Annotated in this window: 23 protein-coding genes (2 of these 23 running past the window's edge); 7 read left to right on the forward strand and 16 right to left on the reverse strand. The window is 71.7% G+C overall.

Going from position 1 to position 57,671, the window contains the following annotated elements; translation table 11 throughout:
* From ABD269_RS27405 to ABD269_RS27425, 5 genes are all read right to left on the reverse strand, one after another.
* A protein-coding gene (locus ABD269_RS27405) for a type I polyketide synthase (protein WP_344122133.1) crosses the window boundary here: on the reverse strand, positions 1-810 show its 5' portion. Its footprint begins 9,327 nt before the window's first position; 810 of the gene's 10,137 nt are visible here — the first part of the coding sequence; its start codon is at positions 808-810; its stop codon lies off the left edge, out of view.
* Between the two features lie 6 nt (positions 811-816).
* Positions 817-25,167, reverse strand: a complete 24,351-nt coding sequence (locus ABD269_RS27410) for a type I polyketide synthase (protein ID WP_344122135.1) — start codon at positions 25,165-25,167, stop codon at positions 817-819.
* A 286-nt stretch (positions 25,168-25,453) separates the two neighbouring features.
* On the reverse strand, positions 25,454-27,010 hold the full coding sequence (locus ABD269_RS27415; RefSeq protein WP_344122137.1) for a PH domain-containing protein: 1,557 nt from the start codon (positions 27,008-27,010) through the stop codon (positions 25,454-25,456).
* The gene (locus ABD269_RS27420) at positions 27,007-27,501 is read right to left on the reverse strand and encodes a PH domain-containing protein (protein ID WP_116215987.1); all 495 of its coding nucleotides are present in this window, start codon (positions 27,499-27,501) and stop codon (positions 27,007-27,009) included. Before ABD269_RS27420 ends, ABD269_RS27415 begins: the two co-directional genes overlap by 4 nt.
* A 74-nt stretch (positions 27,502-27,575) precedes the next feature.
* Positions 27,576-28,109 (reverse strand): hypothetical protein, encoded by a 534-nt coding sequence (locus ABD269_RS27425; protein WP_116214353.1) that lies wholly within the window; start codon positions 28,107-28,109, stop codon positions 27,576-27,578.
* 167 nt (positions 28,110-28,276) lie between these two features.
* Between ABD269_RS27425 and ABD269_RS27430 the strand changes: the two genes are divergently transcribed.
* Together ABD269_RS27430 and ABD269_RS27435 are read left to right on the forward strand one after the other, a co-directional pair.
* Positions 28,277-29,530 carry a sensor histidine kinase gene (locus ABD269_RS27430; RefSeq protein ID WP_344122141.1) on the forward strand — a complete coding sequence of 418 codons (1,254 nt, stop codon included), beginning with the start codon at positions 28,277-28,279 and terminating at the stop codon, positions 29,528-29,530.
* Positions 29,523-30,152 carry a response regulator transcription factor gene (locus tag ABD269_RS27435; RefSeq protein ID WP_344122143.1) on the forward strand — a complete coding sequence of 210 codons (630 nt, stop codon included), beginning with the start codon at positions 29,523-29,525 and terminating at the stop codon, positions 30,150-30,152. Before ABD269_RS27430 ends, ABD269_RS27435 begins: the two co-directional genes overlap by 8 nt.
* A 57-nt stretch (positions 30,153-30,209) precedes the next feature.
* Here ABD269_RS27435 and ABD269_RS27440 read toward each other — a convergent pair whose 3' ends face one another.
* Together ABD269_RS27440 and ABD269_RS27445 are read right to left on the reverse strand one after the other, a co-directional pair.
* A complete protein-coding gene (locus ABD269_RS27440; RefSeq protein WP_344122145.1) occupies positions 30,210-33,104 on the reverse strand; it encodes a helix-turn-helix transcriptional regulator in 2,895 nt (964 codons plus the stop codon).
* Between the two features lie 88 nt (positions 33,105-33,192).
* Positions 33,193-33,960: a thioesterase II family protein gene (locus ABD269_RS27445; RefSeq protein WP_344122147.1), complete on the reverse strand. Its 768-nt coding sequence runs from the start codon at positions 33,958-33,960 to the stop codon at positions 33,193-33,195.
* A 208-nt stretch (positions 33,961-34,168) separates the two neighbouring features.
* Here ABD269_RS27445 and ABD269_RS27450 point away from each other — a divergent pair, with 208 nt between their 5' ends.
* Positions 34,169-35,011 (forward strand): carbon-nitrogen hydrolase family protein, encoded by an 843-nt coding sequence (locus ABD269_RS27450; protein WP_425572993.1) that lies wholly within the window; start codon positions 34,169-34,171, stop codon positions 35,009-35,011.
* 40 nt (positions 35,012-35,051) lie between these two features.
* On the opposite strand, the gene ABD269_RS27455 is transcribed toward ABD269_RS27450, so the two are convergent.
* Positions 35,052-35,531 carry an RrF2 family transcriptional regulator gene (locus ABD269_RS27455; protein ID WP_301891787.1) on the reverse strand — a complete coding sequence of 160 codons (480 nt, stop codon included), beginning with the start codon at positions 35,529-35,531 and terminating at the stop codon, positions 35,052-35,054.
* Between the two features lie 168 nt (positions 35,532-35,699).
* On the opposite strand from ABD269_RS27455, the gene ABD269_RS27460 reads away from it, so the two are divergent.
* Positions 35,700-38,414, forward strand: coding sequence for an FAD/NAD(P)-binding protein (locus tag ABD269_RS27460; protein ID WP_344122152.1), 2,715 nt, complete (start codon positions 35,700-35,702; stop codon positions 38,412-38,414).
* Between the two features lie 727 nt (positions 38,415-39,141).
* Here ABD269_RS27460 and ABD269_RS27465 read toward each other — a convergent pair.
* The 4 genes from ABD269_RS27465 to ABD269_RS27480 are packed head-to-tail and all read right to left on the reverse strand — an operon-like array spanning position 39,142 to position 48,113.
* Positions 39,142-41,901 carry a pPIWI_RE module domain-containing protein gene (locus ABD269_RS27465; protein WP_344122154.1) on the reverse strand — a complete coding sequence of 920 codons (2,760 nt, stop codon included), beginning with the start codon at positions 41,899-41,901 and terminating at the stop codon, positions 39,142-39,144.
* 32 nt (positions 41,902-41,933) lie between these two features.
* Complete coding sequence (locus tag ABD269_RS27470) at positions 41,934-45,443, reverse strand: pPIWI_RE_Z domain-containing protein (RefSeq protein ID WP_344122156.1); 3,510 nt, start codon at positions 45,441-45,443, stop codon at positions 41,934-41,936.
* A complete protein-coding gene (locus ABD269_RS27475) occupies positions 45,436-46,581 on the reverse strand; it encodes a pPIWI_RE_Y domain-containing protein (RefSeq protein WP_344122158.1) in 1,146 nt (381 codons plus the stop codon). The genes ABD269_RS27470 and ABD269_RS27475 overlap by 8 nt, the downstream gene beginning before the upstream one ends.
* Entirely contained in the window at positions 46,578-48,113 is a 1,536-nt protein-coding gene (locus ABD269_RS27480; protein ID WP_344122160.1) for a PD-(D/E)XK nuclease family protein, read from the reverse strand. The genes ABD269_RS27475 and ABD269_RS27480 overlap by 4 nt, the downstream gene beginning before the upstream one ends.
* 69 nt (positions 48,114-48,182) lie before the next feature.
* On the opposite strand from ABD269_RS27480, the gene ABD269_RS27485 reads away from it, so the two are divergent.
* On the forward strand, positions 48,183-49,190 hold the full coding sequence (locus ABD269_RS27485; RefSeq protein ID WP_344122162.1) for a serine/threonine protein kinase: 1,008 nt from the start codon (positions 48,183-48,185) through the stop codon (positions 49,188-49,190).
* Here the strand turns inward: ABD269_RS27485 and ABD269_RS27490 are convergent.
* A complete protein-coding gene (locus tag ABD269_RS27490) occupies positions 49,117-51,873 on the reverse strand; it encodes an AfsR/SARP family transcriptional regulator (protein ID WP_344122164.1) in 2,757 nt (918 codons plus the stop codon). The two genes, ABD269_RS27485 and ABD269_RS27490, sit on opposite strands and share 74 nt — an antisense overlap.
* Positions 51,874-52,615: 742 nt before the next feature.
* Between ABD269_RS27490 and ABD269_RS27495 the strand changes: the two genes are divergently transcribed.
* Complete coding sequence (locus ABD269_RS27495) at positions 52,616-53,347, forward strand: hypothetical protein (RefSeq protein ID WP_344122166.1); 732 nt, start codon at positions 52,616-52,618, stop codon at positions 53,345-53,347.
* Positions 53,344-53,619 (forward strand): helix-turn-helix domain-containing protein, encoded by a 276-nt coding sequence (locus ABD269_RS27500; RefSeq protein WP_344122168.1) that lies wholly within the window; start codon positions 53,344-53,346, stop codon positions 53,617-53,619. The genes ABD269_RS27495 and ABD269_RS27500 overlap by 4 nt, the downstream gene beginning before the upstream one ends.
* Before the next feature lie 397 nt (positions 53,620-54,016).
* On the opposite strand, the gene ABD269_RS27505 is transcribed toward ABD269_RS27500, so the two are convergent.
* The 3 genes from ABD269_RS27505 to ABD269_RS27515 form a co-directional block, all read right to left on the reverse strand.
* Positions 54,017-55,345: a class I SAM-dependent RNA methyltransferase gene (locus ABD269_RS27505; RefSeq protein ID WP_344122170.1), complete on the reverse strand. Its 1,329-nt coding sequence runs from the start codon at positions 55,343-55,345 to the stop codon at positions 54,017-54,019.
* Positions 55,346-55,430: 85 nt separating this feature from the next.
* On the reverse strand, positions 55,431-57,491 hold the full coding sequence (locus tag ABD269_RS27510) for an APC family permease (protein WP_344122172.1): 2,061 nt from the start codon (positions 57,489-57,491) through the stop codon (positions 55,431-55,433).
* Between the two features lie 126 nt (positions 57,492-57,617).
* Positions 57,618-57,671 carry the final stretch of a cytochrome P450 family protein gene (locus tag ABD269_RS27515; protein ID WP_344122174.1) on the reverse strand. 1,080 nt of this gene lie beyond the right edge of the window, so the window shows 54 of its 1,134 coding nt (coding positions 1,081-1,134); the start codon falls outside the window, past its right edge — the gene reads right to left on this strand; its stop codon occupies positions 57,618-57,620.

Below are 57,671 nucleotides of genomic sequence, written 5' to 3' on the forward strand. Positions count from 1 at the left end.
GCCTGTGCCATCGGCCGAAGCGGCGAAGGACTTGCAACGGCCGTCGGCCGACAGACCGCGCTGCCGGCTGAACTCCACGAAGACATCGGGGTTGGGCATCACGGTGACGCCGCCGACCAGCGCCAGCGAGCACTCGCGCGTGCGCAGCGCCTGGGCCGCCCAGTGCAGGGCGACCAGCGACGACGAGCAGGCGGTGTCGATGGTGGCGGCCGGGCCCTCCAGGCCGAAGGTGTAGGCGATCCGGCCGGACAGCACGCTGGTGGCGCCGCCGGTCAGCAGCAGGCCCTCCAGCCCTTCGGGTGCGCCCTGGAGGTCGTTTCCGTACCCCATGGCGGCGGCACCGACGTAGACGCCGGTCTTGCTGCCGCGCAGCGTGGCCGGGTCGATCCCGGCCCGCTCGAAGACCTCCCAGGAGGTCTCCAGCAGCAGGCGCTGCTGCGGGTCCATGGCGAGGGCCTCGCGCGGCGAGATCCCGAAGAAGGCGGGGTCGAACTCGGCGGCGCCGGGGAGGAATCCGCCGCCGCTGTTGTAGAAGGTGCCCTTGCGCTCGGGGTCGGGGTCGGCCAGGGACTCGATGTCCCAGCCGCGGTCCTCCGGGAAGCCGGAGATGGCGTCGCCACCGCGGTCGACCAACTGCCACAGGTCCTCGGGGGACTGCACGTCCCCGGGGAAGCGGCAGCTCATCGCGACGATCGCGATCGGCTCCTGCGCCTCCTCCTCCACCTCGGTCAGGCGGCGGCGTGCCCGGCGCAGCTCAGTGGTCATCCACTTCAGGTTGTCGAGAAGCTTCTCTTCGTTCGCGCTAGCCACTGAACGTCAGGACCTTCCGAATTCATTGTTGATGATGTCGAAGATGTCGTCGGCCGAGGCGGTCTCGATCTCGATCCCGTCCTCATCGTCGGAGCCATCTCCGGAAGTGGAGCTCTCGACTTCGTGCCACTTCTTCAGCAGCGCTTCGAGCCGCGCCGTGACCTTCGCCCGTTCCCCGTTGTCGGCGGGGACGTTGGTGAGGGTGAATTCCAGCTTGTCGATCTCCGCGAGTGCCGGAAGCTGCGGTGCGGTGTCCTCTCCCAGGATCTCGGCGCGCAGCTGGGCTGCGAGCGCACCGGGTGTGGGGTAGTCGAACACCAGGGTGGCGGGGAGCCGTTGCCCGGTGGCCGCGTTCAGCCGGTTGCGGAGCTCGACCGCGGTGAGCGAGTCGAAGCCCAGCTCCTTGAACGCCCGGCCCTCCTCGACGCCCGCGATCCCGTCGTGGCCGAGTACGGCCGCGACGTGCGTACGGACCAGGTCGAGCAGGACGCGGCCGGCCTCGGGGCCGCCGAGTCCGGCCAGTCGCCCGGCCAGCGAGTCGGGTGTCTCGCCGGCGGTCTCCTCCCGCTCCCCGGCCGGCTCGGCCAGGGCGTCGCGCACCTCGGGCAGGTCGGCGATGAGCGGGCGCGGCCGGGCGGCGGTGAAGGCCGGGGCGAACCGCTCCCAGTCGACGTCGGCCACGGTCACAGTGGTCTCGTCGCCGTCCAGGGCCTGCTGGAGTGCGGCGATCGCGGAGTGCGGGGCCATCACCGGCAGGCCGCGGCGGCGCAGTTGCTCGGCCGCCTCGTCGTCCGCGACCAGCCCGCCGTCCGCCCACGGGCCCCAGGCCACCGAGGTGGCGGCCAGGCCGCGCGCCCGGCGCTGTTCGGCGAGCGCGTCGAGGAAGGCGTTGGCCGCGGAGTACGCGCCCTGCCCACCACTGCCCCACACCCCGGCGATCGACGAGAAGAGGACGAAGGCGTCCAGTTCCGTGTCGCCGAGCAGCGCGTCCAGGTGGACGGCGCCGGTGACCTTGGCGTCCAGCACCTCGGCGATGTCCGCCGGGCCGGTCTCGTCGAGCGGGGCGAACTGCCCGGCGCCCGCCGTGTGCACCACGGCGGTCAGCGGGGAGTCCGCCGGCACGGCAGCCAGCAGCCCGGCCACGGCGTCCCGGTCGGTGACGTCGCAGCCGACGACGGTCACCCGGGCGCCGAGCGCGACGAGTTCGTCGCGCAGCTCGGCGGCGCCGGGGGCGTCCGGGCCTCGGCGGCCCGCGAGCAGCAGGTGCTCGGCGCCGTTGCCCGCCAGCCAGCGGGCGACATGGGCGCCCAGTGCGCCGGTGCCGCCGGTCACCAGGACCGTGCCGCGCGGCCGCCAGGGCTCGCGCGCCGCCGCTGCCGGCTCGGCGCGGCCGATCCGGCGGGCCAGGATCCCGGCCGTGCGGAGGGCCAGTTGGTCCTCGTGCCCGTGCTCGCCGACGGTCCCGCCGAGCGCGGCGGCCAGCCGGTCCGCGGTCCGCTCGTCGAGCACCGCGGGCAGGTCGAGCAGTCCGCCCCAGCGCTCCGGGTGTTCGAGGGCGACGGCCCGGCCCAGGCCCCAGATCTGAGCCTGGACGGCGCTGCCGACCCGCTCCGACGGGGCGGTGGAGACCGCGCCGGTGGTGGCGCACCACAGCGGCGCGTCCCAGCCGGTCTCCCCGAGCGCCCGCACCAGGGCCGAGGTGAGCAGCAGCCCGGTGGACGCCGCGGGGTGCTCGGGGTGCGGCCGTTCGGCCAGCGCGAGCAGGGACAGCACTCCGTGCACCGGCTCCCCGGCGGACGCAGCGCGCAGTGCGGCGGCCAGTTCCACCGGATCCGAGCCGGCGGCGGACAGCTCCACCGGCCGTACGTGGGCGCCGCGTTCGGCCAGCGCGTCCACGACCGACCGTACGGTCCGGTTCCCGGTGTGCCCGGCCGGCACGGCGACCAGCCAGTTGCCGGTGACGAGCGGGACACCGTCCGGCTCGGTCAGCGGCTTCCAGCCGACGCGGTAGCGCCAGCTGTCGAGCACGGACTGCTCACGGCGACGGCGGCGCCAGGCGGACAGCGCGGGCAGCAGCGCGCTCAGCGGCTGCTCGGTGTCGATGTCCACGACGTCGGTCAGAGCGGCGAGGTCGTCGCTCTCGACGGCCTCCCAGAACCGGGCGTCGACGGGGTCCACGGCCGCCGCGGCCGTCCCGCCCCGCGCCTGCTGCGCGGAGCCTTCGAGCCAGTAGCGGTTGCGCTGGAAGGCGTACGTCGGCAGTGCGACGCGCTCGGCGCCCGTACCGGCGTGGACGGCCGCCCAGTCCGGGGTCACGCCCCGGACGTGCAGCCGGGCGAGCGCGCCCATGAGGGTTTCCGCCTCGGGGCGGCCCGCGCGCAGCACCGGGACGAAGGCGGTGTCGCCCTCGGCGGTGACGCAGTCCTGGGCCATGGCGGTGAGGACACCGTCCGGGCCCAGCTCCACGAAGGTGGTCACGCCCTGGGCCTCCAGGGCGCGCACCGCGTCGAGGAAGCGCACGGCCTCGCGGGCGTGGCGCACCCAGTAGTCGGCCTGGCCCAGCTCGTCGGTCACCGGCCGCCCGGTGACGGTGGAGACGACCGGGATGCGCGGCTCGCCGTAGCTCAGGCTCTCGGCGACCTTGCGGAAGTCGGCGAGCATCCCGTCCATGAGCGGGGAGTGGAAGGCGTGGCTGACGGTGAGCCGCTTGGTCTTGCGGCCCCGGCCGCGCAGGACCTCCGCGACCTCCAGCGCCGCGCCCTCGGCCCCGGCGATCACCACGGACTCCGGTCCGTTGACGGCGGCGACGCCCAGCTCGTGCTCACGGCCTGCCAGCAGCGGCAGCACCTCGTCCTCGGTGGCCTGCAACGCGACCATCGCGCCGCCGGCGGGCAGCGCCTGCATCAGCCTGCCGCGCGCCACCACGAGGGCGGCCGCGTGCTCCAGCGACAGCACACCGGAGACGTGGGCGGCGGCCAGCTCGCCGATGGAGTGGCCCGCCAGGAAGTCCGGCTCGATGCCCCAGGCCTCGACGAGGCGGTACAGCGCCACCTCGATCGCGAACAGCGCGGGCTGGGTGAAGCCCGTGCGGTCCAGCAGCTCAGGCTGGGTGCCGAACAGCACGTCGTACAGCGGCAGTTCCAGGTGCCGGTCCAGCTCCGCGCTCACCGCGTCCAGCGCCTCGGCGAACACCGGGCTGGACGCGTACAGCTCGCGGCCCATGCCGAACCGCTGACTGCCCTGGCCGGTGAACAGGAACGCCGTGCGGCCCTCGGCGGGCGTGCCCTGGACGACCTGCGCCGCCGACTCGCCGCGCGCCAGCGCGTCCAGGCCGGACAGCAGCTGCGCCCGGTCCGCTCCGACGACCACCGCGCGGTGCTCCAGCGCGGTGCGGGTGGTGGCCAGCGAGTACGCCAGGTCGAGCGGGCGCAGCCCCTCGGTGGCGTCCACGTACGAGCGCAGCCGCCCGGCCTGGGCCCGCAGGGCGTCGGCGCCCTTGGCGGACAGCGGCCAGGCCAGCACCTCGGGCTGCCGGTTCCCGGGGGCGGGGGCCTGTGCCGGGGCGGGCTCGGGGGCCTGCTCCAGCACCGTGTGGGCGTTGGTGCCGCTGAACCCGAAGGAGGAGACGCCGGCTCGGCGCGGGCGGCCGGTCTCCGGCCAGTCCACCGACTCGGTGAGCAGCGCGACCGCGCCCGCCGACCAGTCCACGTGCGGCGAGGGCTCGTCCACGTGCAGGGTCCGCGGCAGCACACCGTGCTCCATCGCCTTGACCATCTTGATGATTCCGGCGACACCGGCCGCGGCCTGCGTGTGCCCGATGTTGGACTTGATGGCGCCCACCCACAGCGGGCGCTCCTCCGGGCGGTCCTGGCCGTAGGTGGCCAGCAGGGCCTGCGCCTCGATGGGGTCGCCCAGGCGGGTGCCGGTGCCGTGCGCCTCGACCGCGTCCACGTCCGCGGCCGAAAGTCCGGCGCCGGCCAGTGCCTTGCGGATGACGCGCTGCTGCGCGGGGCCGTTGGGCGCCGTGAGTCCGTTGCTGGCGCCGTCCTGGTTGATGGCGGAGCCACGGACGACGGCGAGGACGGGGTGGCCGTTGCGCCGTGCGTCGGAGAGCCGCTCGACGAGCAGCATGCCGACGCCCTCGCCCCAGCCGGTGCCGTCGGCGGCCGCCGCGAACGCCTTGACGCGGCCGTCGGGCGCCAGCCCGCGCTGGCGGCTGAACTCGATGTACGCGCCGGGGCTGGACATCACCGTCACACCACCGGCCAGCGCGATCGAGCACTCGCCGGCGCGCAGCGCCTGGATCGCCCAGTGCAGGGCGACCAGCGAGGAGGAGCACGCGGTGTCGACGGTGACCGCCGGGCCTTCGAGGCCGAAGGTGTAGGCGAGGCGGCCGGAGACGACGCTGGCGGCGTTGCCCGTGCCCAGGTAGCCCTCGACGTCCTCGGGGATGTCGCGCAGCGCCGAGTCGTAGTCCTGCCCGTTGGAGCCGACGAAGACACCGGCGGAGGTGCCGCGCAGGGTGGCCGGGTCGATGCCCGCCCGCTCGAACAGCTCCCAGGACGTCTCCAGCAGCAGCCGCTGCTGCGGGTCCATCGCCAGGGCCTCGCGCGGCGAGATCCCGAAGAACGCGGCGTCGAACTGGCCCGCGTCGTAGAGGAATCCGCCTTCGCGGGCGTAGAAGGTGCCGCGCCGGTCCGGGTCCGGGTCGTAGAGCGCGTCCAGGTCCCAGCCGCGGTCGGCCGGGAAGTCCCCGATCGCGTCCTGGCCAGCCGTCAGCAGCGCCCACAGCTCCTCGGGGGTGCGCACACCGCCGGGGAACCGGCAGCTCATCGCGACGATCGCGATCGGGTCGTCGTCGACCGGCGCGGCCTGCGGCAGGTCCGGGACGGCGGGGACGGCCGCGGTGCCCACCAGCTCGGCCCGCAGATAGCCGGCCAGCGAAGAGGCGGACGGGTAGTCGAAGATCAGCGTCGCGGGCAGCTGTACGCCGCTGGCGGCACCCAGTCGGTTGCGCAGCTCGACGGCGGTCAGCGAGTCGAAGCCCAGCTCCCGGAAGGCCCGTTCGGCTCCCACCGAACCCGGGTCGTCGTGTCCGAGAACGGCCGCGACGTGCGTACGGACCAGCTCCAGCACCGCACGGTCCTGCTCCGCCGGGGCGAGCCCGGCCAGCCGCTCCGCGAGCGAGGAGCCGACCGTGGCATCGCCCTGCGCCGTGTGGTCCGCCAGTGCCTCACGGACCTCCGGCAGCTCGGTGAGCAGCGGGCCGGGGCGTGCGGCGGTGAAGCCGGGCGCGAAGAGCTCCCAGTCGATGTCCGCGACCGTGAGCACGGTCTCGTCCAGGTCAAGCGCCCGCTGCAGCGCGGCCATCGCCAACTCGGACGCCATCGGCGGCATGCCCTCGCGGCGCAGGCGCTGCTCCAGCACGTCGTCCGCGGCCATACCGGAACCGGCCCACGGGCCCCACGCGACGGACGTCGCGGGAAGACCCTCGGCACGGCGCCGCTCGGCCAGCGCGTCCAAATAGGCGTTGGCAGCCGCGTAATTGGCCTGTCCGGCGGCGCCCAGCGTCCCCGATATCGAGGAGAAGAGGACGAACGCGGAGAGGTCCAGCTCGCGCGTCAGCTCGTCCAGAACTGCGGCAGCGTCCACCTTGGCGCGGAGGACGGTGGCGAAGCGCTCGGGGGTGAGCGCGTCCAGGACGCCGTCGTCCAGCACACCGGCGGCGTGCACCACGGCCGTCAGCGGCAGTTCGGCAGGCAGCTCCGCCAGGAGACCGGCCAGGGCCTCCCGGTCGGCCACATCGCAAGCCACGACCGTGACCTGAGCGCCCAGCGCGACGAGTTCATCGCGCAGCTCGGCCACGCCCGGAGCGTCCAGGCCACGACGGCTGGTCAGCACCAGATGCTCGGCACCTCGCTCCGCCAGCCAACGGGCCACATGCGCACCCAGCGCACCCGTACCACCGGTGACCAGCACCGAGCCGGCACCCGGCACCCAGCCATCACCGGTCACAGCCGGAACGGAAGCCCGCACCAACCGACGCCCGAACACACCCGAACTACGAACAGCGGCCTCGTCCTCGGCCCGCCCGGACAGCAGCCCGGCCAGCCGCGTCAGCGCCCGCTCGTCCACCGACTCCGGCAGATCGACCAGACCACCCCAACGCTCCGGAGACTCCAGAGCAGCGACCCGGCCCAGACCCCAGGTCAACGCCTGCGCAGGATCGACAAGACCATCGGAACGGCCCACCGACACCGCACCACGCGTGGCCAGCCACAACGGGGCACCAATACCGGCATCGCCAAGCGCCTGCACCAACGCAACATTGCCCAGCAGCCCGGACTCACCGCCCGCAACAGCCAGCAGCGAGAACACACCCGCCACCGGACCATCACCGGCCTCAACACGCAACCGCTCAGCCACACTCACGCGGCCGGCATCGACACCCAGCCCGACCACCCGAGCCTGCGCACCACACTCGGAGAACACCCGCGCAACAGCATCGGCCCACAGCCCCTCGCCCTCCGGAGCCACAACCAGCCACACACCGGACAACACACCGGCCGCAGGGAGAGCCACCGGCTTCCAGGACACCTGGTAACGCCAGCCGTCCACGGTGGACTGCTCCGCCTGCTGGTGCCGCCACGAGGACAGCGCCGGGAGCAGCGCCTCCAACGCGCCCTCGCCTGCGGCTTCCACCCCCAGGGTGGCCACGAGCGAGGCGAGATCCTCGCGCTCCACGGCTTCCCAGAAGCGGTCCGTACCGATCGTCGCGGGTGAAGCGGTGGCGGTGGTCTGGATGTCCAGCCAGTAGCGCTGCCGCTGGAAGGCGTACGTCGGCAGCTCCACCCGCTGCGTGCCGGTGCCGGCGAAGAACGCCGTCCAGTCCGGGGCCCCGCCCCGCACGAACAGCTGCGCAAGCGCGCCGACCGCGGCCTCGGCCTCCGGCCGCCCCTTGCGCAGGGCGGCGACGAGCGCCGCGCCCTCGCCGGTGAGGCAGTCCTGCGCCATCGCCGTCAACACACCGTCGGGGCCGAGCTCGACGAAGGTGGTGACGCCCTTGGCCTCAAGGGCGCGGATGCCGTCGAGGAAGCGGACCGCCTCGCGGACGTGCCGCACCCAGAAGTCCGGGCTGGTGATCTCCTCGGCGGAGACCAGCGCACCGGTGAGGTTGGAGACGATCGGGATACGCGGGGCCTCGTACGACAGCCCCTCGGCCACCGCACGGAACTCCTCCAACATCCCGTCCATACGCGGCGAGTGGAAGGCATGCGAGACCGTCAGGCGCTTGGTCTTACGACCCTGCGCCTCGAAAACGGCCGCAATCGCAAGCGCCGCGTCCTCGTCGCCCGCAATCACCACAGAAGCAGGGCCGTTGAGGGCGGCAATGCTGACACCCTCCGTCAGCAGCGGAAGAACCTCGTCCTCCGACGCCTGCACCGCGATCATCGCGCCACCGGCCGGAAGCTCCTGCATCAGACGACCACGAGCCGCCACCAAAGTGCAGGCATCCGCCAGCGACAGCACCCCCGCCACATGCGCAGCAGCCAGCTCACCGATCGAATGACCGGAGAGGAAGTCAGCCTTCACACCCCACGACTCGACCAGACGGAACAGCGCCACCTCGACCGCGAACAACGCGGGCTGAGTGAAGGCCGTACGGTCCAGCATCGAGGCGTCATCACCGAACAGCACGCTCTTCAGCGGCAGTTCGAGATGCGCGTCCAGCTCCGCGCACACCGCGTCCAGCGCCGCCGCGAACACCGGGAACGCGGCGTACAGCTCACGCCCCATGCCCAGCCGCTGGCTGCCCTGACCCGTGAACAGGAACGCTGTCCTGCCACCGGCCACCGAGCCGCGCGTCACGCCCGTGGCCGGCTCGTCGGCGGCCAGGGCCGCCAGGCCCCGGAGGAAGCCCTCGCGGTCCTGGGCGACGAGCACCGCGCGGTCCTCGAAGGCCGCGCGGCCGGTCGCCAGGGAGCGGCCGATGCCGACCGCGTCGAAGTCCCCGCCGGACAGCAGGTGGTCGCGGAGCCGGCGGGCCTGGTCGCGCAGGGCGCCCTGGCCGACGGCCGAGAGCGGCCACGGCACGACCGGCAGCGACACCGCGACCGTGGCACCGGCCGACGCCTCGACCGGGGGCTGCTCGATGATCGTGTGCGCGTTGGTGCCGCTGATACCGAAGGACGAGACACCCGCACGACGCGGACGGCCGGTCTCCGGCCACTCCACCGACTCGGTCAACAGCGAGACCGCGCCGGCCTCCCAGTCGATCTTCGATGAGGGCTCGTCGACGTGCAGGGTGCGCGGCAGCACGCCGTTGCGCATCGCCATGACCATCTTGATGATGCCGGCGACACCGGCGGCGGCCTGGGTGTGGCCGATGTTGGACTTGATCGAACCCAGCCACAGCGGCTGGTCCGCGGACTTCTCCCGGCCGTACGTCGCCAGCAGGGCCTGCGCCTCGATCGGGTCACCCAGCGTCGTACCCGTACCGTGCGCCTCGACCACGTCCACCTCGGTCGCCGACAGACCGGCACTGGCCAGCGCCTGGCGGATCACCCGCTGCTGCGACGGGCCGTTCGGCGCCGTCAGACCGTTGCTCGCACCGTCCTGGTTCACCGCGGAACCACGCACGACCGCAAGCACCGGGTGACCGTTCCTGCGCGCGTCCGAGAGCCGCTCCACGAGCAGCATGCCCGCGCCCTCGGACCAGCCCGTGCCGTCCGCCGCGGCCGCGAAGGACTTGCAGCGGCCGTCGGTCGACAACCCGCGCTGGCGGCTGAAGTCGATGAAGGTCTCCGGGGTCGCCATCACGGCCACACCACCGGCGAGCGCCATCGAGCACTCGCCGTTGCGCAGCGCCTGGATCGCCCAGTGCAGGGCGACCAGCGACGACGAGCATGCCGTGTCGATGGTGACGGCCGGGCCCTCCAGGCCGAAGGTGTACGCGACCCGGCCGGAGGCGATGCTGCCCGCGTTGCCGGTGCCGATGTATCCCTCGACGCCGTCCGGTATGCCGTCCATGCCGGTGACGTAGTCGTGGTACATGACGCCCGCGAAGACGCCGGTGCGGCTGCCGCGCAGGGTGGCCGGGTCGATGCCCGCGCGCTCGAAGGCTTCCCAGGACGTCTCCAGCAGCAGGCGCTGCTGCGGGTCCATGGCGAGAGCCTCGCGCGGCGAGATCCCGAAGAACGCCGCGTCGAAGTCGGCGACGTCGTGCAGGAAGCCGCCCTCGCGGGTGTAGCTGGTGCCCGCGTGGTCGGGGTCCGGGTGGTAGAGGCCGTCCAGGTCCCAGCCGCGGTCGGCCGGGAAGCCGGAGATGCCGTCGCCGCCGGTGGCGACGAGGCGCCACAGGTCCTCCGGCGACTGCACGCCGCCGGGGAAGCGGCAGCCCATGCCGACGATCGCGATCGGGTCGTCGTCGACCGGTGCGAGCGCCGCGGACGCGACGGCCGGCGCGGTGACGGCGGCCGGTGCGGTGTCCAGCAGCTCGTCCCGCAGGTGGCCGGCCAGGGCGGCGGGCGTCGGGTAGTCGAAGACGAGGGTGGCCGGGAGGCGCAGCCCGGTGACGGTCTTGAGGTCGTTGCGCAGCTCGACGGCGGTGAGCGAGTCGAAGCCCAGCTCCTTGAAGGCGCGCGTGGCCTCGACGGCCTCCGCACCGGCGTAGCCGAGCACGGCCGCGACCCGGCCGCTGACCAACTCCAGCAGAGCGGCGTCCTGTTCGGCGGCCGTCGGCAGCGCGCGCAGCCGCTGGGCCAGCGAGGAGCCGTCGGCGGCCGCGGCCGCGACGGCCGCGCGCCGTACCGGCACCCGCACGAGTCCGCGCAGCAGCGCCGGTACGGTCCCGGTGTCGTTGGCCTCGGCGCGCAGCCCCTCGTGGTCGAGCCGCATCGGGAACAGGACGGTCGTGCCGTCCGCGCGGGCGGCGTCGAAGAGCGCGAGGCCCTCTTCCGCTGCCAGCGGGGCGACGCCGCCGCGGGCGATGCGCCGCAGGTCCGTCCGGTCCAGGTTCCCGGCCATGCCGTCGCCGCCCCACAGGCCCCACGCCAGCGCGGTAGCCGGCAGACCCTCGGCGGCCCGGTGCTGGGCCAGGGCCTCCAGGAAGGAGTTGGCGGCCGCGTAGCTGGCCTGTCCCGGAGCGCCGAACGCGGCGGCCGCGCCGGAGAACAGCACGAAGGCGGCCAGGTCCAGGTCGCGGGTCAGCTCGTGGAGGTTGAGCGCGGCGTCGACCTTGGGCCGCAGAACGCGTGCGACACGCTCCGGCGTCAGCGAGCCGATGACGCCGTCGTCCAGCACACCGGCTGCGTGCACCACGCCGGTCAGCGGGTGCTCGGCCGGAATGGCCGAGATCACGGAAGCCAGCGCGTCCCGGTCGGCCACGTCGCACGCCGCCCAGACCGTCTCGGCACCCGACTCGGCCAGCTCGGCGGCCAGTTCCGCCGCGCCCGGGGCGTCGCCGCCCCTGCGGCTCACCAGCAGCAGTCGGCGTACGCCGTGCTCGGCGACCAGGTGCCGGGCGAAGAGACCGCCCAGCTGACCGCCGGCGCCGGTGATCAGCACGGTGCCCTCGGGCGCGAACTCCCGCTTCTCGCGGGTGTCTTCGCCGTCGTCCGCGACCGGCACCCGGGCCAGTCGCGGCGCCAGGGCCGCGCCGTCGCGCAGCGCCAGCTCCGGCTCGTCCACGGCGAGCGCGGCGAGCACCTTGCGGAGAGAGTCCGGCCGCCCGTCCACGTCGAGCAGCGTCAGCCGGCCGGGGTTCTCCGACTGCGCGGAGCGGAACAGACCGCGCGCCGCGGCAATCGGCAGGTCGGCGATGCCCGCTCCGGCCTCCGTCTCCACCGCCTCGCGCGTCAGCAGCACCAGCCGCGACTCGGCGAACCGCTCGTCGGCCAGCCAGGACCGCACCAGATCGAGCGTGCGCAGGGTGGTGGCGTGCACGGCGGACGCGGCGTCGGCCCCGGCGGCCTCGCCGCCGCTGACGAACACGGTGTGCGGTACGGGCGCACCGGCGTCGAGGGCCGTGCCCAGCACCGACAGATCGTCGTACGCGCCCAGCCGGATCCCGGCCCCGAACGCGGCCTGGAGCTCGGCCAGTTCGGCGGCGCCAGCGCCCAGCACGGCCCAGTCGCCCGCCGCGGCGTCCACCGCGGGCACCGGTACGGGCGTCCAGTGGAGCCGGAACAGCGACTCGTGCAGCCCGCTCCGGGCGGCGCGCACCTGCTCGGCGGAGGCCGCGCGGAGCGCCACCGACTCGACGGTGGCGACCGGTGCCCCGGTGCCGTCGGCCACCAGCAGCGCTACGGAGTTCTCCGACTGCTCGGTCAGCCGAACCCGGAGCGCGCCCGCACCGGCGGCCAGCAGCTGTACGCCGTTCCATGCGAAGGGCAGCAGCGCGCCCTCGGTCAGCGCGGCCTCCCGGTCCGGGCTGTCCAGCCCGATGACGTGCAGACAGGCGTCGAGCAATGCGGGGTGCAGGCCGAACCGGTCCGCCTCCGCGCCCCGTACGCCCGGCATGTCCTCGGCCGTCGGCAGCACGACCTCGGCGAAGAGCTCGGCGCCGAGCCGCCAGGCGCCCGTGAGCCCCTGGAACACCGGCCCGTATCCGAGACCGGCCCCGGCCAGCTCCTCGTAGAGACCGTCGACGGGGATCGCGGAAGCACCCTGCGGCGGCCATACGGTGAGGTCGCCGGGCGTGCTCTCGGCGGCGGCCGCCAGCACACCGGTGGCGTGCCGCGTCCACGGCTCGGTCGGGAGCGCGTCCTGCCGGCGCGAGTGCAGGCTGAACGAGCGGCGACCGGACTCGTCCGGCCCGCCCACGACGAGCTGCAGCTGTACCGCGACCCGCTCCGGCAGGACCAGCGGCGCCTCCAGCGTCAGCTCGTCCAGCCGCTCGCAGCCGACCTGGGCACCGGCGTGCAGCGCCAGCTCGACGAAGGCCGTGCCCGGCAGCAGCACGGTGTCCATGACGGCGTGATCGGCCAGCCACGGATGCGTACGAGTGGCCAGCAGCGCGGTGAACAGGAAGCCGTCGGCGTCGGCCAGCGGCACCGCCGCGCCCAGCAGCGGGTGGTCCGTTCCGCCCAGCCCGATCGACTCGGGGTCCCCGGCCGCCGGGGTGGCGGCGGGCCAGTAGCGCTGCCCCTGGAAGGGGTACGTCGGCAGCGCGGCAGGTGCGATCCGGCGGGCGCCGGTGCCCGCGTAGTACGCGGCCCAGTCCGGCGTCACACCACGCACGTGCAGTCGGGCGACAGCCTGGACCAGCGCCTCGGCCTCCGGACGACCCTTGCGCAGCCCGGCCACGAACGCAGCCTCGACGCCGGTGACGCAGTCCTGCGCCATCGCGGTGAGGATGCCGTCGGGGCCGAGCTCGACGAAGGTGGTGACGCCCTGCGCCTCCAGCACCTGCACGCCGTCCACGAAGCGCACGGCTTCACGGACGTGGCGGACCCAGAAGTCCGGGTTGGTGATCTCGTCTGCGGAGACCAGTGCGCCGGTGAGGTTGGAGACGATCGGGATGCGCGGGGCCTCGTACGTCAGGCCCTCGGCCACCGCACGGAACTCCTCCAACATGCCGTCCATACGCGGCGAGTGGAAGGCATGCGAGACCGTCAGACGCTTGGTCTTACGACCCTGCGCCTCGAAACCGGCCGCGATCTCAAGCGCCGCATCCTCGTCACCCGCGATCACCACGGAAGAAGGGCCGTTGAGGGCGGCAATGCTGACACCCTCGGTCAGCAGCGGAAGAACCTCGTCCTCCGAAGCCTGCACCGCGATCATCGCGCCACCGGCAGGAAGCTCCTGCATCAGACGACCACGAGCCGCCACCAAAGTGCAGGCATCCTCAAGCGAGAGCACCCCTGCCACATGTGCAGCGGCCAGCTCACCGATCGAGTGCCCCGACAGGAAGTCCGGCGTAATACCCCACGCCTCGACGAGGCGGAACAGCGCCACCTCGACCGCGAACAACGCGGGCTGAGTGAAAGCCGTCCGGTCCAGCACCGAAGCGTCATCACCGAACAGCACCGACTTCAACGGCAGTTCGAGGTGCGCGTCGAAGTGCGCACAGACAGCGTCCAGAGCATCCGCGAACACCGGGAAGGCGTCGCACAGCTCACGGCCCATGCCGAGTCGCTGGCTGCCCTGACCCGTGAAGAGGAACGCCGTCTTGCCCTCGGCGACCGAACCCTCGACCAGACCCGCCGCCGACTCACCACGCGCCAGCGCGTCCAGCGCGGCGAGCAGCTCGTCCCGGTCACCCGCCGTCAGGACCGCGCGGCGCTCCAGCGCGGCGCGGCCGACAGCCAGTGAGTGGGCGAGGTCGAGCAGTTCCGTCTCGGGTCGCGCGTCGATGAACGAGCGCACCCGGGCGGCTTGTTCGGCCAGCGCCTCGGCACCCTTGGCCGACAGCGCGAACTTAAGCGGGGCGAGGCCCGGCTCCGCCGTCTCCGGAGCGTCTTCCTCGGTTACGGGTGCCTGTTCGATGATGGTGTGCGCGTTGGTGCCGCTGATGCCGAAGGACGACACACCCGCACGACGCGGACGGCCCCCCTCCGGCCAGTCGACGGCCTCGGTCAACAGCGAGACCGCGCCGACCGACCAGTCCACGTGCGGCGTCGGCTCATCGACATGCAGGGTCCGCGGCAGCACACCGTGCTCCATCGCCAGCACCATCTTGATGATGCCGGCGACACCGGCGGCCGCCTGCGTGTGACCGATGTTGGACTTGATCGAACCCAGCCACAGCGGCTGGTCCGCGGACTTCTCCCGGCCGTACGTCGCCAGCAGCGCCTGCGCCTCGATCGGGTCACCAAGTGTCGTACCCGTACCGTGCGCCTCGACCGCGTCGACCTCGGTCGCCGACAGACCGGCACTGGCCAGCGCCTGGCGGATGACCCGCTGCTGCGCGGGGCCGTTGGGGGCGGTCAGGCCGTTGCTCGCACCGTCCTGGTTCACCGCGGAACCACGCACGATCGCCAGCACCGGGTGACCGTTGCGCCGGGCGTCGGAGAGCCGCTCGACGAGCAGCATGCCGACGCCCTCGCCCCAGCCCGTACCGTCCGCACCGGCCGCGAACGCCTTGATCCGGCCGTCCGAGGCCAGTCCGCGCTGGCGGCTGAAGTCGATGAAGTTCTCGGGGGTCGACATCACGGTCACACCACCGGCGAGCGCCAGCGAGCACTCGCCGTTGCGCAGCGCCTGGACGGCCAGGTGCAGGGCGACCAGCGAGGACGAGCACGCGGTGTCGACGGTGACGGCCGGGCCTTCGAGGCCGAAGGTGTAGGCGAGGCGACCGGAGACGACGCTGGCGGCGTTGCCCGTGCCCAGGTGACCCTCAAGCCCCTCGGGCGCCTTCATCAGCAGCGACAGGTAGTCCTGACCGTTGGTGCCCGCGAAGACACCGACCTGCTGACCGCGCAGCGCGACCGGGTCGATGCCCGCCCGCTCGAACGCCTCCCACGACGTCTCCAGCAGCAGGCGCTGCTGCGGGTCCATGGCGAGGGCCTCACGCGGCGAGATCCCGAAGAACGCCGCGTCGAACTCCGCCACGTCGTAAAGGAAGCCACCCTCACGGGTGTACGTGGTACCCGCGTGATCCGGGTCCGGGTGATACAGCGACTCCAGATCCCAGCCACGATCGGCAGGGAACTCCGCGACCGCGTCCTGACCTGCCGTCAGCAACGCCCACAGCTCCTCGGGCGAACGCACCCCACCCGGGAACCGGCAACTCATCGCCACGATCGCGATCGGATCGTCGTCCGCCGCAGCCGACGGCGCAACCGGGACGGCTCCCGCCGCCGCCGGGTCCAGCTCGCCCAACAGCTCCGTGCGCAGGTAACCGGCGAGCTCGGTCGCGGTCGGGTAGTCGTAGACGAGCGTCGACGAAAGGCGCAGGCCCGTCGCCGAGTTCAGACGGTTGCGCAGCTCGACGGCGGTCAGCGAGTCGAAGCCCAGCTCCTTGAACGCCCGCCCGGCCTCGACCGCGTCGGCACCGCCGTGCCCGAGCACCTCGGCGACGTGCGTACGCACCAGCTCCAGCAGAGCCTGCTCGCGCTCGACCTCGCTCTGCCCGGCCAGCCGCTCCGCCAGGGTGCCACCGCCGGTGGCGACCACGCGAGGAGTGCCGACGGCGGTGGGCTCCGTACGGCCGGAGACCAGTTCGGCGAGCAGCGGGCCGGGGCGTGCGGCGGTGAAGCCGGGTGCGAAGAGCTCCCAGTCGATGTCCGCGACCGTGAGCACGGTCTCGTCCAGATCGAGCGCCCGCTGCAGCGCGGCCATCGCCAACTCGGACGCCATCGGCGGGATACCGTCGCGGCGCATGCGCTGCTCCAGCGCGCCATCCGCGGCCATGCCCGAACCGGCCCACGGACCCCACGCGACGGACGTCGCGGGAAGACCCTCGGCACGACGCCGCTCGGCCAGCGCATCCAAATAGGCGTTGGCAGCAGCGTAGTTACCCTGCCCCGCGGCGCCCAGCGAACCAGCGATCGAGGAGAAGAGGACGAACGCGGACAGGTCCAACCCGCGCGTCAGCTCGTCCAGGTTGGCAGCAGCCTCCACCTTCGCGCGGAGCACGGTGGCAAAGCGCTCAGGGGTGAGCGCGTCCAGCACACCGTCGTCCAGCACACCGGCCGCGTGCACCACAGCAGTCAGCGGCAGCTCCGCCAGCAGCTCGGCCAGGGCCTCCCGGTCGGCCACGTCGCAAGCCGCGACCGTGACCTGAGCGCCAAGCTCGACGAGTTCATCACGCAGCTCGGCCGCGCCCGGCGCGTCCAGACCACGACGGCTGGTCAGCACCAGATGCTCGGCACCTCGCTCCGCCAGCCAGCGGGCCACATGCGCACCCAGCGCACCCGTACCACCCGTCACCAACACCGAGCCGGCGCCCGGCACCCAGCCATCACCGGTCACAGCCGGAACGAAAGCCCGCACCAACCGACGCCCGAACACACCCGAACCACGAACAGCGGCCTCGTCCTCAGCCCGCCCGGACAACAACCCGACCAGCCGAGCCAGCGCCCGCTCGTCCACCGACTCCGGCAGATCAACCAGACCACCCCAACGCTCCGGAACCTCCAGAGCCACAACACGGCCCAGACCCCAGGTCAACGCCTGCGCAGGATCGACAAGACCATCGGAACGACCCACCGACACCGCACCACGAGTGGCCAGCCACAACCGCGCATCGACACCGGCATCGCCGAGCGCCTGCACCAACGCAGTGTTGCCCAGCAGCCCGGACTCACCACCCGCAACGGCCAGCAGCGAGAACACACCCGCCACCGGACCATCGCCGACCTCAACACGCAACCGCTCAGCCACACTCACACGGCCGGCATCGACACCCAGCCCGACCACCCGAGCCTGCGCACCGCACTCGGAGAACACCCGCGCAACAGCATCGGCCCACAGACCCTCGCCCTCCGGGGCCACGACCAACCACACACCGGAAAGCGCACCGGAAAGCCGGTCGGTCACCGGCTTCCACCGGGCCCGGTAGCGCCAGCCGTCCGCCATCGCGCGGTCCTGCTGCTGACGCCGCCACGTGGACAGCGCGGGCAGTACGTCGGCCAGTGACAGCTCGGGGTCGATGTCGAGTTCGGCGGCGAGCGCGCTCAGGTCGCCGCGCTCCACCACGTCCCAGAAACGCTCGTCGACAGCGCCGTGCGGCGCGGCCCCGGACGCCGACTCGACGGCTTCCTCCGCCAGCCAGAAGCGCTCGCGCTGGAAGGCATAGGTGGGCAGTTCGACCCGGCGGGCGCCGGTGCCTGCGTAGTACGCGGCCCAGTCCGGCGTCACTCCACGCACGTGCAGTCGGGCGACCGCCTGGACCAGCGCCTCCGCCTCCGGACGGCCCTTACGCAGCCCAGGCACAAACGCAGCCTCGGCGCCGGTGACGCAGTCCTGCGCCATCGCCGTCAACACACCATCGGGGCCCAGCTCGACGAAGGTGGTGACACCCTCGGCCTCCAGAACGCGGATCCCGTCGAGGAAGCGCACGGCCTCACGGACGTGACGCACCCAGAAGTCCGGGTTCGTGATCTCCTCGGCGGAGACCACCGCACCCGTCAGGTTGGAGACGATCGGGATGCGCGGAGCCTCGTACGACAGCCCCTCGGCCACCGTGCGGAACTCCTCCAACATCCCGTCCATACGCGGCGAGTGGAACGCGTGCGAGACCGTCAGACGCTTGGTCTTACGACCCTGCGCCTCGAAACCGGACGCGATCGCAAGCGCCGCATCCTCGTCACCCGCGACCACAACAGAGGCAGGGCCGTTGAGGGCGGCAATGCTGACACCCTCCGTCAGCAGGGGAAGAACCTCGTCCTCCGACGCCTGCACCGCGATCATCGCGCCACCGGCAGGAAGCTCCTGCATCAGACGACCACGAGCCGCCACCAAAGTGCAGGCATCCTCAAGCGAGAGCACCCCTGCCACATGTGCAGCGGCCAGCTCACCGATCGAGTGCCCCGACAGGAAGTCCGGCGTAATACCCCACGCTTCGACGAGGCGGAACAGCGCCACCTCGACCGCGAACAACGCGGGCTGAGTGAAAGCCGTCCGGTCCAGCACCGAAGCGTCATCACCGAACAGCACCGACTTCAACGGCAGTTCGAGGTGCGCGTCGAAGTGCGCACAGACAGCGTCCAGAGCATCCGCGAACACCGGGAACGCGCCGTACAGCTCACGGCCCATGCCGAGCCGCTGGCTGCCCTGACCCGTGAAGAGGAACGCCGTCTTGCCCTCGGCGACCGAACCCTCGACCAGACCCGCCGCCGACTCACCACGCGCCAGCGCGTCCAGCGCGGCGATGAGGTCCGCACGGTCGGCGGCGACGCCCGCCGCGCGGTCCTCCAGCGCGGCGCGGCCGGTGGCGAGGGAGAAGGCGAGGTCGGTGGCGGTCAGCTCGGGGGCGGCCCGGAGGTGGTCGGCCAGCCGGGCGGCCTGGGAGCGCAGAGCGCCGGTGCCCTTGGCGGACAGCGTCCACAGCGGTGCCACGTGCTCCGCTCCGGGGAGCACCTCGGCGGCCGGTCCCTCGCCGGGCTCGTCGCCCGTCGGCGCCTGCTCGACGATGGTGTGCGCGTTGGTGCCGCTGAGGCCGAAGGACGACACACCCGCGCGGCGCGGGCGGCCCGTCTCCGGCCACTCCACCGATTCGGTCAGCAGCGAGACAGCGCCCGCCGACCAGTCCACGTGCGGCGTCGGCTCATCGACGTGCAGCGTCCGCGGCAGCACCCCGTGGCGCATCGCCAGGACCATCTTGATGATGCCCGCGACACCGGCGGCCGCCTGCGTGTGGCCGATGTTCGACTTCACCGAACCCAGCCACAGCGGCTGCCCCTCGGCCCGCTCCTGACCGTAGGTGGCCAGCAGCGCCTGCGCCTCGATCGGGTCGCCCAGCGTCGTACCCGTACCGTGCGCCTCGACCGCGTCGACCTCGGCGGCCGACAGACCGGCACTGGCCAGCGCCTGCCGGATGACACGCTGCTGCGACGGACCGTTGGGCGCCGTCAGACCATTGCTCGCACCGTCCTGGTTGATCGCGCTACCACGCACGATCGCCAGCACCGGGTGACCGTTCTTCTGCGCGTCCGACAGCCGCTCCACGAGCAGCATGCCCACGCCCTCGCCCCAGCCCGTACCGTCCGCACCGGCCGCGAACGCCTTGATCCGGCCGTCGGAAGCCAGTCCGCGCTGACGGCTGAAGTCGACGAACGGTTCAGGGGTCGACATCACGGTCACACCGCCGGCCAGCGCCATCGAGCACTCGCCCTGACGCAGCGCCTGGACCGCCAGATGCAGCGCCACCAGCGAGGACGAGCAGGCCGTGTCGACAGTGACCGCCGGGCCTTCGAGGCCGAAGGTGTACGACACCCGGCCCGAGACCACGCTCGCCGCGTTGCCCGTGCCCAGGTGGCCCTCGAGCCCCTGCGGCACGGTGGAGACGAGCCCGGCGTAGTCCTGGCCGTTGGTGCCCGCGAAAACGCCGACCTGCCGGCCGCGCAGCGCGACCGGGTCGATGCCCGCCCGCTCGAACGCCTCCCACGACGTCTCCAGCAGCAACCGCTGCTGCGGATCCATGGCGAGCGCCTCGCGCGGCGAGATGCCGAAGAACGCCGCGTCGAACTCCGCCACGTCGTACAGGAAGCCACCCTCACGGGTGTAGGTCGTACCCGCGTGATCCGGGTCCGGGTGATACAGCGACTCCAAGTCCCAGCCACGGTCCGCCGGGAACTCCGCGACCGCATCCTGACCCGCCGTCAGCAACGCCCACAGCTCCTCGGGCGAACGCACCCCACCCGGGAACCGGCAGCTCATCGCCACAATCGCGATCGGATCGTCGTCGACGGCCACGGCAGCGGCCGTGGCCTCGATGCCGGCACCGGCGTCGGACTGCGCTCCGAGCAGCTCCGCGCGCAGATGCTCGGCGAGCGTCGCGGAGGTCGGGTAGTCGTAGACGAGCGTCGACGAAAGGCGCAGGCCTGTCGCCGAGTTGAGGCGGTTGCGCAGCTCGACGGCGGCGAGCGAGTCGAAGCCCAGCTCCTTGAACGCACGCCCGGCCTCGACCGCGTCGGCACCACCGTGCCCGAGCACCTCGGCGACGTGCGTGCGCACCAGGTCCAGCAGCAGCCGGTCCTGCTCCGCCGGGGTGAGCCCGTTCAGTCGCTCGCCCAGCGGGGACGCCACGTCGGCGTCGGTGACGACACGGGCGGCGGCCGTGGAGCCGGCCGGGGTTCCACCGGCTTCGGCGAGGTCCGCGATGAGCGGGCTGGGCCGGACGGCGGTGAGGGCGCGGGAGAAGCGGTCCCAGTCGATGTCCGCGACCGTCAGTGCGGTCTCGTCGAGGTCAAGAGCCTGCTGCAGCGCGGCGATCGCCAGGTCGGGCGCCATCGGCGGCATGCCCTCGCGGCGCATGCGCTGTTCCATCGCGTCGTCCGCGGCCATGCCGGAACCGGCCCACGGGCCCCACGCGACGGACGTCGCGGGAAGACCCTCGGCACGACGCCGCTCGGCCAGCGCGTCCAAGTACGCGTTCGCGGCGGCGTAGTTGCCCTGTCCTGCGGCGCCCAGCGTCGCGGTGACCGAGGAGAAGAGGACGAACGCGGAGAGGTCCAGCTCGCGCGTCAGCTCGTCCAGGTTGGCGGCAGCCGTCGCCTTGGCGCGGAGCACGCCCGCGAACCGCTCGGGGGTGAGCGCGTCCAGGACGCCGTCGTCCAGCACACCGGCGGCATGCACCACAGCAGTCAGCGGGAACTCGGCGGGCAGCCCCGCCAGCAGCCCGGACAGCGCGTCACGGTCCGCCACGTCACACGCGGCGATCGTCACCCGGGCACCGGATGCCGCGAGTTCGTCCCGCAGCTCCGCCGCGCCCGGGGCTTCCGGACCGCGGCGGCTGGTCAGCACCACGTGCTCGGCGCCGTTGCCCACCAGCCAGCGGGCCACTCGCGCACCCAGCGCACCCGTACCGCCCGTCACCAGCACGGAGCCGGCACCCGGCCGCCAGCCGTCCTCGGTGCCCGCGGGCACCGAGGCCCGCACCAGTCGGCGCCCGAACGCTCCGGAGTCACGGACCGCGACCTGGTCCTCGGCCCCGGCGCCGGTAAGCACCGACATCAGTCGCGTCAGCGCCCGCTCGTCCACCGACTCCGGCAGATCGACCAGACCGCCCCAGCGCTCAGGAAGCTCCAGCGCGGCGACCCGGCCCAGACCCCAGGTCAGCGCCTGCGCGGGGTCGACGAGACCGTCGGAACGGCCCACCGACACCGCGCCACGCGTGGCCAGCCACAACGGGGCATCGACACCGGCATCGCCGAGCGCCTGCACCAGAACGGCATTGCCCAGCAGCCCGGACTCACCGCCCGCAACAGCCAGCAGCGAGAACACACCCGCCACCGGACCATCACCGGCCTCAACACGCAACCGCTCGGCCGCACTCGCGCGGTCGCCGTCGACACCAAGCCGGATGACCTCGGCCTCGGCTCCGCGCCCGGAGAGCACCTGGGCGAGGCCGTCGGCCCACAGGGTCTGCCCCTCGGGGGCGACGACCAGCCAACGGCCGCTCGACGCGCTCTCCGTACGGAGAGTCAGCGGCTTCCAGAGGGCGCGGTAGCGCCAGCCGGCCACCGTGGCGCGCTCGGTGCGCTGCCGCCTCCAGGAGGACAGCGCGGGCAGCGCGGCGCTCAGCGACAGTTCGGGGTCGACGTCGAGTTCGGCGGCGAGGGCGCTCAGGTCGCCGCGCTCCACCACGTCCCAGAAGTGCTCGCCGGCCGGATCCGCCGCCGTGGCCTCCGCGCCGGACCCGGCGGGGGTGGCCATCCAGTACGACTGGCGCTGGAAGGCGTAGGTGGGCAGGTCGACGCGGCGGGCGCCGGTGCCGTCGTACGCCGCGTTCCAGTCGACCTTCTTGCCGCGGACGTACGCGCGGGCCGCGGCCAGCGTCAGGGTCTCGGCCTCGGGGCGGGAGGCGCGCAGTGCCGGGGCGTACGCCGCGTCGACGGCGTCCGGCAGGCAGTCCTGGACCATGGCCGTGAGCACGGCGTCGGGGCCCAGTTCCAGGAAGGTGGTCGCGCCGCGCTCGGCGAGGGCGCGCGCGCCGTCCAGGAAGCGCACGGCGTCCCGTACGTGCCGCACCCAGTACTCGGGCGAGCACAGCTCTTCGGCGGTGGCGAGACGGCCGGTGACGTTGGAGACGACGGGGATGCGCGGCGGCGCGTACTCCAGTGCCTGGGCCACCCGGCGGAATTCGGCGAGCATGCCGTCCATGCGCGGCGAGTGGAAGGCGTGGCTGACCGTGAGCCGCTTGGTCTTGCGGCCCTGGTCGCGGAAGGCGGTGGCGATCGCGTCCACCGCGTCCTCGTCGCCGGAGACGACCACGGAGGTGGGCCCGTTGACGGCGGCGATGCCGACGCGGTCGCCCAGCAGCGGCAGCACCTCGTCCTCGGAGGCCTGCACGGCCACCATCGCGCCGCCGGCGGGCAGTTCCTGCATCAGGCGGCCGCGGGCCGCCACCAGTGCGCAGGCGTCCTCCAGCGACAGCACACCCGCCACATGGGCGGCGGCCAGCTCGCCGATGGAGTGGCCGGCGAGCAGGTCGGGGCGCAGGCCCCACGACTCCAGCAGGCGGTGGAGGGCGACCTCGACGGCGAACAGTGCGGGCTGGGTGTAGTCGGTGCGGTCGAGCAGGGCGGCCTCGGAGGAGCCCGGCTCGGCGAAGAGGACGTCCAGCAGCGGGAGTTCCAGCTGCTCTTCCAGGTACCAGGCGGCGTCGTCCAGGGCCTCGGCGAAGACCGGGTACGTCTCGTACAGCTCGCGGCCCATGCCGAGCCGCTGGCTGCCCTGGCCGGTGAACAGGAACGCCAGCTTCCCGGCGGCCGGGGCGCCCTGGACCACGGCCGGGGAGTTGGTGCCGGTCGCGAGGTGGCGCAGCGCGTCCTGGAAGCCGGCGCGGTCGGCGGCGACGAGCACGGCGCGCTGCTCGAAGAGGGCGCGGGTGGTGGCCAGGGAGTGGCCGATGTCGGTGAGGGCGGGTTCCGGGTCGGCCGCCAGCCGGTCGTGGAGCCGCTCGGCCTGCTCGCGCAGGGCGGCCTCGGTCTTGGCCGACAGCGTCCAGGGCAGTACGCCGGGGACGTCCGGCTTCCCGGTGGCCTCTTCGGCCTCCGCCGGGGGCTGTTCGATGATGGCGTGGGCGTTGGTGCCGCTCATGCCGAACGAGGAGATGCCGGCGCGGCGGACCCGGTCCTCGGTCCGCGGCCAGTCGCGGGCCTCGGTCAGCAGCTCGATGTCACCGGCCGACCAGTCGACGTGCGGGGTGGGCGCGTCGACGTGCAGAGTCCGCGGCAGCGTCTCGTGCCGCATGGCCATGACCATCTTGATGATGCCGCCGACGCCGGCCGCGGCCTGGGTGTGGCCGATGTTGGACTTGAGCGAGCCCAGCAGCAGCGGCCGGTCCTCGGGGCGGTCCTGGCCGTAGGTGGCGAGCAGCGCCTGGGCCTCGATCGGGTCGCCCAGGGTGGTGCCGGTGCCGTGCGCCTCGACGACGTCGACCTCGGCCGCGGTCAGCTGGGCGTTGGCGAGCGCCTGCCGGATGACGCGCTGCTGGGCCGGGCCGCTGGGGGCGGTCAGCCCGTTGCTGGCGCCGTCCTGGTTGATGGCGGTGGAGCGGACGATCGCGAGGACCTGGTGGCCGTTCTTCCGCGCGTCGGAGAGCCGCTCGACGAGCAGCATGCCGACGCCCTCGCCCCAGGCGGTGCCGTCGGCGGCGGCGGCGAAGGGCTTGCAGCGGCCGTCGGGGGCCAGGCCGCGCTGGCGGCTGAAGGCGATGAACGAGCCGGGGTTGGCCATGACGGCGGCGCCGCCGGCCAGGGCGAGGGAGCACTCGCCGGTGCGCAGCGCCTGTACGGCCAGGTGCAGCGCCACCAGCGAGGAGGAGCAGGCGGTGTCGACGGTGACGGTGGGGCCTTCGAAGCCGAAGGTGTAGGCGATGCGGCCGGAGGCGACGCTGGCGGCGTTGCCGGTCACCAGGTAGCCCTCGAAGCCCTCTTCGGCCTCGTGCAGCCGCGGGCCGTAGTCCTGCTGTTCGGCGCCGACGAACACACCGGTGCGGCCGCCGCGGAAGCGGGCGGGGTCGATGCCGGCCCGCTCGAACGCCTCCCAGGAGGTCTCCAGCAGCAGTCGCTGCTGCGGGTCCATCGCGAGGGCCTCGCGCGGGGAGATCCCGAAGAACGCCGGGTCGAACTCGGCGGCGTCGTGCAGGAATCCGCCTTCGCGGGTGTAGCTGCTGCCCGCGCGCTCCGGGTCGGGGTCGTAAAGTCCGGCGAGATCCCAGCCGCGGCCGGTGGGGAATTCGGATATGACGTCCCGGCCGTCGGCGACGATTTCCCAGAGTTCTTCCGGGGAATGCACATCGCCGGGAAAGCGGCAGCTCATTGCGATGATGGCGACGGGCTCGCCGTCGTCGAAGGCGGCGGGGGCGGCGTCCGGGTCGGTGCCGGTGACGTCCGCGAACCCCAGCTCGGCCAGCACGTGGTGGGCCAGCTGGGCGGGGGTGGGGTGGTCGAAGGCGAGGGTGACCGGCAGCCGCAGTCCGGTGGCGGCGGTCAGCCGGCTGTGCAGGTTGACCGCGGCGATGGAGTCGAAGCCCAGGTCCTGGAAGGGCCGGTGCGGGTCGAGGGGCTCGGGCGAGGCCTCCCGCTGTGCGGCCGTGACCAGTTCGCCGACCCACTCCAGGACGGCCTCGGCACGCCCGGATTCGGGCAGGTCCGTGAGCCTTCGCCGCCACGACGACACCGCTTCGGGACCGTCGTCCCGCATTCCGGTGCTCTCGGGCGTGAAATCCTCGGACTCACTCATCATCGCGTGCCCCATAACCCTGCAGACATAAATCAAGACCGTGCGCCAGCCTTGCACAGGGAGGGTCCCCCAGAAACCCCTTCAAACCCCCTACGGACCCCTAGTTTTCGCTTGGGCCGCATATTCACCGGGCGGTCTTCCAGGACAACGCGTAATTCACCAGGGTGCCCGAGGATGCCGATACGGGCAAGAAAAAATGGTGCATGGAAAAGGATTTGGAGATGGAGGGGCGGCCTTTCGGTCCGCCCCTCCATCTCCCGGGGGATCGCCAGTTGGTCTTGAGGGCCGGTCAGCCGCGCGCGGCGGACCGGGGTGCCCGTTCGAGGAACGGGAGGAGGAGCTGAGGCACGGCTTCCTCCGCGAAGGCGATTCCCTGGGCTTCGGTCACGTCGTGGACCTTGTAGACGCCTTCCCCGGCGGCCGTGGTGGCGCCGAGGGTGAACAGTCCGGCCCGTCGCTGGAAGGGCGTCCGCGTGATCTTCCAGCCGATGATCCCCTCCCGCTGGAGGGCGACCGTTCGGTGCGCGAACGTCCCCGAGCTGGTGAGGAGGTAGCCGCCGCGCATCCCGTGCCCGAGCGTGCGGTACGCGTTGAACGCGAAGGCCACCAGGATGGGCACCAGGGCCAGGCCGGTGATCCAGCCGGCCCGTACGAGACCGGGGCCGAGCCACAGGCCGAGGCCGACCGGCACCGCGGCGATCAGCACCGCCCAGATCAGCGCCCGGTTGATGCGCCGCCGCAGGGCGGCCCGGGGGTGGCGCGTCAGCCCGGCCCGGGTGGTGAACGAGGGGTCCACACCCAGCACTTCGGAGGCCACCCGGCGGGCCTCCGCGCGGGGCACCGGCGGGGTCAGCACCCGGCGCTTGCGGTTGTCCTCGAGGTTGCCGAGGCCGCTGGCGACGGCGTTGAGCTTGGCGGCCCCGGCCCAGCGCAGCGGGATCGGCTCGACCAGCTCCACACCGCGCAGCCGCCGCTTCTCGAGGCTGACCGAGCGCGTGACCATCAGGCCGCGGCGGACCCGGAACATCCCGCCGTCCTCGCGCGTCAGCCGGTAGCCGTACCAGCTCTCGATGAAGGTGCCGGTGGAGCCGGCGATCCCGAGGACCACCAGGACCACCAGGGCCAGCAGGATTCCGTACCACAGCGGGAGCGAGCCGAAGCGGTCCTCGATGTCCTTGACGACCCCCCACTTCAGCGGGTCGACCTTCATCTCGTGCAGCGTGCGGTAGACGCTGGCGCCGGCGATGAGGACACCGCCGACGCCCCACACGCTCAGCGGGCCGTAGCGCAGCCAGGACCAGTCGAGTTCGCTGATCGGGCCGTTGTCCTCGACGGCGCCGACGATCCCGCGGCCGGCGTCGCGCCGCTCGATGATCTGCCGGCGCAGCTCGACGGCGTCCGCCTTGCTGATGCCCTCCAGCGCCAGCCGGTGTGCGGAGGAGGAGCTCTGCTCGCCGGTGGAAATGCTGAGCGTGGTGAGCCCGAAGAGCCGGTGCAGCGGGTTGGCGGTCAGGTCGACGCTGCGGATGCGCTCGATCGGTATCGACCGGCGGCTGCGGAAGAACAGTCCCGAGTGCAGGTCGACGAAGCTCTCGGTGACCCGGTAGCGGGTGGTGAACAGCCGCATCAGGCCGACGCCGCTGATGACCAGGAAGGTGGCGAACAGCGAGGCGAGGGTGATCAGGGTCTGCAGGTTGGTCTTCCCGGCTATCGCCAGGTCGACCAGGAACATCACCACCGGCGCGACCAGGACGGCGAGGTGGACCAGGAGCAGCCGGGAGTTGAGCCGCCCCCACTCGGGGCCTACATCGTGCGCCGACCCCTCGGCGGTGGTCTCGCGGCTCACGTCGCGTCCTCGGGAGTGGCCTGGGTGAACCGGGCCAGGTGTGCCACCAGGTCGTCGGCGAGCTGGTGGTCGATGCCCTTGATCTTCACCGCGCCGGAGGCGGAGGCGGTGGTCACGGTGACGCCGGAGAGCTTGAACATCTGCTGCAGCGGGCCGCGCAGGGTGTCCACGGTCTGCACACGGGACAGCGGGACGACGCGCCACTGCTGCCACAGCCAGCCGGAGGCCGCGTAGACCGCCTCGTCGGTGACCTCCCAACGGTGCACCCGGTAGCGCCAGGAGGGCATCACGGCCGCGTAGAGCAGGCCGGGCAGCAGCGAGGCCAGCGTCAGCCACATGAAGATCTCGCGGGTGGGCGGTATGGAGGCCCACAGGATCCCGAAGGTGAGCGGAAGCGGCACGGCGAACAGCGCGGACTGCAGCGTCCACCAGCCGACCGCTCGGCTCGACACCCGGTGCCGGGGCGGCCGGAGCCTCACATCTTCTTCCATGCGTTCCACTGCTGCTTCACCCAAGTTCTTCGATCACGGCACGTTCGCCGGCTGGTGGGATGTCTTCGCCTTGATCAGCCGGCCACCTGCGCGGCCTCGGCGGCGCGCACCCGACGCATCTTGGTGAGCAGGACGGCGGTGCGGGTCAGGACCATGGCCAGCGACATGAAGACGAATGCGTTGGAGTAGGTGTCCCGTCCACTGATCTTGTAGTCGATGGAGAAACGGATGAGATCGGCGGTGAACCAGTGCTCGGCCCCGTAGGCGAAGAGGACACGCCCGCTGGAGAGCACGACCCACACCAGCGCGTAGCCGATGCCGCCGTAGGTGTAGATGTCACCGGACTCATGACGATAGGCGGGCAACAACGTACCTGCAATGAGGCCGGCGATCACACCCACCCCGATGCCCACGAGCTGGAGCGAGACGTCGTTCCCCTGCGTGGGGAACGAGCGGACGAAGATGGCGATGATGACCGCCACGGCGATCACCGAGCGCACCATGCGCGCGGTGGTGATGCGCTTACGGCCGATGTCGGTGGCCAGGATAATGATCAGAATCGTGCCACTCGCGATGAGTGCGGTGACGAACTGACTCAAGTGGCTCATGTGCGATGTCTCCCGCCCGTGAAGGGCCCTCGGCTGCGGAGCGCCACCTCTCCGGCGTCCTGGTGTCAACGCTAGGCGCGGGCCGCCGCCGCCGTGACCACTGACCGGTGGGTTCCGACTGTCCACCGTCCGGTGGACACGGTGGACGCACGTGGTAGGACTATGAGGTGCGCACTCACTTCCTGCGAGGCGTGCCACAGACCCGGCGCGACGCGCCCCAGGACGGCGCGTTCTACGGACCCGAGTCCGGGACCCGCTGGTTCGGTCTGTGGGACGGCTTCTTCGCGGTCTCCTATTTCGTCTCGGCCACGCTGCTGTTCATCTCCGGCGCCCATGCCCTCGGCATCGGCGCGCTGACGCTGATGGTGCCCTGGTACGCGGGCTTCGGCCGGCCGCTGATGGTCAGCGGCACGACCGGCCCGCGCAACCTGGTCTTCGTCGGCGTCCTGTTGCTGCTGTTCGCCGTCACCACCGCGTTCAGCCTCTCCGGCGCCTTCGCGATGTTCGCCGTCGTACCCATGCTGATCATGAGCGTGTCGATGCCGCGGGCCATCGCCATGGTCGTCGCGGCCAATCTGTGGTGCGTGGCGGTGGTGTGGTTCCGCGGCGAGAGCCTGGGGCTGAGCGTCCTGCAGGTGCTGCCCATCGCGCTGCTGAGCATCGCGCTGTCCACGCTGCTCGGGCTGTGGATCAAGCGGGTGGTACGGCAGAGCGAGGAGCGCGGCAGCCTCATCGAGGATCTGCAGCGCAGCCGCGAGCGGGTGGCCCGGCTCTCCCACGAGGCGGGCATCGCCGCCGAGCGCGAGCGGCTGGCGCGGGAGATCCACGACACCATCGCGCAGGGGCTGACCAGCATCATCAGCCTCGTGCAGACGGTCGAGGCGGAGCTGGACGACTCCCCCGCCCTGGCCCGCACCCATCTGTCGCTGGCCGGCCGGGTGGCCAAGGAGTCACTGGCCGAGGCACGGGACTTCGTCACCGCCCTCACCCCGCCCGCGCTGCGCGGCAGTTCACTGGTGCAGGCCGTGCGCCGGCAGACGGACGGCCTGGTCGCCGAGACCGGCCTGGACGCGCGCTGCACGGTCCAGGGCACCGAGCGGCCGCTGCCGATGGCCGTGAGCGTCGTCCTGCTGCGCTCGGTCCAGGAGGCCATCGCCAACGTGCGCAAGCACGCCACCCGCGCCCGTACGGTCGAGGTGCTGGTGGCCTACGAGGCGGAGACCGTCCGCGTCGTCGTCCGCGACGACGGCCAGGGCTTCACCCCGGACGACAGCCAGGAAGGGTACGGGCTGCGCGGCATGCAGGCCAGGGCGGCGGAGATCAACGGGTCGGCGACCGTCAGCAGCCTTCCCGGGCAGGGCACCACGATCGAGGTGACCGCCCCGCTGGGCGCGGTCGGCCAGGAGGCAGTCAGTGAATGAGACGAAGCCGGTCGCGGTGCTGCTGGCCGACGACCACCCGGTGGTCCGCGAGGGCCTCAGCGCCATGCTGGAGTCCGCCGCCGACATCACCGTCGTCGGCCAGGCGGGCTCCGGCGAGGAGGCCATCGTCCAGGCCGCCGCCCTCCGGCCCGACATCGTCCTGCTCGACCTGCGCATGGGCGGCATGGACGGTGTCGCCGCCACCGGTCACATCCTGCGCCGCTGCCCCGGCACCAAGGTCGTCATCGTCACCACCTACGAGGACGACGCCGACATCCTCCGCGCCGTCGAGGCGGGCGCGGCCGGCTATCTCCTCAAGGGCAGTTCCCGGCAGGAGCTCATCGACGCCGTCCACACCGCGGCCCGCGGCGAGACCGTCCTCACCCCGTCCCTCGCCGGCAAGCTCTTCCGGGCCCGGGTCGTGGAGCCCTCGCCGCTCTCCGGCCGCGAGTGCGAGGTCCTCGGCCTCGTCAGCCAGGGCCTCACCAACGCCGAGATCGGCGCCCGGCTGTTCATCAGCGAAGCCACCGTCAAGACCCACCTCCTGCGCTCCTTCAAGAAGCTCGGGGTCTCCGACCGCACGGCAGCGGTCATGACGGCTCTGGAGCGGGGCCTGCTGTGACAACCGGGGCCTGCTGAAGCAGAGGCCGGGATCCGGTGCCCGGATCCCGGCCGTCGGCTAGGAGACCCCGGTCAGGCTGCTGTCGGCGAGCCTCGCGGGGAGGTCGCGCCTGCGCTTGACCTTCAGCTTCCGGTATATCCGGGTCAGATGCTGCTCCACCGTGCTCACGGTGACGACCAGCTTGGACGCGATCTCCCGGTTCGTGTTCCCGTGCGCGGCCAGGAGCGCGACCCGCGCCTCCGCCTCGGTCAGCGCCTCGACCTCGCGCTGTACCGCGTCCCCGTCACCGGTCTGCTCGGCCGCGGCGACGAAGTCCGAGCCGTCGCCGTGACCGGGGATCAGCTGCCGGCACAGCGGCTCCGCCCCGCACGCCTTGGCGACGTGCCAGGCCTTGCGCATCAGCACCCGCGCCCGGTTGAAGTCGCCGAGCGCGCGGTAGCCCATGCCCAACTCGCCCAGTGCGCCCGCGAGCTGGAGCCGGTCGCCCCCGTCCTCCAGGATCTCGACGGCTTCCTTGAGCCGGGGCAGCCGGCGCTTGAGGTCCTCGCCGCGGGCGAGGATCGGCAGCAGCGCGCCGCGCACCCGCTGGTTGCCGGGGCTGCGCCGCAGCTGCTCCTCGGCGAGGCCGTGGGCCCGTTCGGTCTCGTCCAGGGCCAGCCACGCCTCCGCCGCGTCCAGTCGCCACGGCATCAGCTGGGGGGTGTCCACCCGCCAGGCGGACATCAGCTCGCCGCAGGTCATGAAGTCGCCGAGGGCGGCGTGGAAGCGGCCGGTGGCAAGGTGGCAGCGGCCCCTGGCGCGCAGGTAGTGGAGCCCGGGCAGGGTGTGGTAGATCCCGTCGGGGACCGGCTGTTCCAGGAGCGCCATGGCCTCCTCGTAACGGCCCATGCCGGTCTCGGCCTGGATCAGGGTGGCCAGCGGCAGGCCGATGGCCACGCCCCAGCCGGCCGGGGAGATCCGGGATATCGCGGTCCGCGCCTGGTGCGCGGCCACCGGCAGATCTCCCTGGCGCAGCGCGATCTCCGCGCGTACGGCGGACAGCACCGCCTGCCAGGACGGCGCCCGGCGGGTCGCGCACTCGCCGAGCAGCCGTTCGCACCAGGACTGGGCGAGGTCGAGCCGGTCGGCGTAGACGAGCGCCATCAGGGCGAAGGCCAGGGGCTGCAGGGCACTGTCGGACAGGTGGTAGCGCTGCAGGACGCGTTCGGCCTCGGCGACCGCGTGGTGCGCCCGGCCGTCGGTCAGGGCGGCGTTCACGGTGGCCGCGGACTGCGCGTGCGCCTCGCCCGCCAGGTCACGCGGTCCGGTGGAGACCGCCACGGCGGCGCCGACGGCGGGGATGCGGGACCGCAGGGGCGGGCTGATCATGGTGAGCCAGTGGGCGGTGGCGGCCAGTGCCGCGTCCGGCACGGCGTCGCCGCCGGCCGCCCGGTCCAGGCTGCCCGCGAGGCCCAGCCCGCCCGATACCAGCAGGCCCGCGCCCGGCATGCCCAGGGCGCCCGGAGCGACGGAGGCACCCGCCGCGCCGGACAGCCGGGCGACGACGTCCGCGGCCCGCTCCAGCCGGCCGGACCAGGCGAGGTACGAGACGGACAGCGCCAGGTCGCGCGGAGCGATGCGGCCGGCCTCCAGCTCGACGGCGAGCTGCGGAAGATACGTTTCGGCAACCGCCGGGCCCAGCCGCCAGGCGATGCTGACCAGCCGGATCTGCAGGGCCGCGCGCTCGTGCCCGTCCCGGCAGGCCGCGTGCGCGAGTTCGAGACAGCGCAACGCGAACTCCAGGTCCTCCTCGACCAGCGCGTACTCGGCGGCCTCGCGCAGCACCGGCACCGCCCAGTGCTCGGCCTCGCGCCGGGCGGCGACCAGGTGCCGGGCGATCTCCAGCGCGGCGGCGCCGTCGCCGTGCAGCAGCTCGGCGGCCCGCCGGTGCAGCGCGGCGAGGGTGGGGGCGGGGACGGCGCCGAGCACGGCGGCGCGCGCGGCGGGGCTGCGGAAGGCGCCGCCCTCCAGCACCGCGCACTGGTGCAGGTCCTGCACCCCCTGCTCGACGGCCCCGGCGGTGAGACCGAGCAACTCGCCGAGCAGCGCAGGGCAGTCGGCGTCACCGAGGACGGCGACGCCCTGGGCGATGGTCAGCACATCGGGTGTGCCGCGGTGCAGACAGCCGAGGAGGGCCTGGGCGTACGCCTCGCCGGGGACCGGCCGCTGCAGGGACTCGCCGTGTTCGCCGCCGGCCCGCCAGTCCTCCAGCAGGGCGCGCAGCAGCAGCGGGCTGCCGCCGGTGAGGCGGTGGCACTCGGGTGCCAGCCGGTCGGCGACGGCGCTGGAGACATGCTCGGTCAGTACGTGGGAGATGCCCGGCTCGGTGAGCATGTGCAGCCGCAGCCGGCCGCAGTTGGGCTGGCGCAGCAGCTCCACGTGGAACGTCAGCTGCTCGTGACGCAGCCGCGTGGACTCGGTGAGCACCACGAGCACCTTGGACTGCCGCACCCGGCGGGCCAGGTGGAGCAGGAACTGCAGGGAGTGCGCGTCGCCCCAGTGGACGTCGTCGACCGTGATGACGAGGGTGCGCTCCTCGGCCAGCTGCAGCAGCACGGAGGAGACGCGGGACATCATCCGCAGCCGGGCCGCCGCGTCGTCCCCCTCGCCGCCGTCCGCCCCGTCCAGCAGCGCGATCACCTCGGCGCGGGCCGCGGGCGGCATGGCAGCGTTGTCAAAGACCTTCTTGAGCAGTCCGAAGGACAGCTCGCGCTCCGACCGGGAGCCGGTGGTCTCCAGCAGCAGCGCGTCGCGGGCGAGCGCCTGCCCCGCGAACCTGTCGAGCAGGTCGGTTTTCCCGCTGGCGACCGCGCCGCTGATGAGCGCCAGCCGCCCCCTGCCCCGTTCCGCGCTGCCCAGCATTTCGGCGAGCGCGGCGAGGTGGTTCTCACGTTCGGAAATTTTGACAGGCATGGAAGTCCGTCCCCCGGAAATCCGGCCCGCGACCCGGCAGTCAGCCGGGACTGCGAGGATTGTGCATTGACGCGGAGGCGCGCTCCGGTCAGTGCTGCTGTGAGCTTGCCGCGGAGAGCTTCGCGGAGACGATCTCAATGATCTTCTGCGAATGGTTGGCCAAGAAGAAGTGACCACCAGGGAACACATGGATGTCGAAGTCGCCGGCGGTGTGCGCACGCCACGCCTCGGCCTCTTCGAGGCTGGTCCTGGGGTCGTCGTCACCGGTGAACACGGTGATCGGGGCGCGCAGGGTGGCTCCGGGCTCGGAGCGGTAGGTCTCGATGGCCGTGTAGTCGCTGCGGATCGCGGGCAGCACCATCCGCAGGATCTCCTCGTTGCCGAGGACGCGGGCGTCGGTGCCGCTCAGGAGCTGCATCTCCTTCACGATGCCGTCGTCGTCACGGCGGTGCACGTTCTCGTCCCGGTAACGGGACGGTGCCCGGCGGCCGGAGGCGAACACGGCGACCGGTCCGGTCCCCGTCTCACGCTCCAGGCGCAGTGCCACCTCGTAGGCGAGGACCGCGCCCATGCTGTGCCCGAAGAACGCCGTGGGCACGTCGAGCCAGGGCTTCAGCTCGGCGGCGATGGCGTCCGCGTAGTCGGGGATGTTCTCGATGCCCGGGTCCAGCCGTCGTTCCTGGCGTCCGGGGTACTGCAGACACAGGACGTCGACGGCCGGGGAAAGCGCCTGGGACATCGGGAAATAAAAGGGCGCGGAACCTCCGGCGTGCGGGAGGCAGACAAGTCGGACGCTGCCTTCCGGAGCGGGATGGAACCGGCGCACCCAGGCGCTGTTTTCTCGCTGTTCACCCATGTGCCGAAGAGTCTTTCCCTCAAGTTCCGTACGCCAACTGCCATGCGTATGCCGGGATATGCGCCAGAACACAAGCGCCCCGGGTGGATTTCATGTCTATCACGGCAGTTGAAGCAGGGGGTACCCCTATGTTTGAGCCCCTACCCCTGAAAGTCCGCACGCCGAAAGCGCCATGTGCCCGGCGGTCGCCCCTTCGCCCCCCGGACGTATGGGTATCGTTAAAAACTCATATGTCGACGATGCCGGGCTTCCGGGAGGACACCCAGTGAGGATCGCTTGCCAGCAGGCGGCGTGCGGCACGACCGGCCTGGCCCACTCCCTGAGTCGGCTGCGCCGGGCGGCGCGCCGGGCGGCCGAGGCGGGAGCCGAGCTGCTCGTCACTCCCGAGATCTCCGTCGGCGGCTATCCGCTGCTCACGGCCAACCTTGCGGAAGCATCCGGTCCGGTTGACGGCCCGCAGTGCGCGGAAGTTTCCGCCATCGCCCGCGAGTTCTCGATCGCCCTGGTGCACGGCTGGCCGGAGACCGACGGCGACCGGCTCCACAACTCCGCCCGGCTGGTCTCCCCGCAGGGCGACACCCTCGCCGTCTACCGCAAGGCCCATCTGTACGGGCGCGGCGAGCGCGCCATGTTCACCCCCGGCGGGCAGGGGGTGGTGCAGGCGTCGTACAAGGGCCTGACACTGGGGCTGCTGATCTGCTACGACGTCGAGTTCCCGGAGGCCGTACGGGCCCACGGGGTGGCCGGCACCGATGTGCTGCTGGTGCCCACGGGCCTCATGCGCCCCTGGGATTTCGTGGCCCGCACCCTGGTGCCGGCGCGCGCCTTCGAGAGCCAGCTGTACATCGCGTACGCCAACTGGACCGGCAGCCACGGCGGCATCGGATTCTGCGGGCACACCACGGTCGCGGCACCGGACGGCACCACTTCGGCACTGGCCGAGGAGGGCGAGGGGCTGCTGATCGCCGATGTCGACCCGGCGGTCCTCAGGCGCGCCCGCGCCGCCACCACGTATCTGCGCGACAGACGGCCGGAGCTCTACTCCTCATGACGCGGCGACGGCCGTAGCGGTTCCAACGGCCGTAGCCGCTTCAATCGGCGGCCGTGGGCCGGGGAGGGTGACGGACGTCGTCGGCGTATTCCTGGGCCCGCCCGCGCACGAGCGGGGGCAATTCCCCTTGGGCGAGGTCGGAAAGGGTGACGCATTCCAGCACCTGTCGGAGACTTACGCGCACGGCCCGCCAGACGTCCGGCAAAGCCGCCGCCGCGCCCGGGTAGTTGAGCCCGCTGAGCTGCAGGTCGCGTACGTTCGCGAGGGGTCCGTCGACAGCACGGATCACGTCGGCGAGGGTGATCTCCCCGGCCGGCCGGGCCAGGAAGTAGCCGCCGTCGGGGCCTCTGACGCTGCGCAGCAGTCTGTGCTGGCGGAGCTCCCGCAAAATGGACAGCAGGAAGCGCAGCGGGATGTCCTGCACCTCGGAGAGGTACTCCGCTTTGGTCGGCACGGCTTCGGTGCGGGCCAGTTCCGCCATGGCTCGTACCGCGTAATCCGCTCTGGCCGAAATCCGCATGGAAAGCAACCTCTCACACCTTCGCGCCCCGGCCGCGCCAACTACCCATCCCCACCTGCGAATCCACCGTGATCTACATCACGCGTGCCGGACGCGCGCATTCCCGTCTGGACCCATTTTCATATAGTGCATCGAGTTGGTGGAGAATACATCCGCTGGAGGTAGCAGTTGCTTGAGCAGGCGCACCAGGACCAGCACACAGTCGCGGTGATAGGTGCCGGCGCCGCCGGCACGCTCGTCGCCATCCATCTGTGCGAGATCGCCCGTCGGCGTCGCACCCGCTTGGAGCTGCTTCTGATCGATCCGGCGGAACAGGTCGGCACCGGAGCCGCGTTCGCGACCCAGGACAACAGACACCGGCTGAACGTCACGGCCGACAAGATGAGTTGCTATCCCGATGACGCGTCGCATTTCCTGCGCTGGCTCACGCGTCACGGGAACGCCAAGGCGACCGCCACCGAATTCGCCGCCCGCGGCGACTACGGCGCCTACCTCTCCGACACCCTTTCCGACGCCTCGGCCCGCGCCCGTACCGTCACACTGCGGCACATCCGCGGCCAAGTGACCGACTGCGCCTGGCACGGGAAGCAGGCGGCTCTCCGGCTGGCCGATCGTTCGGTCGTACGGGCCGACAGCGTCGTCCTCGCCACCGGCCCCCAAGCGGCTTCCGGCTCCTGGGCACCGGAAGAACTGCGCGACTCGGCCCGCTTCGTCCCGGACGCCTGGGCGCCCGGAGCGCTCGACGGCCCGCTCTCGTCCGGCGACGACGTACTGCTCGTCGGTACGGGCCTCACGGCTGTCGACGTGGCGCTGACCCTCGACCGCGACGACCGCACCATCCATGCCGTGTCACGCAGCGGCACCCTGCCGGCCGCCCACGCCGTCACCCCGCTGGCTCCGGTCGCCCCGCCCGGGTCGCTCGACGGCCTTCCGCTGAGCCGGCTCCGCAGGGACGTCTACCGGCACGTGCGCCGTACGCTCCGATGTCACGGCGACTGGCGACCCGCGCTCGACGGACTGCGACCGCTGACCGCCCGGCTGTGGAGTGCCCTGCCGGACGGTGACAGGGCCGAATTCCTCACCCGTGACCGTTCCTTGTGGAACTCCCACCGGCATCGCATGGCCCCGGCGACCGCGGAGGCGATCGCCCGCCTCCGGGAGTCCCAACGGCTGCGCGTATCCGCGGGCCAGGTCGCCACCGTCCGAAGCACGGAGACGGGCGAAGCGACGGACCCCGGAGCTCTGTCCGTGACCTTGGACAACGGCCGCACCCTGAAGGTCGGCTGGGTCGTGGACTGCACCGGACCGGCGGCCCGCCTCACCGAGTCCACCGACCCGCTGGACCACGGCCTGCTCGCGTCCGGCCTGGCCGCACCCGGTCCGCTCGGCATCGGATACGCGACGGATCCCGACGGCCGGCTCATCGGCGACGACACGGTCGCGGGCCCGCCCATGTGGACGCTCGGCGCCCATCGGCGCGGCGAGCTCTGGGAGAGCACGGCCATCCCCGAGATCCGCGGGCAGGCCGCCGGTATCGCGAAGGTGCTCCTCGACGAGGCCGCCCCGCTGCCCCCGGCCCCGGCGCGCCGCAGGCCCGTGGACAACCTGGGCGAACCCCTCAGCACCGACCCGTCGGCGGCGGCCACCTACCGGATCGGCCTGCAGCGCCTGATGAAGGTGCGCTCCGGGGCCGATCGCGCCTTCCTCCAGGCCGTCGAACTGGACCCGGGCTTCGCCCTGGCCCACGCGGCACTCGCCATGCTGGGCCACGAAGGCGGCGCCGAGGTCGACGTACCACGCGCCCTCGCCGACGCCCAGCGAGCCGTCCGGGAACGCGGCGACGCACGCGAACGCGGCCTGGTCGACGTCATCACACGCCGCATCCAGGGCCCGGCAGGCGACGGCGACGCCGTCCTGCTGCAACACATCAGCGACCACCCCCGCGACGCCCTGGCCCTGAGCATGGCCGTACCCACCATCGCCTTCTCCGGCGTCACGGACCTGCGCGACGATGCCTACGAACTGGTCGCCCGCACGGCACCGGCCCATGCGGGCCACTGGTTCCACACCTCCCTCCTCGCGTTCATCCGGCAGGAGCTGGGCGCCTTCGACGAGGCGGGCGCGCTCGCCCGCCGGGCCCTGACCTCCGAGGCCGACTCCGGCCACGCCGTACACGCGCTGGCGCACGTCCACTACGAGTGCGGCGACCACCAGGACGGCCTGCGCTGGCTCGACTCCTGGATCGGCGACCACGGACAGGGCGCCACACACGGCGCGCACTTCGCCTGGCACGCCGCACTCCACGAACTGGCCCTGGACGACGCGACCGCCGTACGCCGACGCTGGTCCGTCCAGCTCGCCCCGCCCCAGGTGCGCGGCATCCGCGCACTCGTCGACTCCGTGTCCATGCTCTGGCGCGCCCAGCTGACCGGCCAGTGGACCGGCGCCGTACCGATCGCCGAGGTCCTCAGCGAGGTCGCGAACGAGACCCTCGAACGGCCGGTGACACCATTCACCGCCCTGCACAGCGTGATAGCCCTCACCGCGGCCCGCGAAATCTGCGCCCTGCACCGCCTCGGACGCTACGCCGCGCAACACAGCGACCCCGTCCAACGCGAGGTCATCCACCCCCTGTGCGAGGCGATGGCCGCCGTGGCAGAAGAACGCTGGAACGACGCCGCGCCCGCCCTTCAGGCCCTCTTGCCGGCCCTCCCCCGCGTTGGCGGCAGCGCGGCCCAACGCGAAGTCATCGAGGAGACCCTCCTGTACGCCCTGGCGTCGGCGGGCCGCTGCACGGAGGCCGACCGCCTGCTGCAGGACCGCTTGGACCGGCGGTCCTCGCCTCTGGATCATCGGCGGTTGGGGCGACTGGCGACGATCTGAGGGGCGGGGGCGCTCGCGCTGCGGGCCTTCCTGGGGCGCCCGCAGCCCGCGGACCGGGATGGCCGAGTCGGGACTGACGAACCCGCTACTCGGCCCGCACCGGTCGCGATCGAGCCGGGCTGCCAGCACACCGTCGAGGTGCGGCCGGTACTGACCGTGCCCGGCGGCCCGTGCCGCCCGGCACCGCGACACGACGGCGACGTCCTACCGGACACGTGATCAGCTCCGGACGGCTACGGCTCCTCGCCGACAGCCCCGGTCCGGCTGGCACGGGGCGTCTCGAAACGGGCGAGCCGGGGCAATCCGGCGCACGGCCTGTGAAGGCGCCGAAAGAGGCGCAGCATTGGTGCTTCCCGATGTGGGCCACCGCGCGGTGCGCGGGCTGAAGTTCACCGGCACAGTGCCCCAGCGCCGGCGAAGTCAGTGCGCTTTCACCTCAGCTCTCCCGCCTTACGGCAAACGGCGCGCCCAGCACGATCGGAACAGGGACTGCGCCAGCCGGGCCCCTGCGACGGGCTCCGCACGAAGTCAGGACAGAGTCCAACTCAGCACGGCTCCGAGACACGACCGATGAGCTTGGCCGCCAGATCAGCCGCCCTTCGCCACTGTCGAACGAGCGTCACGGCGGAGAGAACAATGGCGTGCGGTGATCCCAGCAAGGAGTGGACCAGACGCCGTCAATCGTCAGCGTCGATCGTTGGGACGCCCCATGTAGACGGCGCCTCACTCATGGAGCGGACGACGTGCTCCCTTTCTCCTTCGTTCCGGCCACCGGAAGCACGTACTCACCGGCGAGACGCGCCAAGTGCAGCGGGAGGGGCCGGGCGAGCGGCGGGTAGTCGTCGTGGTAGCGCAGCTGGTGCGTGAGCGTCGCCCACTCCGCCGGCCGATCAGGCAGGTCCCCTTCACGCCCCGAGTCCGCCAGCGCCTTCTCCGACAGGCAGCCGAGCACGGTGATCTCCAGCTGCCCGGGGTTCCAGGCCGTCTTCCCGGGTGCTGTCCGGCCCTGTGCCGTGGGCGCCAGCTTCATGAGTCCCTTCGGCAGTTTCGCCACCGTGTGCGGCTTCGAGGCCGTACTCGCGAAGACACGGCTCTCCGTCTCCGCCGTCCCCCACACGCCCTCGGCGAAGCCGACCCTGCCCTTGGCGTCGTGGGCGTACCACTCCGCCACCTCCTCCCGCGCGTTGGCGTCCCGTACGAGCACCACCCGCAGGCCGTCGCCGTAGAGCGTGTGGCGCTGGGCGGGTTCGGTGCCGAAGCCGAGCATGTCGCGGTCCAGCTCGCCGTTGCGCAGGCCGGGCCAGCACTGGCGCAGATTACCGGCGTCCGCCAGCAGGAGCGTCGGGCGGTCGCGGAGCTGGAAGAGCAGCGCGCGGATCTGCCGCTCGGTCTCCCCCTGCCTGTGCTGCTCCACGCCCGGGCGGGCAGCGGGCCGGAGCCCTCCCCGGGCGGCCGCGCCATCGCCAGGGGCACCCGTATCAGCCTCTGCCACCGGTTCCACTGCCTGGGAGAGGAGCAGCAACAGCTTCGGGTACGGCACCCATTCGGCGCGCTCGGCGTTCCACCCCTCGATGACGCCCGGTCCTCCGTTCCCGGGGCGGACCCGCACCGCGACCAGCCGGCGAACGGGGCGCCGTGTGGGCCCCTTCCTGGTGTGGCGTACGAGCCAGAGCGCCACGTACTGGAGGTCGCCGGGAACTCCGGCCCCCACTCGATGGGCAGGCGGGCTGATCGCACCGAGCTGCCGGAAGGCGTCCAGCCAGGTCCACCTGGCCCGGTGCTCCAGGCCGTTGTCGGTGCCGTCAGGCAGGTTGACGAACTGGCTCAGCCGACCCTGCCGCGCCCAGGCGATGCGCAGCGCGTGCTTGGGGTCGGAGTCCAGGACGGCGGCGAAGCGCTCCTTGTCGGCGATCTCCGTGATCACGACTCCTGCCGCGTCGGGTCGCGGGACCACCCGGTCCGCCACAAGCCGACAGCGCCCTTCGACAGCTTCGGCCAGCCGGACGGCCCTGGGGCGCCTGCGCTCCCGGGAGATCGGCAAGGCGTCGGCCAAGGGCCCCGCGGGCCGGGCTCGTACCCGGATCTCGATCCCCTCGCCCCGCCACCGCCAGGTGTCGTCGTCGGCCGGCACCACCCTCTCTCCGGGAGGGAAGCCGATGAGCTTCGGCAGTTCCGCGAGCAATGCCGCACGGGTTTCCGGGGACTGCCAGAAGACATCGATCTCCAGGGGACGGCCGGCCAGTGCGCGTGCCAGCGCCGCCCGCCGCTGCAAGGCCAGCTGCGCGTCCCGGACGCCCGGACCACGTCCGACACCCGAACGAGGCAGCAATGAAGGGGTGTTACTCCGGGTGACCCGTGTGAGGTCGGGGACCCGGGTCAGCATGGGGCGCAGCCCTTCCTCGACCCAGGCGTCCAGATCCGCCCGCTCCTGTGGCATCAGCCCGGGTCCGACCTCGTGCGGGCCGATCGACGGGTGGTAGACGATGCCAGCGGCCACGTCCCCGGACCCGTTGATCCAGCGTTCCGGGTGGGAGAAGAGCGCCTCGGGCTGCGGGTAGTTGCGTACGATGTCCAGCTCGGGCACGAGCGGTGCGGGGCTGTGGTGGCGCCAGGCCAGTTCCTTCAGCCGCCGGTCGTAGCCAAGAGTGTTCGCCATCAGCCGGTGGCCCCGGTCCGGCCCTCCCGGCCACGGTAGCGGAGCATCGAGCAGGACGGTCGCGCCGCCGAGCTGGTGGGGGCGTACATCCAGCTGGGTGGCCCATCGACGTACCTGGGTGGACACATGGACACGGAACCGTGGGGCGAACGGCACGGTATGGACTGTGATGTTGAGGCAGCCCGAGTAGTACCAGGTCTGCCCGCGGCGCCCGTACCGCTGCGGCGGCCAGGAGACGAGTCGCGCACCGTTGCCCGAACTCTCGACGCGGAAGTGGAGTGTGGTGCCCCCGGTGCGGAACGTCCGGGCGGCCAGGCGGAAGGCGACCCACTCGGGCAGCAGGCTGTAGAGCCGTGCGGCGGGTTCGGCTGTTCCGCCCGCCGAGGTCACGGTCTCGGCGAGGTCGACCGATTCAGCCTCCCAATGTGGCAGCTGGACGGCCTCGGCCGGGTCGTCGGAGCGGAGCCTCTCCTCCAGATCGGCGCCTTCGGTGTCGTCCTCCTCCCGGTACATGCCCGACGCCCAGGTGCCGATCACCGGGGCCAGTACCTCCGGCGGGACGGCTTCCCGCGCGTAGAGCCACGGCAAGCGGCCGTCCGTTCCAGCGTTGCGGCCGGTCGCGATGACACCGGGGGCCATCGCCTGGAGCAGGGAGTTGAGCCTGCGTACGGGGAGCCGGTCGGGGCGGACGGAGCCCATTTCGGCCTCGGCGTACATCCTGGTGAGCTCGGTGTGCAGCTCCTCACCGAGCCGCAGCACCCTCATCTCCTCCCGCCACGGTCCATGGAGCGGGTCGGGTTCGTAGGCCGCGACGCGAATGGTGTGATACACGAAATTGCCTCCTGGAAGCTGAGGTTCGGCGCCTACGGGTGGGCCGGGGCGGGAGCAGGGGCGAGCAAGCGGGTGAGCATGCGTCGGAGCGGTTCGTACAGGGCTCGGGCGATGAACTGGTCCTCCGCGCTCTTCGTGTCACCGTCGAAGTACGGGTCCAGCACGTCGAGCACACTGTGCAGCAGGCTGGACTCGGGGGTGTCGGTTCGCGGGGGTACGGCCCCGCGGTTCGGGGCGAAGGCGGCGTCGACGAAGACCACCCGGGCCGGTACGCCGCCGCGCACCAGCCGCCCGATCACCTGCCAGATCAGGACCAGCATGTCCCAGGTGACCTGCTCCCGCACATCGTCGCCGAGGCGGCTCCACGCCATCGAGCGGGCGAGCACCTGGTACCAGCGCGAACGGGCGAGGCGGCGGACCTCGTCGGCAAATTCCTCGACGGTGGTCTGTCCCTGTGCCCAGGTGTCGAAGTCACCACCGGTGACGGCGCGGACGATCCAGTCGTTGACGGCGTGGACGGCCAGGGACAGGTCCTCGGGGTGCGGATTGGGCCGGGCCAAGAAGTAGACCGTGCCGATGGCTGCCTCATCGTCGTCGTTGAGGATGTTGTGGCCCCGCTCGACGGCCAGCAGGGGCGCCACGAGGATGTTCGCGTCGAGGTCCTTCAGGTGCTCGACGTCGCCCCGGCGCAGTGACCGGGCACGGTAGGCGGACGGCGCCTCGTCCTCCGGGGCGATCTCCTCGTCGTCCGAGACCAGGCACAGTACGCTGTCGCGCCAGCGGGAGTTGAGGTTGTGCAGGGTGTCGGCCACGATGCGTGCCTCGGTGTAGCTGCCGACCAGCAGAAGGATCTGGTCTCGCCCAGGGGGAAGGGAGAGCAACTCGCGCTCCAGCGGGCCTCCTTCGACGGCGTCGTACTCTCCAGCGCCAAGGTGGGTGGCGATACGACGCAGCTTCTCGGGGCGGTCGTCCGGGTGGGTTCCCGACAGTCGCAGCCTCTCGTCGCCGTCGTCGATGAACTCGAAGCGCATCAGGCTCTCGTCCGCGATGCGTTCGGTCACCTCGGTCGGCGGCTCGATGACGACACCGACCGGGACGCAGACGTGGTAGCGGCTGGACGCGCCCGCCCAGCTGCTGCCGGACATGAGCAGCAGATGGGCGCCGGGCCTGCCGTCGACGGAGGCAATGTGGGGCATGGCGCGCAGCAGCTCACGTCCGACGCCGCTGCAGCGGAAGAAGGTCAGCTCGCCGCTGCGGACTCCGCCCTCGTCCTCGCCCGGGACCCGGAACTGGAAGCCGAGTACGTTGCCCATAGGAGCCTCGGGCACCATCGGGCCGTAGTCGAGCGGCCGACGGTACATCGTGTTGTAGTCCAGACTGAGGGCGGCCTCGACGCGGGGCCACATCGCGTTGATCATGGCGAGCCGGGGTTCCAGGGCACTGAGCAGCAGCGTGAACTCGAAGCGTTCGGCAAGCTTCTGCCGCCACTGCTCGGGAGTCTGGGGCGGTGGTTTGGGCTTCCGGCGGCTCCCGTGCTTCTTCTGCCGTTCCCCCTCCGCACGCTGCCACTCGTCGTACTTCTCCTTGTACTCCTGCTTCCGGGCAGCCATGTGCTGCGGGTCGATGCGGAAGACCTCGTCCATGACTTCGGTCAGATGGCGGCGGGTGTTCTCCGGGTTGCCGGTGTGAAGCAGTTCGTTGAGGAGGGCGGTCAGCCGGCTGAAGTCCTCCTCCGTCCTGCGGCGGCGGTCGCCGAAGGTATTGTCGCGGAAGGCGTCGAGAAGCTTGCCGAGGGCCTGTCTGGGGGCGTGGTTCCGGTGTTCCGGCCCGCTGCCGTCGGGGAGTTCGTAGCGTTCGTCGAGCAGTCCGAGCTGGAGCGTCCAGGCGCTGAAGTAGCCCGTCCGCACCCATTTGCGCAGCTCGTACCCGGCGACGAGCATCGCGTACAGCCGGTCGGTGGCCGCTGCGGCGGTGTTGAGGGCGGCGGCGAAGGTCTCCACGTCCCGTTCGGAGAGCTGGGTGCGCCCGCTCGCGGCGAGTTCCCGGATCTTGTGCCGACTCAGCTGGTCGATGAGGCCCTTGTCCTCGTCGCTGGCGAGGACGACGGCGGGTGCGAAGGCCTGGTCGAGTTGCATCTGCACGCGGTCGGCCTCGTTGATGATCACGAGGTCGCTGCGGCGGCAGGCGAGTTCGAGGTAGCGGATACGCTCGCCGTTCTGGGGGCGGGGCGGCGAGGCGTCGATCAGTCCGGCGGGCGTGGCCACCCAGATCAGGGCGCCGACCAAAGTGCGGGCCCCATGGTGCCGGGGGCAGGCGGACCAGTACGGGCAGCTCGTCGCCCTCCTCTGCCATTCGGAGGCCCGTCCACCGCCCTTGTCGCGCCGCGGGTCCGAGGGTGGCCGGAGCCGGGAGCAGGGCGCCTCGCCGAAGGCGAGCGGCTCGGTGGACGAAATGGCGCCCTGCCGCATGATGTTGAGCACGCAGGAGGTCCCGAGGTAGGCGAAGGCGGGGTCGTCGTGGGCGAGCAGCCGGTGCTCGCCCCGGCCTGCCAGCCGGCGGTGCAGCCGCTGAGTGTGCCGCTCCCGGCCGGAGGACCCGAGCACGGGTGCGGCGGCGCCGTCGGTGTAGAGGTTGTAGAGCCGGACGAGCTTCAGCACCTCCGCGACATCGGTGACCACGATGGTGGTGCGCTTGCGGAGTTTGGCGAGATGGACGGCGACGATGTCGCGCAGCGTGCTCTTGCCCGCGCCGACGATGCCGAGCAAGTGCTGGATCCCATCGACCGTGAACGTGAAGTCCTCGTCCTTGCCGGCCTTGTGGAACGTGCCGTTCTCCTTGGTGGACAGGTCGAAGGCCCGCAGCCGCTCCAGCCAGCGCGGCGGCCTACCCTCCCCGACGCGGGCGTGCGTGGCGTCCATCTCCGCTGCGGTGCGCTCCAGATTCTTCCTGGTGAAGACCAGGGGCTCTCCGCCACCGGCCGGTTCCAGGTCCATGTCGTGGGCGACAAGGGGGGTGTGGGGGACGGGCGGGAGGTCGACGACAGCCAGGGTGCGGCTGACGGGGAAGGCATGCGGCCCCTGGCTCGCGACCGGCATGCGCTGGCCCGCGAGCGGCGGGGCGACACGCAGCAATTGCTCGTAGACGGGGAAGCGGTCGCCGGCGACGGAGAGTTCGCGGCGGATGGCGGGCGACTCGGTGTCCGGTACGTCGTAGCCGCGCACCCTGGGGTCGAACAGCCGGTAGCTCTCCAGCGCCTCGCGCCAGGTACGGCCCCTGCGCAGTGTCCACAGCGAGTACCGGGCGACACGCAGCGTCCGCGCGGTGTCCGGTGGCAGCCGCGCTCCGTACGCCTCGGCGAACCCGTATCCGCTGAACAGTACCCAGGCGCTGCCCGCGGGGCTGCCCGGCATCAGCTTCTGCTGGAGGTACAGGCCGAGTTCCACCTGGCAGAGGGCTTCCAGGGCGGGATTGGGGACGGACGGCCCCAGGAATGCCTTGAGTGCGCGGAGCACGTCGGTCAGCGGCGGGGTGATGCTACGCATCGTCCTTCTCCTCTCTCGGGGCCCGTCCCAGGTCAGGCACGAGGTCCACGGGTGTGGTGAGCACCAGCCGGTCCCGCAGGAGTGCGGGAAGGGCGTCGGTGAAGGCCTCCCGGTAGCCGTCCCGCCCGGCGAGCGCGTCAGGGACCACAACGAGGGTGCGGTCCGCGAGGGGTGCGCTGTCAGTGAGATGTGCGGCAAGGAGGGCCGGCTGCAGGCGGTCGTGCACCTGGATGTCCACGACTCCGGGACCGGTGTCCCTCAGCCGGTAGGCGGACAGAGGCCCCGACAGGGCCTCGTGGTCGATCCCGGCGCGATCCAGCGCCTCCCGGGCGGCCTCTTCCGTCCGGTGCGGCAGTGCGAGGAACATCCGCAGCGAACGCCGCAGGATCCACGCCTGTTCCGGCTCGCGGATCAGTATCAGAGGGTCGTCGCGCGGGCATTCCTCCCCCTCGCACCAGATGTCCGCGTTGGTGGCGGACGGCCCGGGTACGGGCACGGCGCCGTCCCGGGGCAGTGCGGGGAGCCCGCACGAAGGGCAGCGCAGGAAGTCGCCGTCGACGAGCAGGGATTCGGGCAGCGGCCCGTAGAGGTCCTTGACCCGGCTCCAGACGGCCTTGCTCCAGCCGGGCCCGAAGCGGTCCCGCTGGTGGACCACCGGGTGGCGGGCCAGGAACCTCCGACACTGCCGGTAGCGCGCACCTGCTCCGCACCGCGCTTCCAGGTCGCCCAAAAGCGCGCAGGCGTGCACCGCCACGCCCCCGTCCGGCCCGTGCGAGGCGACTTCGAGGCACGACCGGGTCGGCATCCGGCCAACCGGGTGTACCAGCGTCGCGCCCGGGGTGACCAGGGAGGCGGGAACCGCGAAGAGCGGATCGCCCGCCGGCCTGGTCCGGCACCACTCCCACAGCTCCGGAAGGCTCCTCGGCGGTGTCTCCCCAACGTCGAGGCAGTGCATCACCGTGTGGTCCAGCGCACGCTGGGCGAGACCGGGATAGGGCAGGGCGAACGAGCGGAGTCCCTGGACCTCGGCGAGGGCCGCCACCATGCGGGCGAGCTCGCGGAAGAGTTCGCTGCCCACGCCCTCGGACTCCTCCCCGGTGTCCGGCCAGCCGGCCCGGCGGGCCGCCCCCGTCCTCATGCCGCGGCCTCGGTGGCGGGCGACGCCGAGCACCAGCGGGCCACTTCGCACCGCTCGCAGGAGCGTCCGGGCATGGCCGCGTAATGGTCGTCCCCGTGCCAGTCGGCCACCATCGCCCGCAGGACTTCCTCCGCCGCGGTCCGGTTGGCGGAGGCGAAGGGGTCGATGATCTCCAGGTCGGCACCGCCGGGACGCAGCACCTCCAGCTCGACCCGGGCACGGGACGGAGCGCCGCCCAAGTCACCGCGGGCGATCAGCACGACCGCCAGGGCCAGTTGGGGGTAGAGCTCCAGCAAGGGGCGGTTCGACCGCCGGTCGGTGGCGGAGGTCTTGGTCTCGCGCCATACCCATGAGCCGGCGTCCCGGTAGAGCAGGTCGGGTGCGGCGATCACCACCACGTCGGCGGCGGTGTCGTGCCGCACCACCCGGGGTTCGGTCCGCACGTCTGTCCCGTCCCCGACGCACCGCAGCGGGCAGACAGCGGCGTGCCGCCGCAACAGAAGTGCGCCGAGCATGCGTTCGCGGTCGGGCAGGTCGAACCCGTCCGGCACCCATTCCTCGGGAACCTCGACTGTGCACGGTCGCGGCGATCCGTGGCCGTGCCGGTCGGCGAGGTAGGCGTGCAGGGCCCGGCCGCGCTCGGCCGTCACCTCGCGCTCGACGGAGTCCGCCGTGGGCAGGTGCAGCCGGCGCATGTGGTCGCGGGCCGGGCAGACCCGGTAGTTGCGTCCGTTCGTCACCGACCAGGTGCGGCGGGGCCGGTCCGGCGACTCGATGCCCAACAGTCCGGGCGCCGCTCGCAGGGCCGGGCAGACCGATAGGTAGGGGCATCCGCCGCAGGCGGAACCGGGGCGGTATTCCCGTCCGTCCAGTACCCGGGCCAGGGCGTCGGGGCCGTGCTCGCGGTACCGGGCGAGCGCCTGTTCCCGGCTACCGGCGAAGAGCTCCCGCGTACGGCCGTCGAACAGCGCGAACTCCACGATCCGTACGTGCTCCGGCGGGGGCCCGGGGGTGCCCTCGGCCAGCACCAGGGCGACAGCAGCGGTGAACCCGTCGGGCGGCAGGTTCCGGTTCAGGCGGTGCACGGGCAGACGCAGTTCACGGTAGGAACCGTCGGCGGAGGCCAGGCGCCGGCCCCACACGGTGAAGCGGTACTCCTGGGCGTTCCGCGGGTCGGGGCCGGACGGCCGGTAGCGGTACGTCCATGGCTCGGGGACCTCGTTCAGGGGGCGTTCCGGGTCGGCGGGGAAGGTCGCTTCGTACGCCTTCACACCGTGGTCCGACCAGGTCCTCAGGCCGTCGTGCAAGGGCGCGGTACGTGTCCGGGGCGGGCTGCCGGAGGGCCGGGAGCGGGCGTCGCAGGCGGCCATGAAGGGGCCGAGAGAGAATTGTTCCAACTGCTCGCGGCGGCGCGGTAACCGGTCGGTGGGGTGGTAGCCGCGGGTCTTGAGGGCGTCGGCGGCGGGGCAGCGGAATTCTCCTCCCTTGAACATTCCGGCGGATACCGTGATGACTTCGGAGGTGCGGGTCACCCCGTCGGGGGGTAGCCATGCCTGTGACACTTCCTGCTCCATTTCTGTACAGAGGAAATAAGGGTGGACATGAAGGAGATCGAGGAGATCGGCAATGTGGAGAAGCGCTACGAAGTGCTGGACATGGTCGGTGACGGCGGTCAGGGCGACCTCTTCCTCGGCCGTGACCGCAGGATCGGGGAGAGAGTGGCGTTGAAGCTCCAGAAGGCCCGGGATCTCGGCCCAGAGAGCGATTTCTCTTGGGCCGGAAGGAGGCTTCTCGAAGAGGGCTCCCGCATGATGATGCTGACGGGAATTCAGGCGATTCCCGAAATAGTCGCCACCGGGACGCACCGAGGGCGCCGATGCCTGGTCATGGAATTCGTCGAGGGGCGCCAACTGCAGAACGTGCTGTTGGCGGCCCGGCCCGTCAGGCATCCCGGATCCATCGCCTCCGTCATCGGCCAGCTGTGCGAAATCCTACGGGAAGTGCACGACCGGAATCTGGTGCACTGCGATCTCAAACCCGAGAACGTCATCGTGCAACCGGACGGCCGTCTCCGGCTCATCGACATGGGCCACGCGATCATGGCGGACGAGGAGACATCCTGCGAGCGCGGCACGCGTGGCTGGGCCTCCCCCGAGCAGTCCGACGCATGCCCCTCAGGTCTGACGCGGCGGGCGGACATCTTCGGGCTCGGCTGCATCCTGCTGGAAATGACTGTCATGCGGCTGCCCTATGGCGGACTGGAGGAGCGGGCGGAACCGGGGGCCCCGGTGCTGCCAGCCGACCTGCTCGGCAAGCTCCCGCCGGAGTTCGCTTCCCTCGCGCTGTGGATGGTCCGGTGGGAGGCGGAGGAGCGCCCGGCGGATGTCCGTGAGGTGTTCGACCGACTCCGCCCGTACCTGCCCCGGCTGGGCTCGCGACGGCCGTCGAAGCGGCTGCACCCCGACCCGACCGAGTACTACCGCACGGCATCCGCCTCGGCTGTGACGGCAAGACGATGGTCGCCGGCCGGGCGGATCACCTCAGCCCTTCCAGCAACTCTCGGACTTCACCTACGCCTTCACCGCCCATCAGTTCACGCAGCACAATGACTCTCTCCAGCTCCCGTACCGCCGTGTCGGTCTCACCGGCGGACACCAGGACCTCCGCGAAGAGCAGCCGCGCCTTGTCCTCGTTGGGCCAGTTCTCCTGTTCGCGGTAGATGTCGCAGGCCTGCCGGTACAGGGAGATGGCCTCGTCCCGCTCGGAGCGGGCCAGATGCACCTTGGCCAAGGTGAACAGCACGTCGGCCAGGCCGCTGCGCTCCACCGTGTGCTCCACCACAACCAGGGCATCGGCGCACCGGCGGAGCGCCTGCTCGTGCTCGCCCCGGTCGTGGTGGAGCGCCCCGAGGGCGTTCAGGGCGGCCGCCTCCCCGACCAGGTCGGACACCTCCCGGCACAACTCCAGTGCCTGACACAGCGCTTCCTCCGCCCCCGTCCGGTCGCCCTGCTTCCGCAGGGTGATCCCGAGCCGGTGCAGCGACCGGGCCAGACTCAGCCGGCCTTCCTCGCTGTGGTCCTCCTCGCTGAGCCGAACGGCCCGGCGCAGGTAACCCACGGCCTCGTTGTACTTGCCGAGCCGCCACTTTGTCCCTGCCAGCATCCGGTGGACCATGGCGCGATCGACCGGGGCGGCGGCGGATTCAGCTGCTTCGGCGGCGTACAGGAGGTTCCTCAGCGCGTCGTCGAGGAGGTGCCGACGCCACTGATAGGTGACCAGGGCCATCGAAAGCAGCCATTTGTACCGTTCGATGCCCTGGCCGATGGCTAATCGGATGCCTCGCTGGACGGTGGCGTACTCCTCGTCCAGGAACGCCATCGCCTGCCCCGGTTCCGCGGGGTCGGTGACCGTGACCCCGTCGGGCTCGCCGATGGGCAGGGTGCGCTCGTGGTCGAGCACCCGGTCGCAGGCGCGGACGTTGTGCAACTGGTGTTCCAGCACCTGCCGTACGGTCGCCCGCTCGATGTCCGCCGTCTCTCCGTCCGGCCCCAGTTGCACGTGCCGACGGGCGAAAGCCCGCACGAGATCGTGCAACCCGTAACGGTCGCCCTGGAGCTCCACCAGGTTCGCCGCCACGAGCTCCACCAAGGCGCGGTCGGTGCGCGCCCCTTCGCCCACCGCCCTCCCGAGGTCCATCACCGCCTCCCAGGAGGCGCTGGGCCCGGGGTGGACGGCGAGCTGCCACAGCAGCAGCCGGGCCTCCTCACCGAGTACGCGTACGGAGCAGTTCAGCGCGGCACGGACCGACAGTTCATGTTCCGGCAGATGCAGGGTGTCCAGCTTCGCCCGCTCCCGCTCCTCCTTCATCTCCCGCACCAGGTCGGGGATGGTACGGAGCGGACGCGCACCGACTTCCAGGAGCCGGGCCACCACGGCGAGGGCCAGCGGCAACCGACCGCAAAGGCGGACCAGTTCGCTGAAGGCCCGGGCATACTTCACCCGGTCCTCGGCCGACACCTTCTCCTGGAGCACCTCCAGGGCGTCCGCCTCCTGCAGCGGCTCCATCTTGCGGAACAGCACCTTCCTCTCGGACTGCAGACGCAAAAGGTCATTGCGGCTGGTGATGATCACTGCGCAAGTGCCGTCTCCGGGGAGCAACGGCAGCACCTGCTGGGCGTTGAGCGCGTCGTCGAGGACGATGAGTACCGAACGGCGGGCCAGTGCCGACCGCAGCGCATTGCTCTTGCTCTCCGGTCCGGTCACCGTGGTGTAAGGCGGCAGCGCGGCCAGGAACCCGTCCAGGACCTCGTCCGGTTCGGCGGGCCGCACGTCTCCGTCGGCGAACCCATTCAGTCCGGCGTAGAGCACCCCGTCGGGGAACCGCTCCCGCAGCCGAAGGGCGAGGTGGTGAGCCACCGTGCTCTTCCCTACACCCGCCATGCCGCTGACGAGGACCAGCGCCAGGTTGCCGGCGTCCTGTTCCTCGCACACCGCCTCGACGAGGCTGCGGATCAGTTCGTCCTGCCCGACTGGCCTGCGGCTGCTGCCGGGCAACTGGTTGGGTACGGGCGGCAAGAGCGTCCCGCCCGGCCGGTTGGCGACTCCCCGGACCTGGTCGATGGCGCTCCGCAATTCGGCGTCCGGCTTTCCGTTGCGCTGCGTCCACTCCTTGATGAGCCGTTCACGCCGGCGCTCCGGCAGGTCGTCGTGGGCGAGCAGGTAGAACTGGAAGACCTCGGGCAGTTCCGGTGCGCGCTCGAACCATTTCTCCGTCTCCTCACGGAGCCACTTCTCCTGCCTGGACCTCCAGGCGGCGTCCAGCCGGGCATACACGGCGGACATCAACTCGGCCCGCAGCTTCTCCCGGCGCGACTGGAAGCCGCTCTCGGTCAGCCCGCGCAGTGGTTCGCCTTCGTCCCACTCCTCCAGGGCCGCACCGAGTTGCTCGAACTGCTCCGGAGGGCTCAGCCCCGCAGCTCTCGCCACCCTGTCGTGGAAGCGGAGCAGATCAACGCTGCCCTCCGGCACGCGGAGTGTGCAGTAACCCGACCTGCCACCATGGGGCACGACCTCCCGGCCCAGTTGCTTCCGCAGGTCGGAGACGGCACGGTCCACCCGGGCGCCGGCGTTCTCGTCGCCCTTCCAGAGGACTTCGGCGATCTCCTCCCTGGTACATCGACAGCCCGGTGATGTCACCAGAAGTGCGAACAGCCCGGCCGCCTTCGAACCTCCGAAGACCTTTCCGCCGCCATCCCCTTCGGCTCTGACCGGGCCCAGCACGTGCCCCTCCATCGCCCTTCCCTTCTCCTCGCCGGAAGCAGCCGTCCGGGCCCCTCGACGGCGCCCCCTTCATCTGTGCGCTGCGGTGTTCCGCTTCACACGCGCTTGCTCCTTCACGCCCCCAGGCCTCAGTTTTCCCTCAGTTTCCGCTCCGCGGCCTCCTCCCGTCCCCGGGCACGATGGCACCAGCCGCTCGCAGAAGTGCAAGACGGCGGCGTAGCCATCCATCGACCCATCAGGAAGGAACCGCAGGCCCTATGAACAACCGTCAGCGAAATCGTCGGGCGAACCGTCTGCGCCAGTCCCCCGACTGGCCGCCGAGCCGCCGGCGAGCGGCCGGCCGGACCAAGGGCACCACACCGGCGATCCCGCGCGCCGAAGCGCCGGATGCCTCGCCCTCCGAGACCGCCTGAGCTCCACAGCTCGTGGGTGCCCGTCCCGGGCGGGCACCCACCCACCTCGGCCCCACCCCTTTGAACTACTCCGACCGGCGAGCTCGCGGCCTTTCCGCAACTGTCACACGCTCGTGGTCGAAGGCGGCGGTTCCCGGCCGACAAGACCAACACCGCATACGTACGCATCGAAGTGAGGTGCCTGGGGCCGCTTCCCGCTCCATCCGCATCTGGGGTGATGTCACCACCCCGCAGCGCTTCAGCCCGTCCAGCACCTCGACATCTGCGGCGCCTTCGGCACCTTCAGCTCAAAGAAAGGACATTTCCTGATGTATCCATCACCCAGCAGTATGTTCGCCTCAGTGAGGCGGCACTTCGACGACCCCCGGGTCGGCGACGCGGTCCTCATGACCGTTCCTACGGACACCGAGGGGGTGGAGCCGGTCCGGCTGACCGCTGCCGAGACGCACGAGGCCTTGTACGGGCAGGGCTCCGACCCGCAGTTCGCCGCCACGGTCTGGAAGGAGGTGCTCAGCACCGCGCTGAGCGACCTCGCTCCACACGGCACCGGGAAGCTCCCGGTGATCTGGCTGGCCCTGCCCCGGTTGACCGGGACGGTCCACCGTGTCTGCACGCGCCTGCGTGCCGATCGGTCGGACGTGGAGGCCGAGATGGTCCTGGCTCTCCTGGAGGAGCTGGCGGCCCCGGACGCCGCGAGCCGCCTCTCCGACTCCTCCCTGATCCACGCGGCGCGCACCAGGGCGTGGCGCTTCGCCCGCGACGGCCTGCGGGATCTCCCCTCCACCCAGGTCGAGCGCATCGCCCAGGCCCGCGCGTTCACCGCGTCCGACGGGGAGGCGGACACTCCGGCCGAGGAAGGCCTCGACGTGCGGGTCGACCGTCCGGACGGCCCGGGCGGGCTGCGCGCCCCGCTGCGCTTCCGGGTGCGCCCGGAGCATCTGCGCAAGGGCGTCCTCGCCGACACCGACGACGGGACGAGGGACCGTTCGACGTGCCACGGCCCCCTGAAGAACCGACGGTCCGGGCGCCGCGTGGGCACCCGGCCGGTCCGCCCTGTGGGGGGACGAGCATGAAGGATCCAGCAGAGGGCCGACTCAGTTTCACCGAGATGTTCGACCTGCCCGTCGCAGTGGACCTGCGGACGGCTGCCCGAGCGCTCGGGATCGGCTCGACGACCGCGTACCGGCTGATCCGCAAGGACGAGTTCCCCTGCCCCGTCCTCCGCGTCGGAGGCAGGTACAGGATTCCGACCAACGAGCTGATGCGTGCCCTGGGGATCGAGGACCGTCCGCTGTACAGCGTGGATCTGGAACTGGACACGGGCGGTCCGGGAGCCGGCTTCTGACCAGGAAGAAGAGCCGGGCCTCGCGTCCACCACCACCGTGCGGCCCCGTGGCATCAGCCACGGGGCCGCACGGCCCTGCTTCTCCACGCCCCACCCGGCCCGTCACCCGGCGGTGGCCCGCTGAGTCGCCGCGCCCGGATGATCGTGCACCATGGCAGAGCGGCCTGGTCGACCTGAGGTGAGACCTCAGCGCCGGCTGTGACACAGGATTCGGGTTCTATACGCGGCGGAAGACCTACGTATGCCCACCGGGGATCGAAGGCAAGGCGGTCGTAGCCCCAGTCCCGGAGACGCGCAGCGAGTCGAGAACGAGGAGTCCACAGGGTCCACGTCATGCACTTCGGGAAACAGGTCGATCCCACCAGGCCACACCTGAGCAGCCGAGGAAACCTGCAGGTCAGTCGCCCTTCCCCACCGGCTTCAAAATCGCCACGCATTCCACATGATGCGTCATCGGAAACAGATCGAACGCCCGCAGCGTCACCGGCTTGTAGCCCTCCTCCGCGAAGTACGCCAGGTCACGGGCCAGGGCTGCCGGGTCACACGCCACGTAGGCGATCCGCCGCGCGCCCAGCGAAGCCAGATGCTGGACCGTCTGCTTGCCGGCGCCTGCGCGGGGCGGGTCGAGGACGATGATGTCGGCGTGGTCGATGCCCGTGCGCGGGAGGACCTGTTCGACCTTGCCCTGCTCGATGCGGACGCGGTCGAGGTCCTGGAGGTTGTGGCGGGCGTCCTCCACCGCGCGCTTGCTCGACTCGATGCCGAGGACCGCGCCCTTGTCCGTGATGCGCTCGCCGAGGGCTCCGGCGAAGAGGCCGACGCCGCAGTAGAGGTCGAGGGCCATGTCGTTCTTGCGGGGCATCAGGCCCTGCATGACGGCCTTGATCAGCATGTCGGCGGCCTGGGGGTGGACCTGCCAGAAGCCGCCCTCGCCGACGCGGTAGGTGCGCTCGTCGGCGCGCTCGCGGACGAAGGGGCGGCCGTGGACGCGGTGGACGGCCTTGTCCTTCTCGCCGATGCGCAGCACCGAGACGGGCTTGTCGAGCTCGACGATGGGAAGGCGGCCGCCGGGCTTGGGGGTGAGGATGACCTGGCGGTCGGCGGAGCCGGAGGCGGCGATGGCCTCGACGGTGGCGATCTGCGGCCACTCGCGCTTCTCGATGCCGAGCTCGGTGACGCCGGGGGCGGCGATCATGCAGTGGTCGATGACCTGGACGTCGTGCGAGCGGTGCTTGCGCAGTCCGGCGTGGCCCTCGGCGTCGATCGCGTACTGGACGCGGGTGCGCCAGGCCGGGACCTCGCCCGCCGGGAGCTTGTCGCCCTCGGCCGGCATGACCGTGCCGTCCCAGCCGGCCTCCTCGGGGGTGAGGCCCGCGAGGCGCTTGAGCTGCTCGGCGATGACCTCGCCCTTGAAGCGGCGCTGGGCGCCGGGCTTGGCGTGCTGCCAGTCGCAGCCGCCGCACTTGCCGGGGCCGGAGAAGGGGCAGGGCGCCTCGACGCGGTCCTTGGACGCCTGGAGGATCTCGACGGCGTCGGCGCGCAGGAAGCGGGAGGTGGACTCGCCCTCGGTGATCCGGGCGACGACGCGCTCGCCGGGCAGCGCGTGGCGGACGAAGAGCACCCGGCCCGCCTCGGTGCGGGCGACGCAGTGACCGCCGTGGGCGACCGGGCCGACCTCCACCTCGTACTCGTGGCCGACCAGCGATGCTTCGGTCTCGTGCTGCATGGCGGGTCGACTCCAGAGATGGTGAGAGGGTGCTGCGGGACAACAGCCGTTCAGTCTACGTCCCGCAGCACCCTGCTCCTGCCGCCTACTTCTTGGTGGCGGCCTTTTCCTTCTTGTCCTTCTTGGGCGCCGCGACGGGGCCGCGCCGGACGGAGCCCGGGGCGTTCCACTCGGCGTGCTTGCGGGCCCGCTTCTTGGCCGCTTCGGAGGAGTCGAGCTGCCAGGGCACGGAGGTGACCATCACCCCGGGGGTGAAGAGCAGCCGGCCCTTGAGGCGCAGGGCGCTCTGGTTGTGCAGCAGGTGCTCGTACCAGTGGCCGACCACGTACTCCGGGATGTAGACGCTGACCGCGTCGCGCGGGCTCTCCTTCCTCAGGCTCTTGACGTAGTCGATGATCGGCCGGGTGATCTCCCGGTAGGGCGAGTCGAGGACCTTCAGCGGGACGTCGATGGAGCGGCGGTGCCACTCGTCGCGCAGTGCCTTGGTCTCGGCCGGGTCGACGCTGATGCTGAGCGCTTCGAGGGTGTCGGAGCGCATCAGCTTGGCGTAGGCGAGGGCGCGCAGGGTCGGCTTGTGGACCTTGGAGACCAGGACGATGGAGTGCACGCGGGAGGGCCGTACGGCCTCGTCGCCCGGCTCCTCGTCGATGGCGATCTCCTCGGCGACCCGGTCGTAGTGCTTCCGGATGGCCGTCATGGTGGCGTAGAAGATCACCATGCCGAGCAGGGCGACCCAGGCGCCGTGGGTGAACTTCGTCAGCAGGACGACGACGAGGACCAGGCCGGTGAGGAAGGCGCCGAAGGCATTGATGGCCCGGGAGCGCATCATGTGGCGGCGCTTGGCCGGGTCGGTCTCGGTGCGCAGGTGGCGGTTCCAGTGCCGCACCATGCCGGTCTGGCTGAGCGTGAAGGACACGAAGACGCCGACGATGTACAGCTGGATCAGCTTGGTGGAGTCCGCACCGTAGATGTAGGTGAGGACGGCGGCGGCGCCGGCGAGCAGCACGATGCCGTTGGAGAAGGCGAGCCGGTCGCCGCGGGTGTGCAGCTGGCGCGGCAGGTAGCGGTCCTGGGCGAGGATCGAGCCGAGCAGCGGGAAGCCGTTGTACGCGGTGTTGGCGGCCAGGAAGAGGACGAGGGCGGTGGCGGCGGCGAGCACGATGAAGAGGAACGAGCCGTTGCCGAAGACCGCCTCGGCGACCTGGGAGATCACCGGGTTCTGGGTGTAGCCGGAGCCGACGGGCTTGCCGTTGTTCAGCAGCTCGGTGGCGGGGTGCTCGGCCATCCGGACCTTGGTGGCCATGGCCAGCGCGATGATGCCGCAGAACATGGTGACCGCGAGGCCGCCCATGAGGGCGAGCGTGGAGGCCGCGTTCTTGCTCTTGGGCTTGCGGAACGCGGGGACGCCGTTGCTGATGGCCTCGACGCCGGTGAGGGCGGCGCAGCCGGAGGAGAAGGCGCGCAGCAGCAGGAAGACGAGGGCGAAGCCGGCCAGGCCCTGGTGCTCGGCGCTGATGGTGTAGTCGGCGGTGGGGGCCTTCATGGTGTCGCCCGCGACCAGGCCGCGCCAGGCACCCCAGGCGATCATGATGAAGACGCCGCCGACGAAGACGTAGGTCGGGATGGCGAAGAGCTTGCCCGACTCCCGCACGCCGCGCAGGTTCATCAGCGTGAGCAGGACGATCACGCCGATGGCGCAGGCCGTCTTGTGTTCGACGACGAAGGGGATGGCGGAGCCGAGGTTCTCGATGCCGGAGGCGATGGAGACCGCGACGGTCAGGACGTAGTCGACGAGCAGGGCGCTGGCGACGGTGAGGCCCGCCTTGGGGCCGAGGTTGACGTTGGCGACCTCGTAGTCACCGCCACCGCTGGGGTAGGCGTGCACGTTCTGGCGGTACGAGGCGACCACCGTGAACATCAGCACCACGACCGCGAGGGCGATCCAGGGGCTGAAGTGGTAGGCGGACACACCTGCCACGGACAGGACGAGCAGCACTTCGCCCGGCGCGTACGCCACGGAGGAGAGCGGGTCGGAAGCGAAGACGGGGAGCGCGATGCGTTTGGGGAGAAGGGTCTCGCCCAGCTTGTTGCTGTGCAGCGCCCGGCCGATGAGGATCCGTTTCGGCAGGTCGGTCAATTTGGACACGCAGAGGATCGTAAGGGTTCCGTATTGATCGTGTGTACCCGCCACCCTCCGGAGCGGGAATGTGGCGCACGCCGCATTCCCGCCCCGGAGGCTTGTCGATCACGGTTGGTCCTGATAAGTGCCTGGTCAGCCCTCCAGGAGGACGGGCAGGGTGCGGTGTCCGTTGGAGATGAACGACTC

This window comes from Streptomyces blastmyceticus (assembly GCF_039521185.1).
In the GTDB taxonomy this organism is placed as follows: Bacteria; Actinomycetota; Actinomycetes; order Streptomycetales; family Streptomycetaceae; genus Streptomyces; species Streptomyces blastmyceticus.

What these genes read in the sequence shown, in the direction of transcription:
- ABD269_RS27450 (WP_425572993.1), top strand. Translation starts at nt 34,169, where the DNA reads ATGGGTATCGTTAAAAACTCATATGTCGACGATGCCGGGCTTCCGGGA.
- ABD269_RS27425 (WP_116214353.1), bottom strand. Translation starts at nt 28,109, where the DNA reads ATGAGCCACTTGAGTCAGTTCGTCACCGCACTCATCGCGAGTGGCACG.
- ABD269_RS27485 (WP_344122162.1), top strand. Translation starts at nt 48,183, where the DNA reads ATGAAGGAGATCGAGGAGATCGGCAATGTGGAGAAGCGCTACGAAGTG.
- ABD269_RS27410 (WP_344122135.1), bottom strand. Translation starts at nt 25,167, where the DNA reads ATGATGAGTGAGTCCGAGGATTTCACGCCCGAGAGCACCGGAATGCGG.
- ABD269_RS27440 (WP_344122145.1), bottom strand. Translation starts at nt 33,104, where the DNA reads ATGCCTGTCAAAATTTCCGAACGTGAGAACCACCTCGCCGCGCTCGCC.
- ABD269_RS27445 (WP_344122147.1), bottom strand. Translation starts at nt 33,960, where the DNA reads ATGGGTGAACAGCGAGAAAACAGCGCCTGGGTGCGCCGGTTCCATCCC.
- ABD269_RS27500 (WP_344122168.1), top strand. Translation starts at nt 53,344, where the DNA reads ATGAAGGATCCAGCAGAGGGCCGACTCAGTTTCACCGAGATGTTCGAC.
- ABD269_RS27455 (WP_301891787.1), bottom strand. Translation starts at nt 35,531, where the DNA reads ATGCGGATTTCGGCCAGAGCGGATTACGCGGTACGAGCCATGGCGGAA.
- ABD269_RS27470 (WP_344122156.1), bottom strand. Translation starts at nt 45,443, where the DNA reads ATGCGTAGCATCACCCCGCCGCTGACCGACGTGCTCCGCGCACTCAAG.
- ABD269_RS27490 (WP_344122164.1), bottom strand. Translation starts at nt 51,873, where the DNA reads ATGGAGGGGCACGTGCTGGGCCCGGTCAGAGCCGAAGGGGATGGCGGC.
- ABD269_RS27475 (WP_344122158.1), bottom strand. Translation starts at nt 46,581, where the DNA reads ATGAGGACGGGGGCGGCCCGCCGGGCCGGCTGGCCGGACACCGGGGAG.
- ABD269_RS27420 (WP_116215987.1), bottom strand. Translation starts at nt 27,501, where the DNA reads ATGGAAGAAGATGTGAGGCTCCGGCCGCCCCGGCACCGGGTGTCGAGC.
- ABD269_RS27505 (WP_344122170.1), bottom strand. Translation starts at nt 55,345, where the DNA reads ATGCAGCACGAGACCGAAGCATCGCTGGTCGGCCACGAGTACGAGGTG.